The sequence below is a fragment of the Thalassomonas sp. RHCl1 genome (assembly GCF_947387555.1).
GTDB lineage: Bacteria > Pseudomonadota > Gammaproteobacteria > Enterobacterales > Alteromonadaceae > Thalassomonas.
In genome coordinates this window covers 1-57,671 of sequence record NZ_CANDNZ010000021.1, presented here as the reverse complement: position 1 = coordinate 57,671, position 57,671 = coordinate 1, and the positions used below count along the sequence as shown (strand labels likewise).

The following is a 57,671-nucleotide window of genomic DNA, read 5'->3' as shown; positions in this document are numbered from 1 at the left end:
AAACATATTTATACATAGTCAAGTCGTCCTTTTTGACTCAGGTGGGTTAACAGGTGTATGTAATACCTGCGTTATATTTTCGTTAAAGAATTACTTCGATTTAAGCTTGGTCTATAAATCGCTTTTTTATTAGCCAACTAGAAGCAATTTTCAGCCAAGTTATCGATACAAACACCACCATCCATATCGCAATAAAAAATCAACTTACCTGAGACCTTGTTGATTTAAGCAAAAAAGTCCGGCTAAGCCGCGATTACCGCTTTCCCACAAAAGCAGCTAATATTAATTTTCTAAGGTATGTAACATTCAGGAAAAGGGACTATCGTGAATATTAGTATGCTTGCCAGGCAGCCCATCTACAATCATGACAACCAGTTGTTTGCTTTCGAGTTGTTATATCGAAGCGACGATAATCAAAACGCCGGGGTAACCAATGATTTTGAGGCAACATCCAAGCTGCTTGCCAACTTGTGCATGAATTCCCTGGATGAAGAAATATCGGCCAACCGCCCGATATTTATCAACGTAGATTTAGCCTTTCTCACTTCCGAGAGTTTTTTTTCCGCCCCGCCCCCCAACGTGGTATTCGAGATTTTAGAAACAGTGGAAATCAGCGAATTCAGCATCAACTGTATCAGAAAGTTAAAGCAAAGAGGCTTCACCTTTGCCCTGGATGATTTTGAATTAGATGGCCAGCACTCAAAACTTTTTCCCTATATTTCTTACCTGAAAATAGACGTACAGGCAGAGTCCCTCGATGATGTAGAACAATACCTGAATCACCTTAATGGCCATAATTTCACCCTGCTCGCCGAGAAACTCGAAGATGAAGACTGCTTTAACCGCTGCCAGCAAATGGGGTTTGAATTGTTCCAGGGCTATTACCTGGAACGCCCGAAAATAATCACCGGCAACAAGGTAGCCGCCAACAAACAAGTGGCTTTACAATTGATTTCTGAGCTGAGCCGTGAAGACATTGATAACGATAAAATCGCCGAGCTTATTGCTACCGACCCACGGTTAACCTTTAAATTATTAAAAATTGTCAACTGCCCCTTATATCCGTTTAAACGGGAAATCCAGAATATCCATGAAGCCGTGGTAATGCTGGGAGTCGATATCATCAAACAGTGGGCGCAAATCCTCACCCTGGTATCGGAATCAGAGCAGCCCCTTGAGCTGTTCCGCACCTTGCTGGTACGTGCAAAAACCTGCGAGTTATACAGCAAGTCCATTAAACTCACCAATGCTAAAGACGCTTTTACCGTCGGCTTGTTTTCAGGACTTGATGCGGTATTAAACACTAAGCTTGAAACGATTTTACAGGAAATACAACTGGCGCCTCATGTGAAAACGGCTTTACTTGATAACGACAACAGCGAGCACAATGTATTATTGCTCGTAAAAGCATATGAGAAAAATATTGCCCTCAAACCGGCATTATCACAACATCAGCAGGAAGATTTAGTAAAACACTACTGGCAAGCGGTCAAATGGAGCGATACTATCATGACATTAATAACCTGAGCGATAAGCGCTGCTGCTTCAGCTAAAAGGGGCTGACACCGCTATTCATGCCCCTTAAGACAGACTTTAATTTAGGTGTCTTTACTTTAAAACGACAGCAAATTATGTCAATAAACTTAAAATTATGATTCCGTTAGCAAAAATTTCCTGCAGTAGTTAAAGCTATCCAATTAATTCAAGACTTTACTACAAAGCCAATACTGCTACACATCATCTAGCTATTGAAAATAACCATCACTGCTGACCAAGCTATTATTAGGCGCAAAGGCGTAAGCATGCTAGTATGCCAACTCAGGTAGCAACTCAAGTAGCCGTATTTTAGTATGTACAAGCTGTATTATTTACTTGGTTTTTTACTGGTTTTTAATGTATCAGCCCAAACCCCCGTTGGCGCCAACTACGAGTTTGCCTCAATTGAATATCTCTCTGAGCAGGAACTTGGCCGTATCGTGCTTCCTCAAATTTATAAAAACCTGGGCATAGATATCAACATCATCCCCCTCCCCGCCAATCGCGCCCAATATGTTGCATCGTCAGGCAACAAGGATGGCGAAATTATGCGGATATGGACCTACGGGGATGAAAACAGCACCACTATCAGAGTACCCACCCCTTATTATTATCTGGAAACCATGCCGTTTGTATTAAAACAACAGCAGATCACTATCAGGCATATAGAAGACCTGAAACACTATAAACTGGTCAAAGTCAGAGGTGTTAAACATACCAATAATATAACCGCAGGGCTGAGTCAGGTATATGAAGTAAACAGCACGGAAGCCATGTTCAGATTACTAAGAAGCGGCAAGGTCGATGTCGCCTTAACCAACACCCTTGACGGTAACCTGGTACTTAAGAGACTGGGATATCAAAATATTATTGCCATGGAAAAGCCGTTAGCCGTATTACCGCTTTATCACTATATTTATCAAAAGCATCAGGCTTTAGTCCCGGTCATAGATCAAGAAATCAAACGTCTTAAAAATAACGGTGATTTACAACAGCTGATTGAAAAAGCAGAAAAGCAGATAATCCAGAACAAAGGTTTATATGTCACACCTTAATCACACCCGTTCATGCTTCCTGTTCATTCTTCCTGTTCATTCTTCCTAACATCTAACACCTCCTTAAACATTTATCAATAAGCCAGTAATATCTTTAACCCCGCCCAGACGAACAAGAAAATATTAAATCATTATTATTCAATACATTGGCTAATTTATATCCACTTTTATGTTTTATTGATTAAATTTTATTTAAATATATTGTATGCAATATATTATTTTCCTGCTAAATTCTAAAAGCCAGGTTTATCAACTTGCCAGCTTACCCGTATCCATTAGTTGCCAAGCCCCCAATGTTAAACCCGGTTTTAGGACAAAAAAACAATAAAGATAAAAGGAAGATAACATGTCTAACAAAATAATATCCGGACTCTCCCTGAGCCTGCTGTGCTGCAGCGCCTGGGCGGGTGCCTCACTGAAAACCGCATCACTGCCCGCAGATTTAGCCTTTCTAAATCAAGCCGCCAATACCAGTAAAGCGAGTGGGCAAATTTGCGGTACCGACAATAACAACCAAAGCTGGCAGCAAATCCAGCGGGAAAACCGCCGCTTTCTCGCCGACAGCAAAAGCCGCAGTAATGAAATATTAAACCAGCTACAACAAACCCAAGTCGCGGCCACTGAAAACAGCCAGGCCGTTGACGGCCGTTATTACGTCCCGGTTGTGTTTCACATTTATGGCCGGCAATTTAATTGCGATAATGGCGGCGACTGCTTAACGGATGAGAAAATCATTGATGCCCTCAATAAAACCAACGAAGATTTTCTCGGCCTCAATACCCAGGACGGCCCCATAGCCGCAGAATTTCAGGCGATCAGGGAAAACCTCAATATTGAGTTTGTATTGGCGCAAAAAGATCCTTCCGGCCAGGCTTCAACCGGCATTGTCCGCTACAATCGCGAGCAAAAAGGCTATGGTAACGGCTCCAGCCATAACAGCGAAATCGCCGCCGACGCCTGGGATAATTTCAAATATATGAATGTCTATATTATGAATGATCTCTATGACGACGGCAGCACCAATAACTCAGGCGTTGCCTGGTATCCCCAGGTTTCTATGTCTCAAAACAATACTGCGCGGGTGGTATACAACGGTGCTTACCTGGGCACCAATACCAATGAAAACTTCCGCTCGGTATTAACCCATGAGTTCGGTCATTTCCTCAACCTTCCCCACACCTTTGAAGACGGCTGCAGCGTACACCAGGCAGGTTTTTGTGAAGTCACAGGTGATCGCACCTGCGATACCCCGCAAATGGGCAGCTCAGATATGGCAGACAATCATCTGAACTGCATGGGGCAAACCACCAATACCGAAAACTTTATGCATTACACCGACAATTACGCCATGTTTACCGCCGAGCAAGTCAAACGTATGACCGCCGCCTTGCACGGCCCTGCCCGGGCAAGTTTATGGAGCAACAGTAATTTGATCGCCACCGGTTTATCCCAATACACCAGTGATGCAGATCACCCCTGGGATGGCTCGGGTACCGACTTGATCCCCTCAGGCAGCACCATAGTCGATATCAGCGGCATTTCTGCCAACAAGGGAGAAGTAGAGACCTTCGCTGCCGATATTCCAAGCGGCACCCAGGCGGTGGCTTTTTACCTGGACGGCTTTGGCGATAAAGACCCGGATCTGTATGTCTCCAAAGGCAGTGAACCGCAAAAAAATGGTGATAACTGGATAGCAGATCACATCTCGTTTAAAAGCCCGGGAACAGCCGAACTCATCACCCTCTCCAGTCCTTCTGCCAGCGATACCTATTATGCCGCGGTGGATGCCTATTCCGAGTACAGCAATGCCAGGTTAAGGGTATTGGGCACTACAGATCCAAGCCTTTGTGATACTTGTAGCCGTGAGTTCTTACACGACGAACAAAACCTGCAATCCGCCAAAGGGGCAACACCGAAAGAATACCAATTCAATGTGCCAAACAACGCCAGCAAAACCCTGGTGGTGATCCCCGGCGGTTATAGCGGCGATCCCGACATTTACGTGCGTAAGGGGCAAAAACCCACCAATGATAACTACGACTGCCGGCCTTTTAGCGCGCCTAAGATGGCGGAGTACTGTGAAATCAGCGGCGGCGGCACTGTCCATGTCATGATTGACCCTTTCCTCGAATACTCAGATGTTCAGCTGCAGGTTTATTATGAAATCAATGATCAGGCAGGCCAAAGCCCCGTAGCCCGAGCCAACGGCGACTATTCGGGTGTCCAGGGACAGGGCGTCAACTTTAGCAGCGCCGGCAGCAATGATCCCGACGGCAACATTGCCAGCTACCACTGGCAGTTTGGCGACGGCACCAGCAGCAGCGATGCAGATCCCGTACATACTTACACCAGCAGCGGTGAATTTACTGCCACCCTGACCGTGACCGATAATGACGGCCTTGAAGCTACAGATAGCGCCACAGTTACCATCAGCAGCCTGTCTTCACCGCTGGAAAGTGTTTGCGAAACCCAGGCTGCCATCACAGGCGGGCGTTTAACCTCGGGTAAAGCCGAATGTTTGGGGACAAGCCAGAATATTTGGCTGAGCCTGCCGGATATCAGCGGACACCAGAGCCTGGCCGTCACCATCGCCCACGGTCAGGGGAACCTGGATTTATATTACCGCCACGGCGGCTGGCCTTCTGACGGCAGCTATGACGCCTCTTCGGAAAATTCCGGTAACAGTGAATGTATCTATATTGCCGATCTCAGCCAGATCAGCAGCTATTGGGGCTATTTCCGGGTGAAAAACTCCACCGGCGGCGCTACTATGTTAGCGGAATTTGATACCGACGGCTGTCGCCAGTAATAAATTTTTTGAGCAAAACGGTCCGGTAACAGGACCGTTTTACCTGCCATAACCGCCTGACAATACTTTAAAACAAAGCAAGTGTTACAAAATCAAAGTGAAGCGATAACCGGGACTCCCCGATAGCAACTTTGCAGCTCAAATAGAAAAGTCCATTACTGCTTTACTCTGATGCCGCTTGTTCATCGCAAATAACTTGTAATCCATATCCGACTGCAAAATATGCCTGGCGAGCCAATTATACATAAAAACGGCTATTTTATGATGCAATTCAATATCATAGTCATCCAACTTTGCTTTTAACCGGATAAACTTTTTGATCAGTGCCCTATGATGCTTACTATGTTCGACCAGCCTTGGATAACGCATCTCAGCCAGCAACTTTTCTTCTTCGCGAAAATGGTATTGTACGTACAGACCCAGTTGTTCAAATATCCTGACAACATCCTCTTTGTTTTCCGAATGAAAAAACTCGTTAATGAGTAGAAACAGTTTTTTGTGCTGTTCATCCATACTTTTATTGCCAACAGAATATTCAGGACGCCACTCAATTTCCTCTACCGGGGAATTATCCTGTTTCTTCAATGTTTCTTTAATTTTATTCACCTCAGCCCGTACCGTTTTATAAATCACTCCCTGGCTGGACGGTTTGACAATATAAGCATTAATCCCAAGCAACACCCATTTTTTTATCAACACTTTGTCTTTGTTATGGCTAAAGGCAATTATCGGCAGTTTGCTGCCTGAGGCGCGGATACGCTCGGTCACTTCAATGCCGTCCAACTTCGGCAGGCCATAGGCAAGCAATATAATATCCGGGCTAAAAGAAACAAACTGCTGCAAGGCATCAATACCGTTGCTGGCGACAGCAAAATCAAACTCGGTTTTCTCAAAAATATCTTTTAACACTTGCACCATTAAACTCGAATGCTCGGCAATCAGCAGTCTATACCTTTTCCTTTTTTTAGCTTGCTCAGGCTCGGCATTGCGCTCAGGCAACTTGCTTTTGCCGTGCAAATAATTTTCTATCTTTTGTGGGATATCCGCGCCCGAAGGCGTGACTTTAGCAGCTATGCTTTGATTGATTTTTTCAACATCAAGCAGTTGCTCTAAAACATTTTGCATTTGAAAAGAAATGTTTTCATTAAGTTCGCTCATGGCCGTTTCAACAATTTGCTGAAACAACAAGTGAATCTCATCGTTATCCAGCTGCTCTCTGGCTGAAGTAAAAATTTTGGTTTCACAGATATCCAACTGCTGCCGGAAGGACTTTTTCAGGCTTACCCCGTGCTCAATACAAGAAGCAAGCTCTTCCTCCCCTTCGGCGATTAAATCATTGATACTGGTGTTTTGTTTGCTTTCAACAAGCTTTAACGCTTGCTGCAGCACCAGTTTCAGCCTGTAAGGTTCATTCAAAGGATTGATAATGGCATAGTTATCGAACAAGCCGTTCTCACAGGCAATAAATGCCCGTGGCGACTCTTTGTTGCTGATTAACAAAACAGCAATATGCGGGGTGATATCCCTGGCATGGGACTCTAAGAATTCAGCATAAAATTTAATGCTGTTACTGACATTATTGCAGGAGAGTAAAATGACCTTAGGCTCTAAAACAATCAAATCATCAGTGCATGAATCGCTTATTTTCATCGAGTGGATGTTGATATCAAGATCTTGAATACGTTTTATGGCTTCATGTATCACTTCCGATTCTTGATAAAGAATAACAACATCGGGGTTATGACAATGATTTCTCCTGACAGCCATATGCACTTCATCCTTAAATTGATCTTATAGATAGTGTTAATTAATCACGGCGACGATTTTTAGTATAGAACAAATCATAAGAACAGCAGCATGCTCTGCCCTATGCTTCCTCCAAAAAATTCAATAAGTTAGCTCATGACAGCCAAAGCATGAACCAGAAGACAGCTCAGATGAAGATGTCATATCGATAATGACCGTAAACAAAGCCAACCCTGGATACACAGACAACAAGATGAAAAAATTCAACTATAATTTTCCGGTATAACACAGTTCAGGCTGGTATCTGTAAACGTCAACCAGGGACAGAAGTACGTATTGCCGTGCCCGCGCAATCGAGAAAAAATGACTTGCCACAGGTCCCTTATGCCAACACTTTCCAGCAAAGCGCTCAGTTTAGCGTCAGGTATTTATCTTAGCTTTATCGGCGTTGCTTTCGGGGCTGATACAGAAGAAAGTAACCCCTACCTTACCGGTATCTCCCTTGAAAACTTACTCAACATTACCATTACCTCAGCTTCCGGCACCGAAGAGACAGTAGCCAATGCCCCCGCTTCCCTGGTGATCATCACCGCCGAAGATATCTACCAACGGGGTTATAGTAACTTTAATGAAATCTTCGCGGATCTGCCGGGCTTTGATGCCTACGCCGGCAACGGCGATCGCCCCAACAAAGCCTTCCAGCGGGGCTACCGTCAGCCCTATGCCTCCCGCACCCTGATTTTACTTAACGGCCGGGTACAAAACGAAATTTGGGGCCACTACCTGAATATCGAACGGCAAATACCCATGAGTCGTGTCAGCCGCATCGAAGTGTTATACGGCCCGGTGGGGGTTATTTACGGACCCAATGCCTTTCTCGGCGTGGTCAATATCATCACCAAAACCGGCGCGGATCATATGGAAGACGGCATGGAAGGCAGCATACAAACCAGCTATGGCAGCTATAAAACCCGGGATATCGAATGGGGATTCACGGCAAAACAAGGTGACTTTATTTTTGATATTGCCGGGAAACTGTTCGACAGCGACGGCCCGGATCTTGATGACTTTTCCAGTCAATATGAATTTTACAACGCCGCGGACTTAGCCAATGCCAGTATCTGGGGGCCTTTATTGACCGGCAACAACGGCGGCCCTTTTATCTCACGCGGTGCCCCCTATGGCCAATATAACGACCCGGATGATCAAAACGGTTTGTTTGCCAGCCTCAGTTATAAAAGTCTGCGGGTTTTCTACAATGAAACCGAAGTTAATATGAGCTACGGCATGGAATACCTGTCTCGTTATGTCCAACCCCACGGTCCCTGGTATTATCATACCGACCAATGGGGCGTTGAAATCGACCACAGTTTTGATTCCAGCCTGCGCATCAAGGCCCTGTATACCGAAAGGGATTCCACCTCTGCCGGCAATTACAGCGAAGCGGCAGAAAACAGTTATACCTCATTATCCTTATGGCACTCCCTGGCAAGTTCTGAGCTGTTTCAGCTTGATGGCGAATACCGCCTTAACGACACCTGGCTACTCACCGGCGGTATTAAATATGAAAGCAAATCCCTGCCCCGGGGATTTGAAGTTTGCGGTTATTTTAATGCCTTCTCACCCTTTTGCGGCACCCAGGAACAGTTACCGGGGGAGTTGGGGCTAGGCGCCGGTATTTTTTCTCCCACTACAGACAATTTTGTTCTGCCCCCGGCGCTAAGCCGCCGCCATCCCGGCGAACTGCTGGCGGACACCACGGATGAAGGAGTTTATGCCCAGGCCATTTACGACAAAGATAACTGGCGTATCAGCGCCGGGATACGCTATGACAACAATAATATTTATGCCAGCACCACCAACCCCAGAATATCGGCGATCTACCGCTTTGATGAGCATAACACGCTAAAACTCCTCTACGGCGAAGCCTTCCAGGAACCGCAGCCCAACCTGGTCTTTGTCGCCTTTTCCGCCCGGGCAGCCAGCGAAGATGTTGGTCCGGAAACGTTAAAAAATCTTGAAGCCATTTATATCCACCAGGGAGACCACTGGAGCCATGAGTTTTCCGCTTATCTCACCAAGTTTGAAGGCGTGATCCAGGAAGAGCCCATTCCCGAAAACTTAAGCGACAAAAGACAAGTGCTCGCGGCAGAGTACCGCGGTCGCTTTTTCTACGATAATTTTATTAAAGGCGCAGACGAGATCAGTGGATATATCTATTACACCTACACAGACGCGCAAAGCGATATTTTTTATTCTTACGAGCAAGACAGTAACGGCAATGTGCTCGGCTGGCAAAACGGCGAAGCCGATACCGGCGATATCGCTCCCCACAAATTTAAAGCCGGGTTGGATTTGCCTTTAACAGATACTTTGTCGTGGAACCTGCGCCTGCTCTATCATGGCGAAACCAGGCTTTATGGCCGCAATCCTCTGCGAACCCTGGAGCAAAAGCTGGACGCCTATACTCTGGTCAATACCAACCTCAACTGGCGGCTTGACCCTTTCACCTTCACCTTAAAAATCAACAACCTTTTTAACGAAAGCTATTATGCCCCCGGCGATCAGGGCGCCAACGGCGGAAACCTGGAAACCCAGGCCATGGGCATAGCCGTTGGTTTTTACAGCTCGCTTCTGCCGCAATTGGAGCGAAATTATAGCTTGTCGATGAAAATAGCGTTTTGATGTTATTCCGGAAAAAATGACAAGGTCAATAAAGAGAGTAATTCATGACAACTGATTACCAGGCGAGCAAAAAGCTTAAAATCTTGATCATCAATACCGATATGGCTGCGGGTATTAGCTTAAAAAAGATCCTGCTTAGCCTGGGCAGACATGAAGTCGTTATTAAAAGAGATGCCCGTTACCTGGTAGAGAAAAAGCAAACCTTTGCCTATGACTTGATTATTATCCAGGACGAACATGACTTTACTTTTTCGGGCCCGGATCTTATCCGCTATTTTACCCGTAAACACCTGGTACCCATCTGGTGTAAATTTGTCTTACTGACATCCGGTGCCATCGAAGAGAACTCCAGTATTATCTTCCGCCATCTGCGCACCGAAATGTTACCATCTCCGCTTTCGCCAAAAACAGTACAAAAGCTGCTCGCCATTACCCAGGCTTCTTTAAACCTGTTCCAGCCGGTGTTAAAAAATTTACACAGTTTGTCTGCAGCGGTACTGGTAAAACAAGTCAGTACGATTAACAGCAGCAAGCTGTCGAGCCTGCATAAAGATGAACTGCTGTTATTGAAAATTAAACTGTTATTTTTGGGAGCGCACCCGGAACTGGCCTGGCAACTGACAGCAAAAATCGCCCATCCCGGAGATAAATACCGGGAGCAATTATTTATCAGCTTTACCTCAGGTCAGAAAGAGCAGTTCATACAAACCCTGGAGTCTGCCGATATACAAGAATATTACTTTCGCGGTTATGTTTATTATGCCACTTATCTGGCCTTGATGGAGCATAAGCCCGACCAGGCCCTGACCAGCTTTAGCAAACTGGAGGCTTTGGTATTGCGTCCCAACGAAATTGATACCTGTGCCCTGTTAATATTACAGAGCAAAGGCCTGGCAGCCGCGATCGATTTTATCCACCACAAACAAAAAATAAAAACCAGCTTTTATTATGCCAACAGCCTGTCCATCAGCCTGATGAAAGTTTATGTCAGCGCCCTGATTGCCGGTGATACCGGCACCTTAGATAAAGCACAGATATTGGCGGCTTTAGATAATATTCTCACCGATAACACTTTTGATAAAGGCAGTTTCAAATTCGATATTTACGAGCCCTTTATTAAACTGGGCATGGCAATACTGGCGGAAAACGACATCAAAACCGAGTTTGAACAACTCTGCAAAGACAAAGAAGCCTACGATGTCATCCAACTCAACATCCTGCTGTATTTTGCCAATAAGATGGCGTTAGCCGGCATATCATTGGATATTCATAAGCAAATCGAAAAGTGTTACGCCCGGTTAGAAATGTCTCCCGAATTATTGTCTTTTAAAATCACCAACAAGCTGGTGTTGCAAAACACCCTGAGTAAAGACGAATTAATAAAACGCCACCGTGAGTTGGGCAATCATCACTGGCATGAAAACCGCCGCTTTCGCGCCCTCCGTCATTTTCAAAAAGCCGATGCCTTCGCCGGGGATAACAGCCAAATCAAACTCTACCTGCTCACCATCATGTCCGAATTGCGCATAAACCGCTATTGGGGTCTTGAGCCCCCGGCATTAATCGAGGCAATTGACAAAAACTCCCTGACCCAGGCACAACAACAAGAATTCGAGCAGTATCTGAAAACCCAGCAGAGCAAAGTTTAAGCTGAACTTTGGGCTTGCCAGGTAAAGCTCAACTCTTTAGCCGGGCTTGCCTCCTTTTCCAGCTTCATGTTTCAGGGCGATGGCATCTTTTAGGCCGACCACTGACTTTAAGGTATTAAACCAAAAAGGAGCACCGAGACTGATGAGAATGGTACTAAAGAACAGTCCCAACAAGGTTTGCAGCGACAGGTAATAATCAACCGTTTTTTCCGGCAGAACCTGAAAGCCAAATTTACTCAGGCTGCGATACTGCTCCAGGCCAAAGGTCACCGCCTGCTGCTGCGCCTGCTCTATAGCAGCCTCCAACGCAGCCTGGTACTTAACAGCTAACATCTGCATCTGTATATCGGAAAACGCAGGCTGTTGCCGCACTAACTGATTAAAGTCACTTATCGCTTCTTTTGCACTGTCATTTTCCTGCCTGGCCAGCGCCTCAAGTGACGGATATTGATCGACAAATTGCTGATTAATTTTTTGCACAATATCACGCACCGGCGGAGCATTTCTTATCTCAGCTTTTGCCAGAATCCCCTGTCCCTGCAACACCAGCGCCTGCCTGAAATCATTATCGACAGATAAACGGTTCAGTAAGGCAAAAGCATCCAGCTGCATCAGTAACACAATCAGGGCGGCAACACAGATACTGATTTTATCCATCTGGCTTTTAAATAACGCCCTCATTTCATCTTCAGCCTGTTCAAACATCTGCTGCAGGCGAATATCCGTTATCGGCTTGTCGATAGAAAATTGATGGTACACCGCTTTGACTTTATCAAAACCGACATACTGAGCTTTTTTGATCACTATACCCGAAGTCACCTGCTGCAGAAATTTTTTGCTATCAAAACCGGCATCAACCCCGGCAATAGCCTCAGCGAATTGTGACATGCCGCTCACCAGGCCCTGATGTTTTCTGGCAAAGAGCTGCTGAACAAACTGCACTATCGCCGTCACCAAAACGCTAAATAACAGCATGGTGGTGATAAAGGCTATTGCTATCCCTAAAATATCTATCATCTTTTTTCCTTTTTCTTGTACCGGCTAAGTGGCTAAGCGGTGCCACTTTTCTTATTGTCCATCACCGCGCCCCTGCCTTGTTTTTATTTCAAGGCAAAGCAAACATCATGATTTAAAGCTTGTTTTTCTATTAAAACTCACCCGGTGCATGGATATAGATAATAAACTCATCTACAGTCATATCAATAAAAAAAGTTGACTGACTCAGAAGATAAAGGGCCTTGTTATGGCGTTAACTTTCAACCAGTCACCCGAGTGGCAAGCCCTGGTGAATTTATTGCTCCAGGGGATAGAAGACAGCAGCACCCGGCCTATGCTCTGGGTCGGTGCCGGATTATCGGCAGCAGCGGGATATCCACCAACAAACGAGCTGATAAAACAACTCAGCGACAAAAGCCTTAAGCCCTTACAGCCCTTCACACCAGCCGACGAGAATTTTGCACTTAATAGCCCGCAGCGCTCCTTTACTCACTGGATACAGCACTTCATCCGGGAAAATAACTACAACCAGCTGAATAAAGCCTTAAGCAAGATCTTTTTAGAACAGCAAAAAGCCCCCACCACTATGCACCAGCAACTGGTGCAATTGCCCTGGCAGGTAATTATTACCACCAACTACGATGAACTGTTAGAGTCGGCCTTTAAGCAAACCGCCCAGCCCTTCACCCCGATCACCCTGGAGCAGAATTTAGCCTTAGAACACGGCGGGCGCATTTCCCTGTTTAAGATCCACGGCAGCATCTATGATATTGAAAAATGGATTTTTGATGAAAACACTTATCTCGATTATGCGCAAAAATATCCGCTGCTTGACAGTAAACTCAAAACCTTATTGCTCAGTCAGCCAATAGTCTTTATCGGCTGCTCAATGACAGATCCCAGGATCATCGACTGGTACCTGTGGTGCAAAAAACAAAACAAGCTGGCACAGCTGCCCTATGCCATTGCCATCATCAAAAAAGAAAACTGGCAGCAAATACCCAACGACATTGCCAAACTTTACCAGCAAGCGAGCGTCAGGCCCCTGTTCTTTAAAGATTTTGATGAATTGCCGCTCTTAATTGAAACACTTGCCACGGACATACAGACTCCCGAAGCCGCCCCGAAAATACAGCAACAGGACCCCGGGGAACACCAGGCCAGACAGGCACGCATTATTGAAGATATTCTTTATGATGACCTCACCCCGGGTATCATCCAGGCCATTGCCAATGTCTGGCTGCAAGTCCCGGAAGGAGGCAATTATTTAGAGCACCTTAAAAATAACCATGGTGCCCGGGTTAAAAATATCGCCAGTGCTACCTTTGCCACACTGCAAAGTGATTTTGCCGAGTTAAGCCTGAGACTGACCGGCAAGCAGACCCCGTTTGCCAGCCAGAAAATGGTGTTATCGGCTCTGGCCTCCCAGCTGCGCGTCTGCAATCCGACTTTTGATACCCTGAACAAGGTAGATTTTAAACCCCAGCAACTGAACGGCGCGTTAAAATTCCAGCATAGCCCCAACGAACTGGCTCAAGCGGATAAGGAGCAGCAGGGGCTTTTTGACAAACTGTTGCCGTTATTATGTGAGCTGATCGTCGACTGCAGTGAAGCCCTGCCGGCATGGAATAAGGACAATTTGCTGACACAACTGCAAGACCCCCACGAACTATTTGAAAAACTAAGCGAAGAATTAAGGCGCTGGCAGGAGATCAAAGAAGTCAACCGGGATGAAAAAACAGAAATAGAAGAGTTATACCGCCGCGCCGTGGCTCGCCGCTTTGACGAACTAAGAATTTTCGGCATCAACTTCGGCGGTCGCTCGCGCAAATACCAGTTGCGTGTCGCCTATATCTCGTTAAATACAGAAACCGAATATAACGACGACCTAGACAGTGAAGTGCTCTCGACCGAACAGGCGCTGACCGGCTTCGAGCGCCTGGTGATCATCGGCGATGCCGGACAGGGAAAAACCACTTTGCTGCAATGGCTGACGGTACAATGCGGACGCCAGGACTTTAGCGGCGACAAAGCCCCCTGGAATCAAAAGGTACCAGTGTTCATTAAATTACGCGAAGTATTAAAGCGCAAGAAACTGCCAAAAAAATCCGACTTTTATGCCCTGATGGTAGAAGATTGCCAGATTGAGGCCAGCCATCAGACCTGGCTTGATGCAGTGCTTGATGATAAAAGAGCTATTATCATGATCGACGGTTTTGATGAAGTCCCGGAAAACCGCCGCACGGATGTGATGAACTGGATTGAAACCCTGTGCCGGGAACATAGCGGCAATCAGTTTATCCTCACTTCCAGGCCCTCCGCCTACCATGATAATGCCCTCAAAGCCCTCAATTTCCAGGCGGTTAAACTACAAAGCATGGACCAGGGGGCCCAGCAAAGCTTTATCGAACACTGGCATCAGGCGGTGGCGCTGGAATACGATAAAACCAAACCCGATGCCTTTGTGGACGAAGGGGAAAACCTGCTGCAGCAGCTGAAACTGCAACGCCCGCTGCGCACCCTGGCTGAAAACCCGTTATTGTGCGGCGTGCTGTGTATGCTGCATCATGATCGCAGCGGTTACCTGCCGAAAAACCGCACCGATCTCTACCAGGCCACCAGCCGGATGTTTTTAGACAGCCGGGATCGGGAAAAGAAAATCATTGAAGACGAGCGTTTTGTCCTGCTCGATCATCAGGACAAAGTGATTTTACTCGCCTATATCGGCCACTGGATGACGCAAAAAAAACTGATCAGCCTCACCCCGGATGACTTGCTGGCCCGGCTGGGGGAAAAGCTCAACAATTTACCCAAACTCAATAAAGTGCTGAGCGCTGAAGATCTGAAAAGTTTTTTCCTGGAACGCAGCGGCTTATTGCAAACCGTTGGCCCAGGTGAAATCCAGTTTGCCCACAGATCTTTCCAGGAATTTTTTACTGCGGAATATTTAATCATGATACGGGACTGGGCCACCTTAAGAAAAAATGCCAGCAAAGATTATTGGCATGGCACCATACAAATGGCCATCGGCCTGTCCCACTCCAGGGAAGATAATGAAAAATACCTGAGCAAATTACTGGAAAAAGCGGAAAAATTTGATCAGCAGCATAACGAAAATCAAGCCATCAGCCTTTATCTGCTGGTGCTCAGCTGCAAGGAAGGCTTAAGGGAGATTTCACCTGAATTTGCCGATAAACTCAACGGCATTATTCCAAAAATCATTCCGCCGCCTTCAGCCAAGGTACGGGACGCCTTATCCAATGCCGGTGAACTGGCCATCCCCCACCTGAAACGGCCACAACAACGCTCGATACAAAAAGATCATTATTGTGCTTATGCGCTGATGCAAATCGCCACCGCAGAAGCTTACGTGTTATTGCTGGATTATTTCAAAGATAACCGGGAAGGCTACCGGGAAAAGATCATCCGGGATATCGAAAAAATGGACGGAGATATCGCCAGGGAAGCGCAACTGGCCAAGTTAATGATTAAGCAGGGCCTGGACAAGTATTCAGATCTACTGTGCAGAAAAATGGCTTTTCTGTGCCAGTCCCCGCCTTTACTCGCCGCTTATGCCAAGGAAGCAGATCTCAGCTTTAGCGATTGGGAACTCTCCCAGGGCCTGGCCCCCCTGGTGATACTTGAAAACCTGTATTTTTTGGATCTGGGGCAGGCAGATGTCGAAGATTTCTCGCCATTGGCGAAACTGACAGCGCTGGAGGAGCTCAATCTAAGTTACAGCGAAATTGAAGATTTAACGCCCCTTAGCCCCCTGGCTAATTTACATACCCTGGAGCTTGAAGACACCAATATCCAGGATTTAGCCCCTTTGGCAAACCTCACCAAACTGCAAGCCCTCAACCTGCATTATACCGAAGTAGATGACCTAACACCTTTAGCCAAACTCAGCAATTTACGGGAGCTTTATCTGGAAGAAACTTGTATAGATAAGCTGACGGGATTAAAAAAACTCACCGCCTTGCAAGTACTCGAATTAAATTACAACGAAATCGACGACTTAACCCCTTTGGCAAAACTTAGCCAACTGGAGAGGCTGCAATTAGCTGCAACCAATGCCCGCGACTTAACGGCACTGGCAAAACTCAGCCGTTTACGTTTTTTGGATCTTGAAGATACCTTAGTCGAAGACCTGACACCGCTGGCCAAGCTGATCCGGCTGCAGACACTTTATTTAAGCAACACCCCGATAAAAGACCTAACGCCGCTAAAAAGTCTTAAAAACTTAAAAGAACTCTTTGTCCGTGACTGCAATGTCTCAGATATTAACGAGCTCAAAAAAGCCTTGCCCGGCTGCCGCATATACATTTAGCCCACCTTCGCGGGCATTGCCGCCAGCACAGTAATTAACCGGCACTTTCTTCACCAGCAAGCCAGGCTTGCTTGCGTTCAAACAGCTCCACCACAAATTCCCTGAACTTGCGCAAGCGGGTAACTTCCCGCAAATCAGGATGAGATAACAACCAGATTTCATGATTGAGCAGCACCTGAGCGTTTGGCAGCCGGGAAATGCCCTCACAAGCATCGCCAAGAAAACAGGGCAGCATCGCCATACCGATACCGGCCCGTACTGCCGCCACCTGGGTGCCTGCCTGATCCATGCTATATTGCGCGGGTATATCCGGATAAGGAGAAGCTTTCACCCATTGGGGAAAGCGATCTGTCTCGCCCCACCCCAACCAGCGGGCGCCGGAGTCGGGATCAGACAAGTCATATTTTGCCAGATAATCATCACTGGCATAAAAACAGGCGGCAACCGAGGCCACTTTACGCCCGATCAAGGGCTGCGGCGGCGGATTACCAAATCCCATAAAGCGCAGGGCGATATCACTTTCCCGCCGCATCAATTCAAAAACATTACTGGAGACAGAAAACTCAATATCAATATCCGGATACTTGCGGGTAAAATTCACCATTTCCGGGATCAGGATTTGATTGGCAATATTATCAGGCATGGTCAACCGGATAAGGCCGCTAAGTTCAGTGTCCCGGCCGTGCAGATGCAGTTCGGCGCTGACTAAAGCATCTTCGGCCTGCTCTGCATACTCCATCATCGAGCGTCCTTCTGTTGTCAGGATATACCCGCTAACATTACGGTCAAACAACCGGGTACCTAAATCCGATTCCAGGTTATCCATTCGTCTTGAAACCGTGGAATGACTAACCCCTAATAATTGCGCCGTTGCCCGGGCACTGCCGGAACGCGCCACCGAAAGAAAAAACTGGACATCATCCCAGCTCATGGACGATTTATGCACCGCTTTGCCTCATCATCAATATATCGTTGCATAAAGTGTCCGCCGAAGCTCTCCTTCAGTCAAGTGAACATATAAACCTTGTTACAGAAGAAGCTCTTTTACATCCCTCCAAACCAGGCGGAAATGCTTATGACTGTTTCCGCCTGAGACTTGGCCTTTAAGGAGCGGGTTGCTAAGCGGTAAGCGTTTCAGGAATAAGTGCTCCTGCATAGCCCTGGTATGCCGCTTCAAACTGCTTGGACACAGTATCCGGGAATAAATGAAAATCACCTGCGGCCAGCGCATTCACTATGCCCTCGGAAACCGAAGCGGTTGAGTCGGCTTCACCATCGAATCCTGCCTGAACCGCCATATCCGTGTCAATCGGTCCCGGGTGTACACTCAAAACACTAACCCCTTTAGGCGCAAGTTGTTCACGTATGCCCTGGGTAATGGAATATGAAGCCGCTTTAGAGGCAGAATAGGTTGATAAGTCGGCAAAGTTTTTGATCGAGGCCACCGAGTTAAGTTGTACCAGCGCGCCCTGGTTTTGCTCTAAAGTAGCAGCAAAAGCTTTGGCTACCCGGATCAGGCCAAAAACATTGACATCCAGCTCTTTTGATAACACCTCTTCGGCATGCTCACTTAAAGAATTTGCCGGCATCAGTATCCCGGCATTATTGACCAGCACATCAACATCACCGGCCTGAGCGGCTGCCCGTTGAATAGAAGCATTGTCGGAAACATCAAGTTGCAGGCTAACCACCCTGTCACCATACTCCTGCTCAAGCCCTTTGGTCGATTCGGTATTGCGCACCGCCAGATACACTTTTTTCGCCCCGTGTTTAAGGAAAGATTCAACAATGGCTTTACCTATGCCGCGATTTGCGCCTGTAACCAATGCCACTTTATTGCTGATTGAAAAACCCATAACGCTTCTCCAAAACTCTTATTGAAAGGAATAGTTGCATGCACAACTAAATGACTCACTCGAATAAATAACTGCACCACCGATGGTGTTTCTAATATTTTGTACCGATCGGTAAGATTGAAAAGAATTATACCTATCGGTACAATACTGTCAACACGAATTTTTAAGACGATAAAAGGGTAGATATGGCCGGAGGCAGAAAACTTGAATTTGATAAGCAGCAAGCTTTAGAGGCAGCCATGCAAGTGTTTTGGCAAAAAGGCTACCTCGGCGCTTCACTTTCAGACCTCACCTCAAGCATGGGCATCAATAAACCCAGCATGTACAGCACCTTTGGCAACAAGGAAAAGCTGTTCCTGCAAGCGACCGAGCATTACATCGAAAACCACGGCAAAATTCATGTCGCCTGTTTGTCTTTGCCGGATACCCCCTTAAGGGAGCGGTTAAAAAAATTCTTAAGCTCAGTGATCAGCGCCCAGTTTGAAAGCTCAAACCCTAAAGGCTGTTATGTGATGTTATGCATGACAGAAGCCGCCAGCGGAGATATGCCCGAACAAGCCCGGGATCTGATTGCAGAAGCGGCCGGGCTTTTCCCGGCATTATTGGAAGAGTTATTTCAACAAGATCCGGAGGCCATTTCATTAGCACTGGATAAAAACGCCAAAAGCAATGCCCTCACCCTGGCAACCTTACTCAATGGCACAGCGGCTTTAGCCAGGGGCGATTATTGCCAGGCAGATTTACAGCCGGTTATTGATAATACCCTCAATGGTATCGGGCTTTAACAAACAGCATAAAACAAAAGAACAGCGAAACCGCAATAAACAGTTCGCTGTTCTTGTTCCGGCTTTTTCTTAAGTAAAAAGCTCCCCCTTAAAAAGCGGAGTCATTACGGCACAAGCTTAACATTATCCAGCTGATAAACCGCCCCCTGGGCTTTGCCCCATTCGGGGAATATCAGTACCTTATCCATCTCGCTCAAGTCTAAGCCTAGTGCCGCCAGATCGGATAATTTAAAGGTAAAATGTTGCCAGCGGCCTAATTCAGGCGCTTGCCCTTCAACACTTGCCGCCAGTTCAAGCTGAGCTGCTGAGCCATTTTTTCCTTCAACTTTTAGCAGTATCAGTGCGCTGGCATCAAGGGCGGCATTAACCAGCTTAAAGTCAAACTCAAGCGTACCTTGGCTTATTGCGGTTAAGTCATGTTCAACGTCGGCAATTAATCCGGAAACCGTACCCGACGGCCCGAAAAAGTCGACATTGATCACCTTTCCCTGCTCATTATCGACCACCTCGCTGATAGCAGCATTGGCGCAGCAATCCCAAAGTGTCCAATTTTGCTCTACCTGCTCTTGGTACAAGGCCAGCTCGCCGGTGACGACAACAGGTGACGGCGGCACAGGCGGCAATTCGACATCAGCATCTTTATTCAACCGGACATTATCCACTTGCATTACCACCCCTTGCTGGTTGCCCCAGGCAGGAAAGATCACCAGCGGCGTATCCACTTTGGTCACATCAAGGGATGAACCGGTATGATTGACCAGGTCGGCGATGGCGACCTGGTAGGAAGTCCAGACACCGATTTCCGGCGCAGCTATCGGATAATCTCCCGAGCTGCAGGGGTTGCCACAATCCATTTTGATCATAAAGTCACTTGTTTCCCTGGGATCGGCAAGCACTTTCAAATCAAATTCCAGGGTGGAAAATTCACTGACATCAAGCTGCAAAGACGTACCGCTTTTATCTTGCTTGCCCTGGAAAAACACCACTGCTTCATCGGTATTAAAGCTCATCTGGGCAACATCCCCCTGCCCGGCATCACCGCTGTCAAGTAGCTCCATATCTACCGAGCCGCTGCCGACATATTGCAGATAATCAAAAGGCGCATGCAAATTACCATCAAAAATCACCGCACTGTCAACCTGTGCCAGGTTATATTCAAAGCGCACGTTATCCAGCTGCAACTTCATGGCCCCGGTCGGCTCTATAACGAAAGGATTGATGATATCTGTGATATCGGCAAAATTGCCCGGCGAGAAGCGGTTGCCCCCTGCCAGTAATTCGGCAACAGGAATACGCACTTGCTGCCATTCATTTAATGCCCCGACAGCAACCGTATAGTCACTGACCGCAGGCCAGCCGCTGTCCAGCTTCACCAGTAATTCGCTGTTATCCGCTTGGCTGCTCACGTTCAAATCAAAGACCAGCTCGCCGTATTCCTGCCACAGGGCAAGGTTGACCCGGGGGGCATAGGCAAAATAAAGGTTACCGGTTGCGCCGGTTTTATTTATCTCCAGTACCGTTCCCCGATCTTCGACGGCAACCTCCTGGTAACTGATGGCGCCGTCCGGGTTGTAGCTGTTAAAGGCCAGACCTTTGTATAAGTTGTCTATGTACAGGTCGAATACCGCCCCCTGGCCAAAGTTATCAACCGGATCCGGGAGCGCTGGCGGCTGGTGCCCTTCCACCAGCTCGGCATCCTCAGAAACCGTAGCACAACCCGCCCCGGTTTCCGGACTGACAGAGCATTCATACACCCGCACATAATCTATCGCCAGGGTTTGCGGGAACGCAGATTCATCGATACCGGTATCGTTGACATTGCCCGCCCAGGCACCGCCGACAGCAAGGTTTAACAGCATATGAAAGCGCTGATCGTAGGGGGCACTGCCGGGAGCATTAACCAAATCACCGTCGTTATCGACATATTGGCTGTACCAGCCGCTTTCCCTTTGGGTGGCGTAATGCACGTCGTCTACATACCAGCGGATCTCCCCTTCCTGCCATTCAATGGCATAAACATGGTAATCGTCGGCAGGATTTGCGCCGCCGGGCAATTTATATTCGGCTCCCGAATAAACATTTTCCGGCCAGGCTTTACCGTAATGCAAGGTGCCGTGTACCCGCCCTTCCAGCTCTCCTTCAGCGGCGCCGTTTTCATCCGACTGGGTTTTCAGGTTCACCGCTTCGACAATATCGATTTCACCGGAAGCCGCCCAGCCGCCGAAAACCCAGTCGGTAGGCAACATCCAGATCCCGCTCCAGCTGCCCTGGCCGTACGGCAATTTCGCTTTGATTTCAAAACGGCCATATTTCCAGTCCCCCTGATTCATGGTGCGTAATCTGGCGGAGGTATAGGGCAAAGTAGTCACACTACCCAAATTACCGTCGACATTATCCGGGCCGGTAAAATCTTCACGGCGGGCGATGATATTGAGTATGCCGTCACTGACAACTGTGTTCTCCGCCCGGTCGGTATAACATTGCTGCTCATTATTGCCGCCGCCCCAGCAATTAACCTCGTGCTGCCATTTGCTGAGATCTAAACTGTTGCCGTCAAATTCATCACTCCATACCAAAGTCCAGTTACCAGAGGCACTATTATCACTTTGCAGGGAGGCATCAAAACTCAATGCTTTTCTTTCAAGGGCAAAGTTAACCACCAGGGTTGTGGTTTCATTGACGGCCAGTTGGGTATTTTCCAGCTCAACATATGGAATACCCGACTCGGTTTCGCCGCTTTGACTGGTTAGCGCTATGCTGGCATTTTCAATCAGTACCCTCAACGGTCCCTTGATCACGGCTGACGAATGATTGGTGATATCAAGCTGAACTGCGTATCCCCGGTTAATGCGGTCAAAAACCGGTTGGGACTGAACGATAGCAATATCGTTTGAAGAAAAGTCCGCCCAGGCGGCAAAAGTGCTGGTTGTGGTTAATAAGGCGATAGAGCAAGCAATGCCCTGCGCCGTTTTTGAAATTTTCATGATCATCCTTTTATCGTTATTTATTTTTATTGAATGTTTTACGGATTGAGTTTTAGTGTGTCACTCGCCTGAACGTTGATAGTCCGGCCATAGCTAACACAAGCAGTAGCAGCGTCTCTGGCTCGGGCACCTCGGCGGCAATTTCCGTAAGGGATACCCTGTTAATCGCTAAACTCGAACCTGCTAAATCACTGGCGCCACTGTTGTTTGCCCCTATGCCCAGCTGAAAGTCCAAAAACCAGCCGCTTTGGTTGGCAAAATCACTGCTTAGTTCAAAGCTGAGGTTAAAAACCGATAAGCCGTCAATATCTACGGGCGCCAGCAAATAACCGGGAGCGCCGGTTTCATCGGCATAAGCGCCGCTGCCATCGTTTAAACCGACGGCAAAATAATCGGCGATAAAACCTGAATCTGAACTGTTAAGTTCGCTGTCGACGCTAAAGTCCAGGGTTAATAAAAAACGGCTGTTTGCAGCACCGGTTAAATCCAACTCCTGAAACAGGGTATTGGCAAAAAACACATTGGTGTCCTGGTAATCAACATGGATGGATGCCGCACAGCCGGGGTTAACACCGGTAACGGTGAAATCCCCTCCCCCAAGATCACCGACACCATCCGTGTCCTGGTGCCAGCCGTCAAGGCTGCAGGAGTCGGCAAAATTGCCATTGGTTATCATCGCCGCCTGGGCTTGCCCCAACAGCAAAACAGCGCTTAGCGGCACCAGATATTTCATTATTCTTATCATCATTGCTCCAATATCAAAGTCATCATTGTTTTATGTTTTTATTAGGTTATACGCCTGTTTTTATTTAACTTTCATCTTTACTGCGTGATTTTCTGATGTCAGTGCTCGGCAGAAAAACAACAATGAAAGCGCTTACATTTAAGCAAATCGAGATTATATGATGAACATTAAATGATCAACTTTAATCTTAACTTTTCTTACCTTTGCGAGAACTGACAGATGAGCTTATCAATGAAGTCTTGCAGAAGTACTGGGACAAACCAGGGCTATTTGCTTACTCAAAGGAGTCAAGTTTACCCGGCAATGATGGGATAAGAGCACACCAGCATTTTATACCGCACCTTTGTCTAAACAGCGAGTGGGCACCTCCTTACAGTACTAGCTGCTGCAGTACGGCCAGTAAAGAATTTCCGACTATTGAGACTGGCTCAGAAACTTTAATAACTCAGCAATATTTTTCATGATATTTTTTTCCGGTCCAGCGGCTGATTTCAACGCTAAAATTAATTTTTGTTCATCACTGATAAAAGATTGGGCAATACGCTCTTCCAAATAAGCGCCGGCTAATCTCGGCTTCCATCTGGCAGTATTCCCGGCTTCATCAAGCGGTACCAGCACAGGCTTGATCAACGCCTCATAATCGGGTTGGACAAAAAAAGGAATACTGGTACGGGGCGTATGCCGCATGACTTCAACGCGGTGAGGATTAGAAATGTATTTTCCCCCGCTGATGAACTCCATCATGTCGCCGACATTCACGATCAAGTCATCTGCACTGGCGTCAGCCGACAGCCATTCCCCCTGGCGGGTTTTGACCTGCAGCCCGGGATTACCGTCATGCAGCAGTAAAGTGATCAAGCCATAATCTGTGTGCTCGCCACAACCTAGCATTGCCTGCCGGGGTGCATTTTCAAGTACCGGATAATGGGCCAGCACCAAATTGCTCAAGGGCGCCTTGAAATTATTTTTAAAAAAGCCGGCCGCCTGGCCGATGGAGAGCGCAAAACACTCCAGCAGAAATTGCGCCACTTGCATCACACTGTGGTAATAACTGAGCAGCACCTGTTGAAAGTACTTATTACCTGCGGGCCAGTTGTTGGGGCCTAAAAAGGGGATGCGTTGCGGTAGTGGTTCTTTATCCGGGCTTTCCCAGCCCATCAGATAGGTCTCGCGGAAATCTTCAGGGCCGTAAGGATCTATTTTCTCGGCCCCTACCCTGGCATACCCCCGGTGAAACTCTGACAGGGAAACAGCATCTTTCTCTTTTTGTTCGCTGCCAAAAAAGTCACGACTGACAGCAAACAACTCGTTAATAAGGCTTTTCTCTAAACCATGACCTGTTACCACAAAAAAACCAACCTGACGGCAATGCCGGGAGATTTCATCTGCAATCCTGTCCCTTGCCCTGTCTTTGATGTCAATTTTGGGGATCATAATAACCATTCCCTGGTTAAGTTATTTGCAATGCCGATAAAAGATAAAAGCAGAACCTGTATGTCTTACCTGTTCTACGGTGAGCATCACGTTACCCATATATTAGGATAGTCTCATGACTTTACAGTATTTTATTTACTTTTTATCCGGATGATACTGTGGTTAACGGGCTATGTTTGCGTTGACTGTTACTGCCCTGCAACAAGTCATCAATCACTTTTTTATCCATATATTTCATATAGTTGACGTTTTCGTACTGCTAACAATACAGTGCGGGCAATTAGCATAAATATTAAATGCCAACCAAGGGAGATTTTTCCGGTATCTTGTACTATCACTAACAGGTGAATTCCCCGTCAGCGGAGGTGCTTAAAGAAGAGAACCTGCAGATAAACCAAGCGCTGCCCCTAAGTGCCGGTAACACTCAGAGACAGCTAACCACAACAGATAAATAGAGGTATCTATCATGGCTAAATCTAATGATATGCCAGAGTTTCAATCGGTTAAAGCTTACCTAACAGAAAGTTTAACAGAAAATATACCAACCCCCATCACCAGGCAGCCACCATCAGCTTATGCCAGCAACTATACACTGTTAAGTCGCAAGGGAGGAAGCTGCCATGTCTGAATCAAAGTTACCCCTGACAGAGGATGCAGTCAAAAGGGAGCAGCTGTCGGATGATTTTGCCAACCTGCGTGAAGACTTTAGCAAATTCAGTGAAGAATGCGCCTTCCTGTTCGATGCATTCGCAGCGATTACCCGCGAGCCAGAATGCATCACGAAACACACCAGTGAAGGTATCAGGCACCTGTGTTTTTGGCTCAAATATCAGGTTATCGGCTACCGGGAGAAAATAGAAGAAACACAGGAGTGCTGGAGAGTGATTAACCGCAAGAAGTAATATTAACTACGTAAGATTGAGTAAGGCTTAAACGGAGCAAAAGCCGGGCGAGTTAACGGCAATAATAGTTTCAGCTATGTCAGTAACCCGCCCGGTATCAAATACAAACAAAGCCGGTTAATGCCACAACTAACCTATACCAGCATGGCTAAGTCAGCCTAAAGCATTACTCTGTCAGATAGCCTTTTGCTTTCAAACGAGTATTGAATTTATGATTTCGAGGCTGACAAAAGATCCTTACCCGCCACCATAGAAGGCGAATAACCGATAAAAGACTGAAAAGCTGCGGAAAAAGCACTTGGACTTAAATAGCCACACTCGGTGGCAACCCGCTTTATCGATTTTCCTTGTGCCAGGGATTCAATGGCATGGTGAAACCTGATAATTTGCCGCCAGCGCCTGAAACTCATGCCTAATTCTTGCTCAAACAGACGACTTAAGGTCCGGGGCGAAGCTCCGCAAAGCACAGCCCAGTCATCCAGGGTTTTACGCTCCGATGGCTGGGCGAGCAAATAACTGCATAAGGTTTGCAGCCTGGGATCTACAGGTAATGGAATATTGAGTGCCTTATTTTCTGCCAATGCAAGTTCAGATGCTATCAGCTGGGCAATTTTCTCTCCCCTACTGCCGGCCTGGTAATCAATCGCTTCTTGTCCCAGCGCCTTAATGAGTTCACGCATAAGCGCGGTAACCGCTATCACCCGCAAGCTTTTTAGCTCGTTTTCGCTCACTGCGGGATCAATATATACAGTGCGCATCGTGACCTTGCCGTACATTTTGACCGCATGCGGTGTTTCAGCAGGAATAAAGATTGCCCTGTCGTTTGGCACTGTCCAGATCTCGTTTTCCGTATACAGACGCATAATGCCGCAACTTGCATACAGTAGTTGATGGCGCTGATGTTGATGCTCTTCAATATAAAAACCGTCCGGGAACTCTTTCACCATGACCGCGAACGTTTGCGGCAGCTCTTGAAAGTCGAGGTGATTGGTACTGCGGGAAGTTTTTACTGACATCTGGAAATATGAAACTTATTCAATTTGGCGAGATTTCGACGAAGTATGGCATGACATCGAGTTCCGGTCAAAGATACGCTATGACCAAGTTCACAATACAGCAGGGAAGAAAGATGACCCATATTAACAGCAAACTTGTCCACCTCGGGCGCAGCAGCGCCAGACAATCGCTTGCGGTCAACCCGCCTTTGGTGCGCGCCTCAACCACGGTTTTTCCGACACTGGCAGCGTTTAAATCATCTTACCAGGGGGTAAGCTTTGAAACCCCGCGTTATGGACGCTCGGGCACCAGTACGGCATTTGAATTACAAACGGCCATGGCATCAATCTGCAACACCGAAAGCTGTATTGCTACCTCATGTGGCCTGAGCGCATGTGCCGCGGTACTTAGCGCCTACGCAGAACCCGGCAGCCACCTGCTTATTCAAAAAGAGGTCTACGGCCCGACCAGGGCTGTGGCTGAAAATGAATTAAGGCGTATCAAGGCCGAGGTTGAATATTTTGACAGCGCAGATGAATTACCGCATTTAATCAAACCGCAGACCAGCCTGATTTTCCTGGAAGTGCCCACTTCGCTGAGCATGAAAATGCTGGATATCAGGGCGGTGACGACAATCGCGCAAAAGCATAAGATTCCGGTAGCCTGTGATTCAACCTGGGGTACACCATACTTTTTTGACGCTCATGATTTAGGCATCAATATCTCGATTCACGCGGCAACAAAATACATTAACGGCCACTCGGATACCCTGCTGGGTTTGATCACAGGTAGCTATGAAGATCTCGCCAAAACCCGAGACTGGTGCGAGCACTTCGGCTCTCATGCCGCCCCCGATGCCTGCTGGATGACATTAAGGGGGCTGCGTACCTTAAGCGTCAGGATGGAGCGTCATCAGGAAAATGCCCTGCATGTTGCTTTGTATTTACAGGCACAACCGCAAATCAAAAAGGTGCTGTTTCCCGCCTTAGCATCCGATCCCGGACATCACTTGTGGCAACAACAGTTTTCAGGGGCCGCCGGCCCTTTTTCTGTCGAGTTGCAGCCATGCAGTGAAAGCGCTTATGAAAAGTTTTTCGACTCTCTGAGCTTATTCGCCCTGGGCACCAGCTGGGGAGGCTTTGAAAGCTTAGTAATGCCCGCCATTGCCCATCACTTGCGGTCAAAGCAAACCCTTGCCGATGAGGGGCGCATGGTCCGACTACATATTGGCCTGGAAGATAAAGACGAGCTGTGCGCCGATTTACATCAAGCCTTGGCACTACTTGGCTGACAAATAATCAAATAACGCTCTGCGCTGAGAAGATGAAAAAGTATAATAACTGAAGATAATATTTTGCTTGTCAGCGCTTTTTAGCAAGACCATTCTCGGGAACCCATGTTTAATTTCAAAACCGGTAAAATCAGACCAGGCAATTTTCTGTTTTGAGCCATATTTGATATAGCTGATCTCCTGCTCATCAAGCTCTAAACCGTATTCAATAATTTTACTTTCGCCGGAATTGAAAATGATCAGCCAAAGCGTATATAGCGCCAAAATAATAATTGTCGGATATAAAAAATAGCTGATATGGCTCATCGATTCCTGGTTGATTAACGCCACCAGGGCTCCGCCAATAAACATCCAAAAAAATTGCGTAAACAACAGATAAAACCGGTTAAAGATATTCTGGCCCCGGCTTTGAATTAAAAGCATTGATTACCCCCGCACAGCCCTTTGCGCAACTAAATAGTACAAAGGATTATTCCACTTTTGGTACTCACAAAAGCATGTATAAACGAGTTTGATAACATGTGAATCATCAGATACCAATGCACGCTCAATAATTGGTGAGAAGTCGCGACTGCCTGCAGGTATTTCGATTGCCTTATCCTCATAAGAAAGCCCGGTGCTTAAGTAAGCCACTAAAATAGCTTTCCAAAGCTCTCTTAACGCAGCTTCCTTATTCTCAAGATAAGGCATAACAATAGAGAATGCATGACAACCAGTTACAGTATGCAATAAAGTAAAGTCATCACGTAAATAGAATGATTTTAAGGCAAAACTTCGCAGGCTTGATAAATCAATAGACCTTGGCTGAATAGTACATTCATTACGTTTTAACAATATGCCAATTTCAGACATTCTATTGACTATAATTCCCGGTGAAAACTCATAATCCTCTCCCAACGGAGATAGCCTTGTCAGAATACCTTCTAAACTCTCATCCTTAGCTTCGCCACTCAGTTCAAACGATTGATATTCGGCACTCCAATATGCAAGCGCGATAGCAATTTCGCTTTGGTTATTTACTTCAATTGCATATGCCAATCTAATTAAGGCATGAAAAGCTGAAGCTGCAATTCCGGGGATTAATACCGGCAGTGCTTTTTTAAGTACAACTTCAACACCATAAGTTTCTAATTCACTTTTGAAGTATGTTAAGTAACTTTCAAAACTTTTAGTATTGCCTAGTGCTTGTCCGATGCTATCAACCGCAATGACTTTTTCTAAACTGCCCAGACTTTCAAGCCCATTAATACCTTCATCAAATGTACGGATTAATTTGCTGTCAGGTGCATTTAAACGATTTAATGCCACCAATACCATAGGTAAGTGGGTAGCTAAGCCACCTCCATATAACGGATGGTAGTTGCCTGCTTTTTCAAGTAGTGAAGTTAAAATGTTTGATTCCTCCATGAGGCTTCTCCAATATGCAAACCAATGTTTACCACGCGAGAAAACTGGCCGCAAAGCAACTAGCTTTTCTGCATGGTAGCCTACTCGCTTATAGGGTTTTATAACTTGATAACGGCAAGCATATCTTCGTCATCTTCATCCATGCCAACTTCGCAAAAACCAAAACTGAAATAAAAACTTTTAGCTACCGGGTTTTTGGGGTTATAACAAATTTCTATTTCTGTTATGCCGTCAGTGCTTTTTATTTCATTTATTGCCAAGTGAAGCGCCTTACGACCTATACCTTTCTGCTGAAATTTTTGGTCTATCATAAAGCGCCAAATGGACATTTTTTCTGTTGTTTCAAGCACCCACATAAAAAAACCAACAACTTCTTCACCCAGATATATAGCCCGGTTTTCATGTCCTTCATTAAACATTGATTCAACCAATGACCACATATTGCAAGCAACATATTCTTCTTGCTCTTTTAAGACATCAAGTTCACATACTGCTTCGTAATTTTCTTTCGTTACTTGGCGAAGAGATACTTCCATTATTACACCTTAAAATCTCCTGCCCCCGGCAGAAGAATGCTTTAACGTATCCTGCTACCTGGCCTTGATTGGTGGCGACTGCAGGTCTTTATTAATTTACGGACATACCAATAGATTTAACTTCAGAATTAATGGTTTGCAGATTCAACATTGCTAAGAATTCACCTTCTTCTTTTGTACTCCATTGTTTCCACAGGACAAGTACACTATCGCGTCTTCGCAGTATGCCGACGAACTCTCTCTTCGTTGTTAATGACGTTAGCACAGGCACTTGTTGCCACTGCTTTTCTACATCTTTTCTGGCTTCGTCCGTCGCACCTTCTGCGGGCATATATTTAGAAAATAACGCCCAATTTTTTTCATTCGCCCCTTTGACAATATCGTCCCACATTGACTCAGCAATTTGTAATATTTCTGAATCCGATTTAGCTAATATTTCCATTGCAGCTCCTTATTTTTATATGCTGATAGACGTTTAAAGTTATGACAGGGTAACACAGGAGCATAATACTTTTTCTTATTTATTAATTTGTTATATTTATACCTTGGATTTAAGCAGTTAGAAATATGCAACAGCTACACAAACTACAAAATGAAAAGAAATAGATAGAAGCTCTTTAATTCAGACAAGGCACTGATTGACCACTTCAAACAGACATTTAAAAAGCTTTAGTGCTTTATTAGTTAACAGTGAAGGTTGTAAAACATACATGAAAAGTTTAACGGTTAGCACAGGCCGGGAAAGGCAATTTTCCTCTCTCTTTACTGCCCGCTTTTCCTGAAAATTAATGGCTCAGGGGAATAGAAATCCGGGATAAATTTTTAATGTCAAAGGTATAGCTTTTCTGTTCAAACAAAACATCCACTCGGTTATTTTTGTGTATATGGATGACGTCGAATTCATCACCAAAAGCCAGCATTTTATTGCTATTAAATGCCTGGATATTGCCGTTGGCAATGTAATGGCCTTTTTCCATTTTTGCATGTTTCATCTTGATCACCTCCCCTTTAATAATAGACCCTACAGCCACATTTTCGCTGATTAACCATTAAAAAAACATCATTGAACAGCTCTTTTTAGCCCCTGATAAAAAATGCATATCACTTTCATCAACGATTCTCTGCGCACCAGTTTTTGATAAACTCAAGAAAGAGTTTTAACCGGTACGGCAGGTGTTGTCGCGAAGGATAAATTAAATAAAGGCCGATAGCTGGAAAGTCGGTAACACCGGTTAATAAAGTTAACTCACCCGCTTCAACATGCGGCTGTGCAAATAACTCAGGCACCATGCCAATCCCCATGCCTTGGGTAAGGGCAAGCAGTAATCCCGGGCCACTTGAAATACTGAGCTTCCAGGGCTGTTTAAAACGTGTCAATTCACCTTCAAGCAAAATACTCCAATGGCTGCCAAACCGGCTTGCCCCCATATTAAGGCAATCGTGGTTTTCAAGCTCCTTGATGTTTTTGGGTACGCCCCTGGCCGCCAAATAATCGGGCGCAGCATATAGGCCTAATCTGGTGTCAAAAAGTTTACTTGCCACATAAGAAGAATCGATCAAATCAACGGCAAGGCGAAAGGTCAAATCTATGTCTTGCTCAATCAAATCCACATGCTGATTTTCCAGCTGCAGCTCAAAGCGAATATCGGGATAATCAGCCTGAAAATGTTTGATGGCATCAAGCAAAAAAGTATCCGCTAAACTGTCGGGAGCCGACAGCCGGATCAAACCGCCCGGCTGTTCCAGTTGCTGGCTGGTAAGAGAGTCTTCCAGCTCATTTACCTCAGCAAGAATACTTTTACACCCTTGATAATAAGACTGCCCCGCCGGGGTAACGTGCATTTGCCTGGTGGTGCGGTTCAGTAACTTAAAACCCAGGGCATGCTCCAGCGCAGAAATTCTGCGACCAACAATTGCCGGTGTCACTTCTATTGTTTTTGCCGCTTGTGCAAAGCTGCCTTTTTCGACAACAATGCAAAACAGTTTCATATCTGCCAGTTTATTCATTCGATACTTTTTGTACTGAGTCTAAAGACAATTCGCTAAATTTACCGCCCCATAGTATCGAGTGTATCATGCCCGACAAGTAAGCAGTGATAAGTTTAAGGAGTAATTCCATGAGATATAAACACGTCCGTGCAGGCTCGGCTGAGCAATATGGCGTAAATGGCGGAGAAATGACTGCCATCCTGGCCACGGGAAAAGATACCGATAACCGGGTAACCATATTTGACAGCCAATTACCCAAAGGCCATGGCGCTCCCTGGCACTACCATGAACTAGATGATGAAATTTTCTATATCATCTCCGGCGAAGTCGAGTTTGGCGTAGACAAAAAAGAGTTCATTGCCGGTCCGGGAGACTTAGTCATCGCAGGCCCGGATGTTCCGAGAAGGTTTAAAGCCTTATCCGACAGTAAGCTGCTGGTGATCAATACCCCATCCGGCCCCGCCGAAGGTTTTATTCGTGAAATTTCAGAGTTCGGTGACAGCAATCCGCCCTCTCAAGCCGATAAAGCCAGGTTTATTGAACAATATAAAATACATTTGCTCTAGCTCCGGCAATATCTCCCCCGCTTAAGTCCAATGCCCTGGGATCACTGTTCAACCGGCTTATTATTCATCCACCAATCGGTTTTAATGGTCAGCATAGGCTCAGGTGAATCAAGATGAAAAACTCTGCGTTTTTTCACCTGAGCTTTTAGCAACACATCCTCCATGGCCTTTAAAAACAACTGTTTTAATGAGCCATCCGCCAGGGCTTTTGCCATACCGTATTTCAGCTGCTTTGCCAGTTGGCTGTTTGTTTTAGCCGTGGCGATAAAATGATCGGCAGGATAAAAGAACGCAAGCGAGTTCTCCGCCGCCAGCACAGCATTTTGCTCTGCCTTCTGATCCGCTGCTATCTCGGCCCATATTTCATTTATTCCCCGGGAAATATACTCAAAGCGCCCGGCTTTTAGCATCGCAAGCAAGGACCGGTAATTATTGGCGGTCACCGTTTTCACCTTATTGTGCTTTAGCACATGCATATCTGCCCAGGTAGAAACAAAGCCTCCCCTGAGCCCCAGGTTTAAATCTGCCAGTGCTTTCACCTGCGTAAATTTAGGCTGGGTGCCTTCTCTTATCAGCAAAATACGATATCCCAGCAGCCCCATGGTAATACCGGGTTCAACCCAGTTAAATTTCGGCGCCCGCTCCTGGTTATAACCAACACAGTTAACATCTACGGTACCGTCCACCATAAATTGCAGTTTCCTGGGATCGGACGAATTAAGCACTTCGGCATAGGGATGCCTGACCAGCCGGGTAGGACCGAATTTATCTTCGGATTTTTGCAGCAATAACTTAATAACATCGGTGCAATAATGATACCTGACATCGGTAAAACTATAGGTGAGGGTTCTAACCGGCTCTGCCCCTGCCAGCATGGGGCTGACCAAAAGCAAAGCTAAACTCCATATTGCTGCTATTTTCATTTTTTTATTAATACCAGTGAACACTTCATTCACTGCTAAACCACTATTTAATCATGAAAGCCAAAAGTGCACGGACACCTTATAATTATTAGTGGTTGCAATCAACGCCAGAATCACGATTATCAGGATAATCATAAAATTGATAGGAAAATGCCTGGTTATACACTAACGACGCGCTTTATAGCTCAGGATATAAAACGGGCAACTCAATTTTAAAATGACAGCCCTGCTCACATTCCAGGCACTTAATGGTGCCGGCTAATTTACAGCTAACCAAATTAAACACAATATTCATTCCCAACCCTGAACTTCCCTGCCCGCGCTTAGTGGTAACAAAGGGATCGAAAATATGATGTTTTATCTCCTGAGCGACTCCTTTACCGTTATCTTCATAATCTAACGTTAAATAACCATAACTTTCCCTGACAACAATGGAAATATCCCCCTGTTGTCGCTCTTGAAAGCCATGAATATGCGAATTCATTAATAAGTTGGTTAAAATTTGATTCCAGGCACTGGGATAAGTGATCAAATTCAGGCTGTCGTCAATACTCAGATCAATATGGTAATTTTTGCTCTTAAATACCGTTTTCACCACGTTAATCACAGAATGAAGATAAGCTGATAGATTAATTTCTACTTCAGGATCTGTATCTTGCTCAACAGCCAGAGATTTAAAACTTTGGATCAGGTTGCCCGCTTTATTTAAGCTCCGTTCGATAATTTCTTGATATTCAAGCAGTGAAACTAAATTTTTTCTTAATTGCTGCCTGGTTAGTTTTTCCGACTCTATCGCTGTTGACAGCACTAAAATATTGTCTTTTATTGCCGAATTGGAGGTGACACAAACCCCGAGCGGGGTATTGACTTCATGGGCCACCCCGACAACCAGCTGGCCTAAGGACGCCATTTTTTCAGCCTGTACCAGTGAATCTTTTGCCAGCGTTAACTCGTCCAGAGACTTTTGCGTGGTTAACTGGGCCAAGGTCGCCTGCTTTTCTTTTTTCACCAGTTGGTCCCGGGTTTGCGCCATTTGCTCTAGGGTTATCTGCAACCCCTCGTTCGCCTGCTGCAGCTGCTGAGTTCTTTCATTCACTGCCAGCTCTAATGCATGCCTGTGGTTATCCAGCTCATCAAAGGCCCTGAGCTCACTGCGAATAACAAACCAGAGTGCAAAAACGTATGCCATAAAGCGCAGAAAATGCCAGCCCCACCAGGGAGCATCCCACAGGGACGATTGCTGGAACATAATGGCCGCTGCGCCAAATAAAAAGCAATGCAGGCAAAACAACAGATCATCGACATTTTTTGTCGCCAGATAACTCAACACCAGCTTAATGGCACAAATAAACAGCAGGCATCCGCCAAACAGGTTCAGAAATATCGCCCAGCCGGTAAACTTGTCGTCAAGCACCATAGCAGGGATCAGTTCAGGATGAATAACGGAAGTTAACGCAATCAGACAAGCCAGTAAGCTACTTAGCTGCCACCAGGGGTGAGAATTAATAAAATGCCAATGTTTGGGCGCGCATATAAAAACAAAAAGCACTCCGCCGGCAAAAGAGGCCAGACTGTGTAACCAGACAAAAGTATCCCCTACGGCAACAAGGGCATGACAAGTATCAAAAATCCCCATGGCTAACAAGGCGGCGGCAATGGGAATATTGTAATGGCTGCCACGGCCAAAACGTTCGTCACGCAGTAAAAACATGGCAACAAAAAACGCGATAATCGCGCCGCTGATCTCAACGCCGGTATGCGCCATGACCCCGATCCAGCGCCAGTTAATTAGCAGGGTTTGTCCAAGCAGTAACACTAGAATGTGAATAGCCATACTGGTGCCGATAATAAGCCATAAAACCCTTGCTATATCGGGGCGGGAATTCGCCAGTTCTCTATTCATCGGGGATAGGTCACAAATTATTACAGATTAAGTATAAGATAAAATGATCACCCCGCTCCCCGACTTGTTATCCTTAGAAACCACGGCACTTTATACTTTGATGAGCAAACACCTCAGTTAGCTTCGCAGGGTGTGCACACAATATCGCCGGCCCGGCCAGCCATTAAAATCTGGTCACCACGCTAGCGAATTTTATATTAAGGGGGGAATTAAGCTTTTGACTATTGAACCTTTTTTAAATATTAAGCTCTTATTGCAAAGCCAGGAGCATCATATAAAGCCTTAGCCTTACACTGGCCTGTGGCTAAAACCAATAAAAATGAACCAGGATGTAAAATGCAACGATTCACATATTTCACCTTATTAACCCTAATTACATTAAGCAACTTTGCCCGGGCCGATGGCTTAGCCGATTTAAAAAATGCCTTAGCCCGCCTGCAGGGTACCGGTCATTTAAGCGCCGAACTCGAAACCGTTACCGAACGTACCCGGGGTGAAGATGAAGATAAAAAGATAACCAAAGGCCAAGTCAAAGTTTGGCTTGAAGATGATAGCCAGGGCTTGCAGGTACTCTATAGCAAAGAAGTCTTGTCCTTGATGGAAACAGAAGCGAGGTTAAAAGCCGAAGACGAAGACGCGCAAACACAAACCCTCAATGCCATTGACGGCATTAATGCTACCGATCTGCATGCCATGCTTTCGGCCTCTTCGTCATTATTACGTAATATCGACCAGGCCAGTTTTGTTGACGAAACCGCCGTTGAGGAAGACGGTCAGGCATTGCGCTTGCTGCGCTTTAACCTGCCGATGGAGTTTTTTCTCAAGGACAAAGAAATTCGCGGTTACGTGAAAAAATTTGCCGCAACATACAATATCTGGATAGACAGTAAGGGATACCCGACAAAAAGCCGGGTAGAATTTAACGGCAAAGGACGCGCCTATATTTTCTTTAAAATCACCGCCTCGGGCTCACGGCAAACCCAATATCAGGTTATAGATGACCGCCTGGTGATAGTGCGCAGCGAAGAGCAAAATGAAAATACCAGTACCTTTGGTTACTTTTCCCGCTCTGGCGTAAATACCTTAAAAATTCACGCCGGAGAAACCAAGAACACACTGGCCGCTAACTAACCTTAGATAACCAGGGCCAGTCTGATTTTCAACGCAGGCTGGCAATTTTAACTATTCCTGCTCGCCCTGCTCGGGGATTTTTAAGCCCATTTTTTTCACCCTTTTGCGCCACAACTGCCTGGCCAGTTTTTGCATGTCTTCGTCTTTATCCCCTTCATCGACAATTTCTATGCCCAAAATAGTTTCCATCAAATCTTCCAGGGTTAATATGCCTTCGACACTGCCGTATTCATTCACCGCCAGCATAATATGGCTTTTGTGGCGATTAAACTCGTCAAAAGCCTGTGACAGGGTCATAGTACTTAACAAGGTCGGCATATGGCGGCAATAATCTTTAATGGGTTTATCGTCATTGCCCCGCAGCTGGGCCAGCAGAATATCGCTTCTGAGCACATAACCGATCACATTGTCCCGCTCATCCTGATAAATCGGAATACGGGAAAAGCGCTGGTGGCAGCACTTATAATAAAAACCGGCCACATCCAGGCTTTCGGGCAGCGAAAAAAGCACGGTTCTCGGGGTCATGGCATCCTTAACCCGCAATTTTTTCAACAGCAGGATGTTTTGTACAATCAAAGATTCATAAGGAACCAGGTGCCCTTCTTTTTCACTGAGCTCCGCCATCACGGCAAACTCCGAGCGGCTAAACCCGGTTAAGGTCGGCTCAGAAGCCAGGCCGGAAGTGATTTTTTCCGACAGTTTGACAAAAGGATATAACAGGTAAATCAACCAGTGCAGGCTATGGGCGGTGATCGGCGCCAGTTGCTTCCAGTAGTGGGCCCCCAGGGTTTTGGGAATGATCTCTGAAAAAATCAGGATAAGAAAAGTCAGCACCGCAGAAATAATGCCCAGGTAAGCTTCACCAAAAACCTTGGTGGCCTGGGCCCCGGCCCCGGCCGCCCCCACTGTATGGGCTATGGTATTTAAGGTTAAAATAGCCGCCAGCGGCTTATTTATCTCCCCTTTAAGGCGCGCCAGTAGCGGGCCTGAGCTTTTGCCTTCTTGCTCTAAAATAGCAATATGGGCAGAAGTCACGCTCAAAATGACGGCTTCGGCGATGGAACATAAAAATGAAAAAATTAACGCAATAGCAATAAAAGTTATTAAAAGCAGCATTCTTATTAATTATCAGGTGTCATTAATAATTAATTCTATCATAAACTTGCACCCTTAGAAGCCTCTGCGGCATATTCCTGTATTTACGGCATTAACACACGGGCAAACCATTGCCCACCGGGCTCCAAATCTTGCCTGTTGCCATATACCAGGAGCAAGTGTATCTCCACCCGCCCTTGCCCTGGAGGCCATATATCGCTGCGATAACGAGCAACTCCCCTGGAACTGACCCGGCCGGTTATGAGAAAAATTAATCAGGGAAAAAATGTGCTCTTAATTGTCTGTATTCTTTGGTTTTAATAACTTTATTTAAGGCCTGTTGAAATTTAACAATCAAGCCCGGGTCAATGGCCAAACTAAAAGCAAAACAAATCGGCAGGCTTTTTAAAACATAAACAACTTCGTAATCGTTTTTGTCGTACCCCAGTTGCGTGATCATCATGGACGAACTTTGCTCTGCATGAGCAAGGAGCTGAATACGCCCTTTATTAAGTAAGCTCAGGTTGGCAGCTAACGAGACATTCCTGACAACATTGGTTTTTTTTCCCCCCTGGATAGCGATCAAATCTTCTTCCGTTGACCCTTCCCGGATAGTACCGATCACATACTGCTTTAATTCATTGCTGTCTTTGATGGTGATCTTGCTGGACTTTAAGGCAATAAGAGCGCCGCTATGACTGGGGACTATAGGGCATGCCCATTGAAATCTATTAAGCCGGGACTTTTTTTGCGCCATGGCAAACAGCACCCGGTTACCCTGATGTTCAATGTCATGATAAGCACGGGCCCAGGGCAGCACATCAATTTTCTGATGGACAACACCCAGCTCGTCCCAGACCTTACGTAACATTTCCACAGAAAGGCCGGTTAACCTGTCCTGCTCGATATAGTTATAAGGGGGATATACTTCCGTGGTGTAATATAAGCTTTCAAAAGAATCGGCAAAACAAGGCTGGCCAAAGCTACAAAGCATCCCTAAAAAAGCGCACAAACAACGAATAGGTATACCTTTAGATCTTATTAGCAATAAGAAAATTATAGCTAATATCGTCCATTATCCAGAAAGCCGCATTTGCGCTGAAAACCTTAGCGCTATATCTTGGCTGCTCCAGGCTTAGGCTCAGACAAACGCTTGTCGCGCATTAAAGGCCTAGACCTTACGGCTTGCCAGCAACAGGGTATTTTCCAGCTTGGCGTCAAAACAGGCAAAAATCACTTTTTTAATGCTGCTCTGTGATTGCAGAAATTTTTGAACTTCACCATAGGCTATTTCACACGCCCTTGGGATAGGAAAGCGATAAGCGCCGCAGCTAATCGCAGGAAAAGCGATACTGGTAAGTTGGTGTTCGGCGGCAATCCGCAGGGATTCACGGTAACAGGAAGCCAGTAACTGCTCCTCGTTTTTATCACCGCCATACCACACGGGTCCTACGGCATGAATAATAAACTTTGCCGGTAAATTATACCCTGGGGTGATTTTCGCAAAACCGGTATCACAACCACCCAAAGTGCGGCACTGTGCCAGCAAGTCTTTGCCGGCAGCCCGATGAATAGCACCGTCAACACCACCGCCGCCACACAGGGAGCCATTGGCGGCATTAACAATGGCATCAACCTCAAGGGTGGTGATATCTGCCTGCAGGATTTCTATTTCATTCATGATTTTATCCGGCTATACCCGCAACTTTGCTTTCATTATAAACATAGAAACCTGAGTCAGGAGATTATTGCCCTTGCTTTAATTTTTCTTTTGCCTGCTCAACTTTGCTAAAGTCCAGCCCTAACTCTTCAACCGCTTCCTTGATCACATCGGGATTGGTCATGACCAGGCCCATGATCGCCTGTAATTTTTCCGGCGGGATGCCCAGCTGCTGGACCACGCCCATGGCCATCATAGGGTTTTCCGTTAAGGTTTGAAAAAGCTCGCTGATTTTTTCATCGCTGATATTGTGTTCTTTTAAAATCTCAATGATTGGATTCATATTATTTTCCGTTTAATGCTAGTGTTCTATCTTAACAGGGAATATTAAATAACGCGGTGATAAAGCACAATTCTTTCCGGGTAAATAGCAACATTTAGCTGCATTTTCTATCGTATTTGACACTAAGCAGGCTTAAGCTCCCAAAAAGCAACTTAGCCTTATTTCAGTTTGAACGATATTATTCGACCTTTTCTTCATCCCGAAGCGTAAGTACTTCACATCCCGTCTCTGTCACTAAAATGGTATGCTCCCATTGCGCTGAGAGCTTTTTGTCTTTGGTGACCACGGTCCAACCATCTTTTTTAGTTTTCACCTTGGCTTTGCCCTGGTTTATCATCGGCTCTATGGTAAAAGTCATGCCTGCCTGCAAAGTCATTCCGGTATTTTTCAGACCATAATGCAAGACTTGCGGCGCTTCATGCATTTCCCGGCCGATACCATGGCCGCAATATTCCCGCACCACGGAATAACCGGCCGCTTCTGCATGTTTTTGTATGGCATAACCGATATCGCCGAGCCGGGCACCGGCCCTGACTTGCTTAATCCCCTGCCACATCGCCTGGTAAGTAGTATTACTGAGTTTTCTTGCCTCGACACTGGCATCGGCTAACAGGTACATTTTGCTGGAATCGGCGATAAAGCCATTTTTTTCCAGAGTGATATCAACATTAACGATATCCGTACTTTTCAAAATCCTGCTTTCACTGGGAACGCCGTGACAAACGACTTCATTGACCGAAGTATTGAGGCTGTACTGGTAGCCATACTGGCCTTTGCTGGCGGGTCTGGCATTTAAGGTATTGACGATAAAGTCTTCCACCCGGCTGTCGATCGCCATGGTGGTGATCCCCGGGGTAATAAAATCATCGAGCATGGCAAAGACCTGTGCCAGCAAACGCCCGGACTGCCTCATCAGTTCAATTTCTGACGGGGATTTTACTTTTACCTGCGGCCTATTCATTGACCAGGCCTGCTAAGGACACATTTTCTTTTAACAATTGCTGGCGGATAAGCTCATTAAAGCTCAGGGTCGGATTGAGCTCTGCCAGCATACCCATTTTGATCCAAAACTCCGCCTGGGCATTAATCGATCTCGACATAACCTGGCTGGATTTTCTGATCTCTTCATGCAAGTCATCAGAAATTTTCACTATACCCAAGTGATATACTCCATTATTTAATTATCATGATTTATATATAAAACGCATATAAAGTATATGCAGCTAATATCACAATAACAAGCAGCGATAAAAATGCCCCAACTCACAGGACATTTTTACCGCTTAAATTATCCCTTTAAATATCGGTTTATAGTGAATAACCGGAATAGTTGATCCCCGACAAATGCGCCATTTCACGGTGCCAGGTGGCCAAGTCGTCCTGATTAAAGTCGCTTAAACTATGATGGCCGCAGGCACGGGCCATCACCTGCATCAACTCGGTTGAGGCGCTAAAGAAATTATTTAATTTCTTCGCCGCTTCATCGGTATTCAAGCGTTTACGCAACTCTTCTTTCTGGGTGGCAATACCCGAAGGACAGTTATTGGTATTACACATACGCGCAGCAACACAACCTATCGCCTGCATCGCGCTGTTGGAAACCGCAACACCGTCGGCGCCTAACGCCAGCGCTTTGACAAAATCCATCGGAGTGCGCAAACCGCCGGTGATGATCAGGGTGACCTTTGATCCCTGCTGATCCAGGTAGCGGCGCGCCCGCGCTAGTGCCGGTATCGTGGGTACACTGATATTATCCCTGAAGATTTCCGGCGCAGCCCCGGTACCGCCGCCGCGACCATCGAGAATGATATAATCGGCGCCAACGTCGAGGGCGAACTGGATATCCTGCTCGATATGGTTGGCGCTTAATTTAAAGCCGACAGGAATACCGCCGGTCACCTCCCGTACCCGCTCGGCAAAAGCTTTAAAGTCTTCAACGGATTTCAGATCGGCGAACGTCGGTGGTGAAATCGCCTCGGTTCCGGCTTCTATGCCCCTTACCTTAGCAATTTTTCCGATATTTTTCTTGCCCGGTAAATGTCCACCGGTGCCGGTTTTAGCCCCCTGGCCCCCCTTAAAGTGAAAAGCCTGTACCCCTTTTAACAATTCTTCCTTAAAACCGAATTTGGCACTGGCCAGTTCATAAAAATAACGGGAATTGGCTTGCTGCTCTTCCGGTAACATGCCTCCTTCTCCGGAGCAAATACCGGTACCGGCAAGCTCGGCGCCTTTTGCCAGGGAAACCTTGGCTTCTTCGGATAAAGCGCCGAAACTCATATCGGAAACAAATAGCGGAATATCCAAAGTCAGCGGCTTTTTGGCATTGGGGCCTATCACCAGCTTAGTATCAACGGCCTGATCTTCCATCAGCGGTTTTGTTGCCATCTGGGCCACCATGATCTGGATATCGTCCCAATGGGGTAAGAGATGGCGCGGTACCCCCATAGAGGTCATAGGTCCGTGATGGCCCACTTTGCTCAGGCCGTGTTTAGCCAGCTCATGAATATAGGCCACCGTCGGCTCTTCCGGGGTCGGCTCGCCCACGGGCATTTGGCTTCCCTCGGCAGGCTGAATTTGCACACCCGGGCCTTCTTTACCCACCTGCTCCGAGGTGAACTTTTTATGGGTGCCGTCACAAAAAGGAGCATTTTGGGTGTGCTTGCAGGCGCATAAATACGCCATGCCATCATCGTCAGCCTGGAAGGCTTTAGGTTTAAAACTGCTGCCTTTATGGGAGCCGTCGCAAAACGGCTGGTTGGCAGATTTGCCGCAGGTGCAAAAATAGTAGTCTTCGCCTTTTTTTAACTCCACCCCTTTGGGTTTGTTATCGGCGATCACGGGATTAATCATAATATTTTCCTGTTTATAATAGTTATTAATGCTTGGTTTTTAGTCTAGTTCAACTCGCCCATTCCATTGTAAAAGCAGGACCAGCCCCTATCCCTGCGGCAAAGCTTTTATCGCGGCCAACTGAAAAGCCGACTCCTGGCCGATATGCCGGTATAGCCAGTCACAGCTGTAGATCATTTTCATCACATGCACTTCTTGCGAACGCAAGGCTAACCGCTTTAGCTTGGACCAACTGACCAGATCAAGCTGCTGTTCTTTATTGCTGTTTAAATCAGGGTGATGCACCTCCTTAGTTTTTTTATGCTTGCTGTTGCTTGGATATGTTTCAGGGGATTGCGCTAAGGCAGACTCAGGGAACAAGCCAGACAACCAGGGACAGCCTTTTTCGATATACAAAGCCGTCAGCCATACCCAGAAGTAACGCCAAAGCCGGGCATAAACCGCCTGGTTTTCACGGTTGAGATAACGTAGCGTCAGCTCTGCCAGCGCCTGGCAACTGGTCACCCCATGGAGTGTGGTTAATGCCGGTTCGAACAAATACAAACGGGCGGCCGCTTGGCAAATACTCGCCAACGCCGGGGTAAGTTCATCTTCATTAACGGTAAAACCTGTGCCCAGGGCCAGTTGATGGATCACCTGCTCACGGCATAACTGCTCGCAGATACTGATGCTGCCGCCGTAAATCTTGCGGCTTAACCTGCCGGGCAAATGCCCTTTTTCCAGCCACTGACGTATGCTTAGCCAGCTCTGTCCGGCCTGATGACTTGCCGCCGAAAATGATACGTCTGTCTCCAGCAGGTCAAGCGGCTCGGGATTTATTGTCGGCTCCTCAAGGTAGAGATCCTGATAACGTATCGCCATGTAAGCCAGGGCATCGGCAATTAAACCTAAATCACCGTGGCCAGTGGCAAAACTTAGACGGATCAATGGATGGAACAGCCCCATAGGTAAACCGGGCTTCATCGTATCCAGCAACTCGGTGATCACCTCTGCGCTTTCCCCCTGGCCGAGCAGCTGTAAAAACACCCGGCGAAACTCGCGCAACTTATCGCTTTGTCCCAGATATTGACGCCAATTTTGCGTCGTGACTTCATTTAAATCTTTCAAGCCCAGCTCCCCGGCGATAGCTGCCCTGTGCCTGGGCCAGCTGTCCCTGAAATTGACAATATCCTGATCGCTTGCCCCCAGGCCCTGCATCGCCATAATGGTCATGGGGTAATGGTTTGCCATGCCTCCCTGGGTGATGCCTGCCAGGTTGGGGTGATAAAAACTGTCTTGGCGCAATTCTTCATTAACAAGCGCCGACATTACCGCCGAAGGGGTAAAATCCGGCGCTTTTTCGATATTTTTCATACAGCACAACTCCTTCTCTGATAAACAGTGAATGATTCAATTGATAACTAGATGTGTGGTAAAGCAGGTCCTGTGCTACTGCTCTGTGGCCAAAGAGCAATAGCTGTCAGGGGGTATCAGGTAAAATCCGCAAGCGGACCTATCGGCACTATGCCATGAGGGTTTCTCAGCGGACTTTTCGAATGATAACCACTACGGTAAATATCCAAATCTACGGTTTGGGCAACGCCCGGAAGCCGGTATAAAGCTTTCAGGTAACGGGACAGGTTGGGATAATCCCGCAGCATCTTCAAATTACATTTAAAGGCGCTAAAGTAGCCGACATCAAAACGCACTAAGGTGGGCAACAAGCGCCAGTCGGCTTCGGTGATATTATCTCCAAGCAGATAGTCTTGCTGCGCCAGACGTAACTCAAGTTTGTCCAGCGCGGCAAATAAAGCCGTTACCGCTTCATCATAGGCGGACTGAGTGCGGGCAAAGCCAGCCTTGTAAACGCCGTTATTGATGTGATTAAAAATATAATCATTTAATTCATCAATATCGTTTGCCTGCGCCTCGGGATAAAAGTCCTGTTCATCGTCGGTAATATGGTTAAACGCCCCGTTAAACATACGGATAATTTCCGACGACTCATTGCTGACAATGGTTTGCTTTTGCTTGTCCCATAACACAGGCACGGTCACCCTGCCGCTGTGTTTGGGGTTTGCCTTAAGGTATAACTCGTACATGGCATTTAACTGGTAAAGGTCATCGCGAAAACGCGCTTCATGGTTATCAAACACCCAGCCATGTTCGGTGCGCAGTGGCGCCACCAGCGACAGGGAAACAACGCCAGCAAGCTTTTTCACCTGACGGTAAATCAAAGTACGGTGCGCCCAGGGGCAATTTAACGCGGCAAACAAATGATAACGCCCTGCTTCTGCCTTAAAGCCCCCGCTGCCGCTGGGACCAGCCGAACCATCGGCGGTAACCCAGTTGCGAAACCCCGCAGTACCACGCTCAAACTTGCCTCCTGATGCTTGGTAAGCTTTGGCCTCAAGTTCGGCTAATTTATCGTCGGTCAGCCACTGCCCGTCAATTAACTTGCCCATTAGCTGGCAGCTCCTGAAACTGTTTGAGCACTGTTAAGCTGCTCCCGGTTATGGGGAGCATCAAAATTCAGCTCAGGCCCGGCTGGAATAATCCGGGTAGGATTAATGGTTTCATGGGAGGCGTAATAATGCGCCTTGATATAGTCGATATCCACCGTTTGTGCGACACCCAGATACTGGTATAGCTCCCGCAGATAGTTCGACAACACGGGATAATCGGCAATACGTTTTAAATTACATTTAAAATGCCCGACATAGACGGCATCGAAACGCACTAAAGTGGTAAACAAACGCCAATCGGCTTCGGTCAGGTGCTTGCCCGCTAAATAGCGCTGCGTGCTTAACTTGTGTTCCAATTCATCCAGAACATTAAACACATCCACCACAGCTTCATCATAAGCTTCCTGGGTCGTGGCAAATCCGGCCCGGTAAACACCGTTGTTAAAACCGTGATATACCCGCTCGTTAATGGCATCGATTTCCTCGCGTTTCCCCTCGGGATAATAATCCCCGGATTTGGCGCCAAGGTGATCAAAAGCGCTATTCAGCATACGGATAATATCCGCCGATTCGTTACTGACGATGGTTTGCTGGTGTTTATCCCAAAGCACAGGCACAGTCACCCGTCCGGTATAATCACTTTTGGCCAGGGTATAAATTTCATGCATGCGGGTTTTACCGTTTACGCTGTCGGGCACCACACCCGGCCCCGGCTCGAAAGTCCAGCCTTCATCCGCCATATAGGAATTAACGACAGAGACGGAAATCATCTCTTCAAGCCCTTTAAGCGCCCGGAAAATCAGGGTACGGTGGGCCCAGGGACAAGCCAGGGAAACATAAAGGTGATAGCGTCCTGCTTCGGCTTTAAACCCTCCCTGCCCCGTCGGTCCCGGCTGGCCGTCGGCGGTAATCCAGTGGTTAAACTGAGCCGCTTTACGGACAAAACGCCCGTTGCTCGATGCAGTATCATACCAGTCGGTATGCCATTTACCTTCAACTAATAATCCCATGGTTATCCCCTTAATTGATATCGTAAAAATGTTTGTTCACTAAAATTGCGGTTAAAACAGGCCGCGGCGAAAATCATCAAATGCCTGGTTAATTTCTTCCCGGGTATTCATCACAAAAGGACCGCTTTGCACTACAGGTTCGTTAAGCGGTTTACCCGCCACCAGTAACACCCGGCTTGAAGAAGACTGGCCCGTTAGCTTCACTTGTTCGCCAGCCCCCAGGATACCCAAAGTCTTGGCACCGACTTTCTGCCCCTTCTCTCCGACCGTCAGCTCTCCTTCAACCACATAGATAAAGGCATTGTGGCCTTCGGGAAGTTGCTGGTTAAAGACAACGCCTGCCGGCAGGATCACATCCATATAGGTCGGCGAGGTATAGTGATTAATGACCGGCCCTTGAGTGCCCAGATCGGTTTTACCGGCGATCACCCGAACTTCGGTGCCATCCTTACGGTTTTCAACGGCTACCTTATCCGGCGCAAATTCCTGATAGGCCGGCTCTGTCATTTTGTCGGTCTTAGGCAGATTCACCCAAAGCTGAAAGCCCTTGAGCAAACCGTTTTCCTGCTCCGGCATTTCCGAATGTAAAATGCCTTTGCCCGCCGTCATCCATTGCACGCCGCCCGGCTCTATCACCCCTTCGTTACCTTTGCTATCTTTGTGACGCATGCGCCCGTCGAGCAGGTAGGTGACAGTTTCAAAACCCCGGTGCGGGTGGGTAGGAAAGCCGCCGATATAATCGTCCGGGTTATCACTTTCAAAACAGTCGAGCATTAAAAAAGGATCTATCATTCGCAACTGCGGCGTACCGATAATCCGGGTTAACCTGACGCCGTCGCCATCACTGGCCCGCATGCCTGCCGTTGCCGTTATCAGCTCTTTAGTTTGATTTGCTTGCATAGTGTGTTCACTGCTCTGTGTCTGGGTTAAATTGCTCATCATAAATCTCCTTTAAATTAAGCCGGGGAAAGCCCTGACGACTTCACCCGTTTATCCTTTTAATTAGTTACTCTTTGCCTCGATTACTCTTTACCTCTGTTATTCTTTGCCTCGATTATCAAGGGCATAACTACCTGGTCCCGTAGCAATCAGGATGAGGAAGCCACCGGCAATCGCGACATTTTTCATAAACATGATCATTTGCATCTGGTCGCTGAAATCAGCGTGGAATAAAGCCGCCGATACCAAACTAAAGCCAGCTAACGCCAGGGCGGCAATCCGTGTTTGCCAGCCGAGGATGATGGCCAGAGCGCCAAAGACTTCGGTGATAATCACCAGCGGTAATAAGAATCCTGGAACTCCCATGGCTTCCATATAGCCTTGGGTACCGGCATAAGAAAAAACCTTGTTTACGCCTGACATCAAAAAGATCAAGGCGATTAAAAAACGTCCGGCCGGGGCACTGAAATCAATAAGTTTGTTCATAATATTTTCTCCACATTTAATCGGGTATTTACTGTTGTTTAGATGACTTGTTTAAGCCGATGATAAAAGTTTAGTTGTTGATGATATGAGAATAAACAGCAATAATGAGAAATGATAATTGCCAATATAAGAACAATATAATTCGAACAACAGGAGACTCTATGGGCCAGTTAGAACAGATGGCGATTTTTGTACGTATCGTAGAAGCCGGTGGTATCGGCAAGGCCGCAGAGCAGCTTAACCTGGCAAAGTCAGCCGTCAGCCGCCGCCTGGTAGAGCTGGAAACCCGGCTAGATACCCGCCTGCTTATCCGCACCACGCGCAAATCAAAACTCACCGACGCCGGTCAGGTGTTTTACCAGCGAGCGGTGAAAATTCTCGATGACGTCGCCCAGATGAATAATGAAACCAGTTGTATCGATGCTACCCTAAACGGCACTCTGCGCATGGCGGTGCCGCTCTCGTTTGGCCTGATGCATTTAACCTCCGCCATAGATGAATTCTGCGAACGCCATCCGGATCTGACCATAGAAATTGATTTTGCCGACCGGCAAATCGACCTGGTAGAAGAAGGTTATGAGCTGGCAATCCGCATCGCCGATCTCAAAGACTCCAGCCTGCAGGCAAAACGTATTACCCCGGTGCGCCACGTACTGTGCGCCAGCCCCGGTTATCTTGATGCCAGAGGCACGCCAGAAACCATAACGGACTTAAAACAACACCAGTTCCTGCAATACGGCAAGGCCAGCCATGCCAAACTTCACATTACCGATCCCAAAGGAAAAACCGTCCATTTTCCGCTAACGGCAAAAATGAAGGCCAATAACGGCGATTTTTTACGGGATATGGCCATTGCCGGGCATGGCATTACCTATCTGCCGACCTTTATTGCCTGGCAGGCGGTATTAACCGGGGAGTTGGTGCCCTTGCTGTGCGATCATAAGTTCCCCGTAGCCAATGTTTATGCCGTCTATCCGCAAACCCGCTTTTTATCGCAACGGGCCCGGGTGCTGATTGACTTTATGGCAGAGCGCTTTGGCGACAATCCCTACTGGGACCAAAAATAAAAGGGGGATCAAAAATAGCTAAACTACAGGCCGCTGCAACTCCCTGGCATCTTGTTATTTTTCAGGGTATATTGCTTTTTTCCTAAAATATTAATACCTTGGGATCCCCGACACATGAAACACACACTCGCCGCCTTAGTCCTCTTTAGCGCTTTTTCCTTTACAGCCCAGGCGAAAAAGGTGGTGACGGATGCGATAGCAGATACCGACTACCGGCATGAGTTTTCAGCTTTAAAACAGCAGCATCAAACCCGGGTGTTGATTGACCGCTACCACCAGACCATATACAACACACAAGATGACTCCCACGGTGCCCATGCCATGCTCGATATTATGAGCCGGGACGGTTTTAAGATCAGCTATACAGATAAAACCCTGGATTTAGCCAAGGTCGATACCGATATTTTGATCATTCACGGCCTGCCCAACGACAAAATCACTTTAGACAGCGGTGCTGTTTTCTGGAAATCCCCTGTTAGCGATAAAGAGCTGGATTCCATTGTCCGCTGGGTAGCCGAAGGCGGCAGCTTATTTCTCACCCTAAGCCATTTCCCCGGCGGCAGTGGCGCGCGCCCTTTACTGGAGGCCTTTGAGGTCAAATTCCGCGACGGTTACGCCTATTCCCCCAAATACCCGAGCTTTACCTCAAAAGACGGCCGCTGCTCAAACTTTTTTGGTATGACAGAGCAGGCTGGCCTGCTGAAAAAATCCCATCCGCTTTATAACTTGGGACCTAAGGTAGAGAAGATTGACTTTCATTGCGGCTCGGCCGTTTTTCGACAGCCACAAGACGTAGTGATCGCTTACCCCAAGGCCACAGGCAATTACAATAAAGACGACAGTTTTCACGAAATATCAGACTATTATGCTGCCATGATTGCCTTTGAGTACGGTAAAGGTAAAGTGGTAGTAACCACAGATCAGGGCATGTTCAGAAACTTTATTTTCACTTTTGACGAAAAAGAAAAAGTCTATGTCACCATCACCAGCCCGGACAACGATAACGGCAATCTTTTTGTCAATATGATGCGCTGGTTATCCCCGCATATTGACCCGGCCAAAACACAAAACAACAAGAACTGAAAAAGGAACTCTAGTGGAATTATCAAGTGACAGAATAAAGCTGACAGCGTTTGACCAGTCAGACTTTGACTTATTTGTCGAACTTTCTATGTGCCCGAAAGTAATGGAGCATGTGTATAACCCTTTAACGCTTGAACAGGCTACGGCGGCATTTGAAGCAAAATCCCGTCCCTGGACACCCGATTGCGATACCTGGCTGTGTTATGCATCAACGAACTGGCCAGCGGCGAAAAGCTTGGCAATATCGGCATAAAAATTACCGACCATGAAGCAAAAATTGCCGAAACCGGTTTTATGATCAAACCCACCGCCCAGGGTAAAGGTTTTGCAGGTGAAGCCTTAGGCCTGGTTAAAGCTTATGTGTTTAACCAATTGAAATTAAACAAACTCACCGCCACTTGTGCCGCCGCCAATACCGGCTCGTATAAGCTACTGGAAAAATCCGGCTTTTTACGCGAAGGTTGCTTAAGGCAAAATACACTGATCAATAACCGCCACGTGGACGATTATCTCTACGGCCTGTGCCGCTCAGATCTTTAACAGATAAAGGCTGCTTGCCCCCCTATTTACTAGACAAGACAAACAGCCTGTTTAATCCCCTACCCCTCTTTATTCGTATTGCAACGCATCTACCGGCGTGGCATTGGCCGCCCGGTAGGCAATCACCATCACAGTGACATAAGCCACCAATAAGCTGAACAGGGTTGACAGCACAAAGGCGCTGTAAGGCATATCGATACGATAAATAAACCCGTTAAGCCAGTCCCTAAGCAGCCAGTAAGCCAGCGGCAACACCAGCACATTGGCCAGCACCACCAGCACCGAGAACTGATTCACCAGCATAAAACACAGCTGTGCCGTACCCGCCCCTAAAATCTTGCGGATGGCAATTTCTTTGACCCTGCGCCGGGTATTAAACGCCGCCAGGCCGAATAATCCTATCGCCGTGACCACAACCGCAATCAGGGTAAAGACATTAAGCAACTGGCTCTGCCTGGACTCGTTGCGGTACAGGGAAGAAAATTCTGCCGTAATCCAGTCGTAGGTGAACGCCTGATCCGGCGACAGCGACAGCCAGGTTTGCTCCAGCTCGCCAAGCAGAGAGGCATCCGCCGCCCCTTTAAAGCGCACTGACAACCAGCGTAAGGACAGCTCCTGTGGCTCTCCCGAGAGCACATAAATCATTGCCGGAACCGCCGTTTTAACACTGATATAATGACTGTCTTCAACCACGGCTATCACCTGGTGATTATGCAGGCCGTCATCGCCGCCCCCTAAGGTGAGCATTTTTCCTACCGCCTGCTCTGCTCCCCAGCCAAGCGCCGTAGCCAGGGTCTCATTAATGATGATACTGCCGGTAGAGCTTTTCCAGTCCCGCTCGTTTTCCCGGTAGGCATCGTTACTGAAATCCCGGGAAAAATCCCGCCCGGCCAGTATTTGAATGCCGTAGGTGGTAAAAAAATCATAGCTTACCGGGTTTGACCCCACCTGAATTTCATCATTGACATTATCCGCCCTGCGCACCACATTCGAGGTTCGGGTGGCTTTAGTCGGCACGGTATGAGACATAGTCACCGCCGCCACATCCGGGTTGCGCAATAACTGGTTTTTAAAGGTATTATAAATATCTGCGCCGCCGTTGATAACGATCACCCCTTCCCTGTCATAGCCCTGCGGCATGTTCTGGATGTAAGACATCTGCCAGTTCACCCCCAAACTTGCCACCAGCAATAAAGCGGCAATGGCAAACTGGAACACGATCAAACCCTGGCGCAACATCACGCCCACAGGGGAAGAATTTACCACGCCTTTTAATACCAAAGCCGGTGACAAACTGCTGAGATAAAAAGCCGGATATAAACCGGCAACCACGCCGACGATTGAGGTTAACAACAGCAACTCGACAAGCAGCACGGCGCTGAATTCAAAGCTGAGGTTAACGTCCATCAGCTGATTAAAATAAGGCAATGCCCCCCACACCAAAACTAAAGCCAGCAAGCCCGCCAAAGTGGTTTGCAGCACCGCTTCGCTCAAATATTGCACCACCAGCTGCAACTTACTCGCCCCCAGGGACTTTCTCACGCCGACATCTTTGCCCCGGCGCATGGCAGCAGCAGTCGCCAAATTGGTAAAGTTGACACAGGCCAGCAGCAGTATCATTACCGCAATAATGCTAAAGGCGGTCACCATCACCCCGCTGCCCTGGGGGATCAGGGTACGGCTGGTATCGGTATAAAGGTGCAGCTTGGTTAAGCCTTCCAGGTTCAGCCAGTAAGACTTATAGGAAGACAGCCCCGCCGCCCTTTGCTGATAATAATCACTGATATTGGCCTGCAGGCTTGCTGCCTGCGCCCCCCGGGCCAGTTTGACAAAAGTAACCGTGGCATTAAAAGTCCAGGAATCGGCCCAGTCGGGGTTGGCCAGTGCAAACTCATTAAAACGCTCGCCGGGAAGTAACATGGTCTCGGCCATGGTATGGGCAAATGCCGGCTTTTTCACCACCCCGGTCACCTGAAATTCCACCCCGTTAACGGTTAAGGTTTTACCGATAATGCCGGTATCGCTAGCAAAATATTTAATCGCCGCCTCCTCAGGCAAGACCAGGCTGGACGGCCCGCTCATGGCCGTCAGGGGATCCCCTTCGATAAAGTCAAAGTCGAAAAACTCGAAATAGTTGCTATCAACAAACTGCACCCGCTGTGAATAGACCCCTTGCTGATGTTTAACGGTGACACGCGAGCGTGATATCCGGGTACTAGCCAAAATATCATCGAAGTTTTGCGTCAATTCATCTCCCAAACGCAGCGGCGTTAACGCCTGGGGACGGTTTTGATCGCGAATTAAATCCAGGCGGTAAATATTCTCAGCCTGGCTGAAACTCAGGTTATAACTTTGCTCATGCGCCACGTATTGGCGGATCAAGATAAAACAGGCAATGCCTATCGCCAGCCCCGCCAGCTGGATGGCGGTGATCAGCTTTTCACGGCACAGGTTGCGCCAGGCAACAATAAAAAATAACTTAACCACAAGACACCTCCTGCAACTCGGCTGTGATGCGCTGATCCGAGATACTTTGGTCCGAGATAATCTTGCCGTCGAGCAATTCAATCGCCCGGGTGCCGTAACTGACATGCTCAGGTGCATGGGTTACCATCACAATAGTCGCCCCCTCGCGGTTAAGCTGCTGCAATAACGCCATCACCTGGGCGGAATTGTTCGAGTCCAGGTTACCCGTAGGCTCATCCGCCAAAATCAAATCCGGCTCGGTAATGATCGCCCGGGCAATGGCCACCCTTTGCTGCTGCCCGCCGGAAAGTTTGGCCGGCAGGTGGTGACGCCTGTGGCTGATATCCACGCGTTTTAGTACCGCCTCAACCCGTGCTTTGCGCTCGCTTTTCGCCACCTTCTGGTAATAAAGCGGCAGCTCGATATTTTGCTCAACGGTAAGTTCGTCTATCAGGTTAAAGTTCTGGAAAATAAAGCCCAGGTGCTGTTTGCGCAGTTTCGCCCGCTGCGCCTCGCCAAGCGTTGCCACCTGATGTTCAAGAAAATGAAATTCGCCGCTGTTAACCGTATCCAGCATGCCCAGCACATTAAGCAAGGTTGATTTGCCGCAACCGGACGGCCCGAGAATAGAGAGAAACTCCCCCTTGTCGATAGTTAAATCCATGCCGTCGATAGCAACCGTTTCTATTTCGTCGCCGATAAACGACTTGGCGATCTTTTGTAATTTGATCATGAGAATTCCTTATTTTTTATGGTGTTTTTAATAAATGTTCAATTAGCTTGTAATTAATTAGTGAGTTGCACCTGTTCGGCATCGGCAAAGCTGGCATAGGAGGAAGTGATCACTGACTCCCCAGGGGCCAACCCTTCGAGCACTTCGACACTTTGCGGATTGCGGCGGCCAAGACGTACCTGGCGTTTTTCCGCCCGGCTGCCGTCGGCAGAGACCACAAATACCCAGTTGCCGCCTGTGGTTTGCATAAAGGCGCCGTTGCTGATTTGCAGCTTGTTTTCACTGGCAGAGAGGTTTAATTTCGCCTGCAGGCTTTGTCCCAGGCGCAGTTGTTCACGGCTGTTGGCGTTGGCAAGGGTAAAGTCCACCTTGAAGGTGCCGTTATCTATGCCCGGGTAGACCTTGGCCACGGTCAGCTGATGGCGCTGGCCGTTCAGGCTGAACTCTGCCTCTTGCCCGGCGGCAATACGGCTGACATAAAATTCATCGATACGGGCGCTGACCTTAAAGGTAGAGAGCAAATCTACCTGGCCCAGGCGCTGGCCGTCGCGCTTTGACTCCCCTACCTGGGCATCTAAAAAGGTCAGCTGGCCCGATACCGGCGCGCGGATAATCAGCTTGTCCAGGCTCATCTGGGAAATCGCCAGGTTATTTTCCAGGGTTTTAATGCTCTGGCTTAGCTGGGCCAGCTGCTGCTCTTGCAATAACGCCTCTTTTTCCTGGCTCTGGCGCACCGTTTCCCGGTAACGTTTTTGATAGGCCAGCTCGTCTTTGATTTCTTCAAACTCCTGCTCAGAAATCAGCTTTTGCTTCACCAGGCGCTTGCTGCGGGCAAAACGCTTTTCCAGCTTTTGCACTTCAAAGTCGAGCTCGATCACATCCCGTTTCAAACTCAGCTGGTTTTGCTCCAGCGCCAGCCGGGTATTGCGCATATTGTTGATTTGCTCGGAAACCTCGGCTTCCCGCGCCAGCACGGTTAATTGCAAGCCGGTATTGCTGAGCTTTAATATCGGCTGGTCTTTTTCAACCAACGCGCCTTCTTGCAGATACACCTGCTCAACCCGGCCGCCGTCTATGGCATCGATAAAAATGGTTTTTTCCGGTTCCACCACCGCCCTTACCGGCAAATACTCGGCAAAGGCTTGCTGCTTTACCTGGCTCAGCATCAGGTTGTTTTTTGCCAGGTTATAGGTTTTCCCGCCGGCACTGGTTAATTTCGACCAGGTAAAAACCAGGACAAAAACCCCGATGGCGCAACCGGCCAATCCGGCTTTGATATAGCGTTTTCTGTTATGACTTTTCTGCTTGTTATTGTTAATGGCTCTGTCCATAACCTTCTCTCGTTTTTGGATTTGTTGCAGTTGTAGATAAAACCGAGATGAAAGGCAGGAACAAAGCCTGAAAAAGTTGGGATTTATGATGACCAAACTGTGACTAAAGCTTCAGTCACTTTTTAAAACCCTTATTTTTCAGCAAATTAAACAAAAACAAAGAAAATAGCGGTTTCAGGCAATTTTCAGCCAAAAGCTGTTAACTTAGCGCTAAATCCCTTACTATAAGCAGCGGTTTTCATCACAGAGACGGTTACTTTTTGCGTTATTTTCATTTTCAGGATCACAGTTTAGATACTCAGGCCATGGTGATTTACCGTCATCAGCAAAAGATAGAATTAGAGCCGAAAGTTTTTGAGCTGTTAGCTTTTTTCTGCCGGCACCCCGACCGGGTGATCAGCAAAGATGAACTGATGGACAATGTATGGTCCGGCACCCTGGTTACCGATAACGCCATCAGCCGCACCATAGCCAAAGTACGCAAAGCGCTAAATGACGACTCTAAAAACCCCCTGTACATTATTACCGTAGCCAGAAAAGGTTACCGTTTTGCCGCCAGCGTGACCCCAAGCGACACCTTATTTGAAACGGCTGAGCAGCCGGAAGATACACAAGTAACCGCAAAAGAAGCGCAGACAGAAAAATCGCCAAACCAAGAACCCCAGATTTCCACCCCGGCAGCTACAAATTCGGCAGCGGCTAAAGGAAAAAACAAAAAAACAATCACCTTAGCTTTTGCCCTGCTGGCTTTACTTGCCGCAATAATTGCCTTAACCGCGATGAAGTTCTGGCCGGGCAATGAAGAAGACATCAAGCCCACCCGCTTAAAAAGCATGGTCGCCATCACCCGGGATAAAGGCACCGAATGGCACCCGAACATTTCCCAGGACCAAACCCGGCTGGCCCATACCGAGCGCTCCGCCGACGGCCAAAGAAACCAGGTGGTATTAACCGACCTTAACAGCCAAAAGCGCCGTTATATCAAACATGCCAGAGGCAACATCAGCCGCCCGGTATGGTCGCCGGACGGCAAGTCTTTAGCGGTATTATGGAAACATAACCATGTCTGCCAAATTCTGCTGGTTCAGCAAGATGAAACAGACGACTTGAAAAAATCCCGTACCTTAAGGGAGTGCTTTGCCAGCGCCTGGCCCGTTTTTCAATTTTCCCCCGACGGCCAGTTTTTATATTTCAACGACAAACCCCAGGAACTACAGGGCTACCAGATTTTCCGCCTAGACCTGACCACGGGCGAGCAAATCACCTTGAACCAGCCAATCACCGGCGGCGAAGGCAATTACCATTTCGACCTTTCTGCTGACGGAAACAAGCTAGTAATGCTCAACCTTGAGTACACCCCGCAAAGCAGAATTTACACCCTAGACTTAACCAGCCAGCAGCTAAAACGCACCGCCGAACTAGATCACCGCCTGCGCTCTGCCGTATGGCACCACGACGGCCAGTCTCTGGTACATCCTTCCCCCCACCCTGCCACCGCCCTGTGGCACAGTCTCCTGGACGGGGAATTTCTCGGAGTTATTGCCAGCGGCAGCCAAAGGCTAAAGAACTTAAGACGCCACCCCAACCAAAGCGACTACCTGTTCAGCGCCTATATGACAGACTATGATTTAACCCTGAGCAGCATTAAGCAGGCAGACAGCCTTGAGCAAAAAAACAGCCTTGAGCAAATAAACAGCAGCGAAACAGCCTCCGGCACATGGCAGCCGGATAACTCCAGTGTTAGAGACTATTTACCGGCGCTCTCCCATAACGGCCAACAACTTGCCTTTGTTTCCAAACGCTCCGGCAGCGCCGAAGTATGGCTGCAAAACAAAAAAGCACAAACCGCCGCCCAGCTAAGCCACTTTAACAATGCCACCCGGATTTTTGACTTACTCTGGTCACCCGACGACAAGAAGCTGCTGGTACTGGCCGACAACCTGTTATACCTGATCGATACCAACAGCCGGGAGATTAAAGAGCTAACCTCAAGCCAAACCTTTAATAGCCGCGCCATTGCCGCCCTTTCCTGGCAAGACAACAACCACCTGCTGTTTTCATCCCAGCGCAACAATAGTTGGCAGCTGATGTCTTACGATATTGGCCAGGACAAGGTCGAGGTATTGAATTACCGCTGGCAGGCGGGACGTTACTCCCCAGGCAGCAACAGCTATTATTTATTCGATAAAACCAATAAGCGCTGGTATCAGGCACAAACTCCAGATAGCGAAGAAATTACTTTAATTCCCGCGGCATGCAACGCCCCTATTTTGGGCCGGTCTCTGAACTTAAAAGAGCAAAGTGACGCCCTGTATTGCCTGAGTGATGCGACAGACAAGCAAAAGACTCAAACCGGCATTTACAGGTATCACAAAGCAAGTAAAGTCTTCGAACTGCAGCAGGCAACAGATAAAAATATTTCTTATGATATTCAAGGTGATAATCTGATTTCGGCCTACCTTGTCAAGCAAGGGGCGGATATCATGCAAACCCACTCACCGGGCAGTTAAGCAAAGAGCTATAGAATCTCAAATTTATAACCTATTGATGATGCAGTACTAAAAAGGTAAAGTTTAATCTAGCTGTTATATTCTACATAACTCTAAAAGGGATTCTTTATGAATATTGAACAGATATTTGAATGGATATCTAAATTTATTGAGTTGGTTTTGATTGGTTTTGGGCTTTTCTTTGCTTGGAGGATATTTCATTTTTCTAAAAAGTCTGGTTCAGGTTTCTCACTTAAGTTTAGTGAATTTGTTGAAGTGACTGTCGAACCGGCGCAAACAGACATAGGAAGTAAAACTGAGTTAGAAGATACTTCACCTGCATCAGATAAATTACCCGCCGATTACTATTACTTAAACCATGTAGCCTTTCTTAGGCAAGAAAAGCAAGAGGAATTTCAACAAAGGACTGGTCTAGTTGACTTCCCACACTACGATATAAGAGTGATATTAGATTCGTACTATAAGGGAGCAATGGAGAAAGTAAAGTACGTAGAGTATTTCTTACACAAAAGTTATCCCGAACCTATTCAAACAAGATCAAATTTAAAAAATAAGTTTTTGTTAAAAGAACTCGCAAATGGTGAGTATGTACTTCAAGCAAAAGTACACATCACAGGTCGAAGAGAGCCTTTGATACTGCAAAGATACATCACCTTAGAACAAAATGAATCATTTGCGCAAATATAATAAGTCACTACAAACAGAAATTTTACTGGTCAAGGATGGACATCCATCAATTAACGATCGTAAAAAATTACCACGTTATTTAGAAAAAGTTTTTGGATGCTTGAGATGGTCACTCCGCAAAGGCATCGTAATGTGCCATGATTGAAAAAGTTATCAAGCAAGATCAATCAAAT

At 47.1% G+C, this 57,671-nt stretch carries 50 protein-coding genes (1 of these 50 running past the window's edge); 18 read left to right on the top strand and 32 right to left on the bottom strand.

Features of this window, described 5'->3' with window-relative positions:
- Positions 1-16: the start of a pre-peptidase C-terminal domain-containing protein gene (locus QL234_RS29885; protein WP_281561382.1), read on the bottom strand. It extends 2,090 nt beyond the left edge of the window; the window shows 16 of its 2,106 coding nt (coding positions 1-16); its start codon is at positions 14-16; the stop codon falls past the left edge of the window.
- Positions 17-324: 308 nt separating this feature from the next.
- On the opposite strand from QL234_RS29885, the gene QL234_RS29880 reads away from it, so the two are divergent.
- The 3 genes from QL234_RS29880 to QL234_RS29870 all read left to right on the top strand — a co-directional run bounded on the left by QL234_RS29880 (position 325) and on the right by QL234_RS29870 (position 5,400).
- Positions 325-1,527 carry an HDOD domain-containing protein gene (locus QL234_RS29880; protein ID WP_281561381.1) on the top strand — a complete coding sequence of 401 codons (1,203 nt, stop codon included), beginning with the start codon at positions 325-327 and terminating at the stop codon, positions 1,525-1,527.
- A 323-nt stretch (positions 1,528-1,850) separates the two neighbouring features.
- On the top strand, positions 1,851-2,591 hold the full coding sequence (locus QL234_RS29875) for a transporter substrate-binding domain-containing protein (protein ID WP_281561380.1): 741 nt from the start codon (positions 1,851-1,853) through the stop codon (positions 2,589-2,591).
- 346 nt (positions 2,592-2,937) lie between these two features.
- Complete coding sequence (locus QL234_RS29870; RefSeq protein ID WP_281561379.1) at positions 2,938-5,400, top strand: M43 family zinc metalloprotease; 2,463 nt, start codon at positions 2,938-2,940, stop codon at positions 5,398-5,400.
- Positions 5,401-5,538: 138 nt separating this feature from the next.
- On the opposite strand, the gene QL234_RS29865 is transcribed toward QL234_RS29870, so the two are convergent.
- Positions 5,539-7,167, bottom strand: a complete 1,629-nt coding sequence (locus QL234_RS29865) for a bacteriohemerythrin (protein WP_281561378.1) — start codon at positions 7,165-7,167, stop codon at positions 5,539-5,541.
- A 363-nt stretch (positions 7,168-7,530) separates the two neighbouring features.
- On the opposite strand from QL234_RS29865, the gene QL234_RS29860 reads away from it, so the two are divergent.
- Positions 7,531-9,831, top strand: coding sequence for a TonB-dependent receptor (locus QL234_RS29860; protein WP_281561377.1), 2,301 nt, complete (start codon positions 7,531-7,533; stop codon positions 9,829-9,831).
- 44 nt (positions 9,832-9,875) lie between these two features.
- A complete protein-coding gene (locus tag QL234_RS29855) occupies positions 9,876-11,480 on the top strand; it encodes a hypothetical protein (RefSeq protein WP_281561376.1) in 1,605 nt (534 codons plus the stop codon).
- Between the two features lie 36 nt (positions 11,481-11,516).
- On the opposite strand, the gene QL234_RS29850 is transcribed toward QL234_RS29855, so the two are convergent.
- Entirely contained in the window at positions 11,517-12,497 is a 981-nt protein-coding gene (locus tag QL234_RS29850) for a hypothetical protein (protein ID WP_281561375.1), read from the bottom strand.
- Between the two features lie 226 nt (positions 12,498-12,723).
- Between QL234_RS29850 and QL234_RS29845 the strand changes: the two genes are divergently transcribed.
- Positions 12,724-16,806: a leucine-rich repeat domain-containing protein gene (locus QL234_RS29845; protein ID WP_281561374.1), complete on the top strand. Its 4,083-nt coding sequence runs from the start codon at positions 12,724-12,726 to the stop codon at positions 16,804-16,806.
- A gap of 34 nt (positions 16,807-16,840) precedes the next feature.
- On the opposite strand, the gene QL234_RS29840 is transcribed toward QL234_RS29845, so the two are convergent.
- On the bottom strand, positions 16,841-17,752 hold the full coding sequence (locus tag QL234_RS29840; RefSeq protein ID WP_281561373.1) for a LysR family transcriptional regulator: 912 nt from the start codon (positions 17,750-17,752) through the stop codon (positions 16,841-16,843).
- A 172-nt stretch (positions 17,753-17,924) separates the two neighbouring features.
- Positions 17,925-18,662: an SDR family oxidoreductase gene (locus QL234_RS29835; protein WP_281561372.1), complete on the bottom strand. Its 738-nt coding sequence runs from the start codon at positions 18,660-18,662 to the stop codon at positions 17,925-17,927.
- 185 nt (positions 18,663-18,847) lie between these two features.
- On the opposite strand from QL234_RS29835, the gene QL234_RS29830 reads away from it, so the two are divergent.
- Positions 18,848-19,447 (top strand): TetR/AcrR family transcriptional regulator, encoded by a 600-nt coding sequence (locus QL234_RS29830; protein ID WP_281561371.1) that lies wholly within the window; start codon positions 18,848-18,850, stop codon positions 19,445-19,447.
- A gap of 104 nt (positions 19,448-19,551) precedes the next feature.
- Here the strand turns inward: QL234_RS29830 and QL234_RS29825 are convergent, their stop codons facing one another.
- The 3 genes from QL234_RS29825 to QL234_RS29815 form a co-directional block, all read right to left on the bottom strand.
- Complete coding sequence (locus tag QL234_RS29825) at positions 19,552-22,431, bottom strand: glycoside hydrolase family 16 protein (RefSeq protein ID WP_281561370.1); 2,880 nt, start codon at positions 22,429-22,431, stop codon at positions 19,552-19,554.
- A 52-nt stretch (positions 22,432-22,483) separates the two neighbouring features.
- Positions 22,484-23,179: a PEP-CTERM sorting domain-containing protein gene (locus tag QL234_RS29820; protein WP_281561369.1), complete on the bottom strand. Its 696-nt coding sequence runs from the start codon at positions 23,177-23,179 to the stop codon at positions 22,484-22,486.
- Positions 23,180-23,590: 411 nt separating this feature from the next.
- Positions 23,591-24,610 (bottom strand): 2-oxoglutarate and iron-dependent oxygenase domain-containing protein, encoded by a 1,020-nt coding sequence (locus QL234_RS29815; RefSeq protein ID WP_281561368.1) that lies wholly within the window; start codon positions 24,608-24,610, stop codon positions 23,591-23,593.
- A 466-nt stretch (positions 24,611-25,076) separates the two neighbouring features.
- Between QL234_RS29815 and QL234_RS29810 the strand changes: the two genes are divergently transcribed.
- Positions 25,077-25,238, top strand: a complete 162-nt coding sequence (locus QL234_RS29810) for a hypothetical protein (RefSeq protein WP_281561367.1) — start codon at positions 25,077-25,079, stop codon at positions 25,236-25,238.
- Complete coding sequence (locus tag QL234_RS29805) at positions 25,231-25,512, top strand: hypothetical protein (protein ID WP_281561366.1); 282 nt, start codon at positions 25,231-25,233, stop codon at positions 25,510-25,512. Before QL234_RS29810 ends, QL234_RS29805 begins: the two co-directional genes overlap by 8 nt.
- A gap of 209 nt (positions 25,513-25,721) precedes the next feature.
- On the opposite strand, the gene QL234_RS29800 is transcribed toward QL234_RS29805, so the two are convergent.
- Positions 25,722-26,528, bottom strand: a complete 807-nt coding sequence (locus QL234_RS29800; protein ID WP_281561365.1) for a helix-turn-helix transcriptional regulator — start codon at positions 26,526-26,528, stop codon at positions 25,722-25,724.
- Positions 26,529-26,608: 80 nt separating this feature from the next.
- On the opposite strand from QL234_RS29800, the gene QL234_RS29795 reads away from it, so the two are divergent.
- Positions 26,609-27,799, top strand: a complete 1,191-nt coding sequence (locus tag QL234_RS29795; RefSeq protein WP_281561364.1) for a PLP-dependent aspartate aminotransferase family protein — start codon at positions 26,609-26,611, stop codon at positions 27,797-27,799.
- Here QL234_RS29795 and QL234_RS29790 read toward each other — a convergent pair.
- The 6 genes from QL234_RS29790 to QL234_RS29765 form a co-directional block, all read right to left on the bottom strand.
- Complete coding sequence (locus QL234_RS29790) at positions 27,788-28,222, bottom strand: hypothetical protein (protein WP_281561363.1); 435 nt, start codon at positions 28,220-28,222, stop codon at positions 27,788-27,790. The genes QL234_RS29795 and QL234_RS29790 overlap by 12 nt on opposite strands.
- Positions 28,223-28,225: 3 nt before the next feature.
- A complete protein-coding gene (locus QL234_RS29785) occupies positions 28,226-29,206 on the bottom strand; it encodes a questin oxidase family protein (protein ID WP_281561362.1) in 981 nt (326 codons plus the stop codon).
- 98 nt (positions 29,207-29,304) lie between these two features.
- Complete coding sequence (locus QL234_RS29780; RefSeq protein WP_281561361.1) at positions 29,305-29,742, bottom strand: GNAT family N-acetyltransferase; 438 nt, start codon at positions 29,740-29,742, stop codon at positions 29,305-29,307.
- A gap of 91 nt (positions 29,743-29,833) precedes the next feature.
- Positions 29,834-30,184: a hypothetical protein gene (locus QL234_RS29775; RefSeq protein ID WP_281561360.1), complete on the bottom strand. Its 351-nt coding sequence runs from the start codon at positions 30,182-30,184 to the stop codon at positions 29,834-29,836.
- A 343-nt stretch (positions 30,185-30,527) separates the two neighbouring features.
- The gene (locus QL234_RS29770) at positions 30,528-30,734 is read right to left on the bottom strand and encodes a hypothetical protein (RefSeq protein WP_044833943.1); all 207 of its coding nucleotides are present in this window, start codon (positions 30,732-30,734) and stop codon (positions 30,528-30,530) included.
- A gap of 118 nt (positions 30,735-30,852) precedes the next feature.
- Complete coding sequence (locus QL234_RS29765) at positions 30,853-31,749, bottom strand: LysR family transcriptional regulator (RefSeq protein ID WP_281561359.1); 897 nt, start codon at positions 31,747-31,749, stop codon at positions 30,853-30,855.
- A gap of 110 nt (positions 31,750-31,859) precedes the next feature.
- On the opposite strand from QL234_RS29765, the gene QL234_RS29760 reads away from it, so the two are divergent.
- A complete protein-coding gene (locus QL234_RS29760; RefSeq protein WP_281561358.1) occupies positions 31,860-32,297 on the top strand; it encodes a cupin domain-containing protein in 438 nt (145 codons plus the stop codon).
- Positions 32,298-32,338: 41 nt separating this feature from the next.
- On the opposite strand, the gene QL234_RS29755 is transcribed toward QL234_RS29760, so the two are convergent.
- Positions 32,339-33,220, bottom strand: coding sequence for a transporter substrate-binding domain-containing protein (locus QL234_RS29755; protein WP_281561357.1), 882 nt, complete (start codon positions 33,218-33,220; stop codon positions 32,339-32,341).
- A 178-nt stretch (positions 33,221-33,398) separates the two neighbouring features.
- On the bottom strand, positions 33,399-35,054 hold the full coding sequence (locus QL234_RS29750) for an ATP-binding protein (RefSeq protein WP_281561356.1): 1,656 nt from the start codon (positions 35,052-35,054) through the stop codon (positions 33,399-33,401).
- A gap of 405 nt (positions 35,055-35,459) precedes the next feature.
- On the opposite strand from QL234_RS29750, the gene QL234_RS29745 reads away from it, so the two are divergent.
- Positions 35,460-36,254 carry a hypothetical protein gene (locus QL234_RS29745; protein ID WP_281561355.1) on the top strand — a complete coding sequence of 265 codons (795 nt, stop codon included), beginning with the start codon at positions 35,460-35,462 and terminating at the stop codon, positions 36,252-36,254.
- A gap of 51 nt (positions 36,255-36,305) precedes the next feature.
- Here QL234_RS29745 and QL234_RS29740 read toward each other — a convergent pair whose 3' ends face one another.
- From QL234_RS29740 to QL234_RS29685, 12 genes are all read right to left on the bottom strand, one after another.
- On the bottom strand, positions 36,306-37,370 hold the full coding sequence (locus QL234_RS29740; protein ID WP_281561354.1) for a hemolysin family protein: 1,065 nt from the start codon (positions 37,368-37,370) through the stop codon (positions 36,306-36,308).
- 250 nt (positions 37,371-37,620) lie between these two features.
- The gene (locus QL234_RS29735) at positions 37,621-38,361 is read right to left on the bottom strand and encodes a transporter substrate-binding domain-containing protein (RefSeq protein ID WP_281561353.1); all 741 of its coding nucleotides are present in this window, start codon (positions 38,359-38,361) and stop codon (positions 37,621-37,623) included.
- Positions 38,362-38,520: 159 nt separating this feature from the next.
- Positions 38,521-39,030, bottom strand: a complete 510-nt coding sequence (locus QL234_RS29730; protein WP_281561352.1) for an O-acetyl-ADP-ribose deacetylase — start codon at positions 39,028-39,030, stop codon at positions 38,521-38,523.
- Between the two features lie 64 nt (positions 39,031-39,094).
- Positions 39,095-39,352, bottom strand: a complete 258-nt coding sequence (locus QL234_RS29725; protein ID WP_281561351.1) for a DUF2999 family protein — start codon at positions 39,350-39,352, stop codon at positions 39,095-39,097.
- A 178-nt stretch (positions 39,353-39,530) separates the two neighbouring features.
- Positions 39,531-40,313, bottom strand: a complete 783-nt coding sequence (gene map / locus QL234_RS29720; RefSeq protein WP_281561350.1) for a type I methionyl aminopeptidase — start codon at positions 40,311-40,313, stop codon at positions 39,531-39,533.
- Positions 40,306-40,512 carry a ParD-like family protein gene (locus tag QL234_RS29715; RefSeq protein WP_044833954.1) on the bottom strand — a complete coding sequence of 69 codons (207 nt, stop codon included), beginning with the start codon at positions 40,510-40,512 and terminating at the stop codon, positions 40,306-40,308. Before QL234_RS29715 ends, map begins: the two co-directional genes overlap by 8 nt.
- 148 nt (positions 40,513-40,660) lie before the next feature.
- Positions 40,661-42,202, bottom strand: a complete 1,542-nt coding sequence (locus tag QL234_RS29710) for a glutamate synthase-related protein (protein WP_281561349.1) — start codon at positions 42,200-42,202, stop codon at positions 40,661-40,663.
- 87 nt (positions 42,203-42,289) lie between these two features.
- On the bottom strand, positions 42,290-43,555 hold the full coding sequence (locus QL234_RS29705) for a questin oxidase family protein (protein ID WP_281561348.1): 1,266 nt from the start codon (positions 43,553-43,555) through the stop codon (positions 42,290-42,292).
- 116 nt (positions 43,556-43,671) lie between these two features.
- On the bottom strand, positions 43,672-44,646 hold the full coding sequence (locus QL234_RS29700) for a glutathione S-transferase C-terminal domain-containing protein (protein ID WP_281561347.1): 975 nt from the start codon (positions 44,644-44,646) through the stop codon (positions 43,672-43,674).
- The gene (locus QL234_RS29695; protein WP_281561346.1) at positions 44,646-45,656 is read right to left on the bottom strand and encodes a glutathione S-transferase family protein; all 1,011 of its coding nucleotides are present in this window, start codon (positions 45,654-45,656) and stop codon (positions 44,646-44,648) included. Before QL234_RS29695 ends, QL234_RS29700 begins: the two co-directional genes overlap by 1 nt.
- 51 nt (positions 45,657-45,707) lie before the next feature.
- Positions 45,708-46,598 carry a pirin family protein gene (locus QL234_RS29690; RefSeq protein WP_348650746.1) on the bottom strand — a complete coding sequence of 297 codons (891 nt, stop codon included), beginning with the start codon at positions 46,596-46,598 and terminating at the stop codon, positions 45,708-45,710.
- 96 nt (positions 46,599-46,694) lie between these two features.
- The gene (locus QL234_RS29685; RefSeq protein WP_281561345.1) at positions 46,695-47,081 is read right to left on the bottom strand and encodes a DoxX family protein; all 387 of its coding nucleotides are present in this window, start codon (positions 47,079-47,081) and stop codon (positions 46,695-46,697) included.
- A gap of 161 nt (positions 47,082-47,242) precedes the next feature.
- Between QL234_RS29685 and QL234_RS29680 the strand changes: the two genes are divergently transcribed.
- The 4 genes from QL234_RS29680 (at position 47,243) to QL234_RS29665 (ending at position 49,771) form a co-directional block, all read left to right on the top strand.
- The gene (locus tag QL234_RS29680) at positions 47,243-48,148 is read left to right on the top strand and encodes a LysR family transcriptional regulator (RefSeq protein ID WP_281561344.1); all 906 of its coding nucleotides are present in this window, start codon (positions 47,243-47,245) and stop codon (positions 48,146-48,148) included.
- A 114-nt stretch (positions 48,149-48,262) separates the two neighbouring features.
- Positions 48,263-49,231, top strand: a complete 969-nt coding sequence (locus QL234_RS29675) for a DUF4350 domain-containing protein (RefSeq protein WP_281561343.1) — start codon at positions 48,263-48,265, stop codon at positions 49,229-49,231.
- A gap of 13 nt (positions 49,232-49,244) precedes the next feature.
- A complete protein-coding gene (locus tag QL234_RS29670) occupies positions 49,245-49,484 on the top strand; it encodes a hypothetical protein (RefSeq protein WP_281561342.1) in 240 nt (79 codons plus the stop codon).
- Positions 49,415-49,771 (top strand): GNAT family protein, encoded by a 357-nt coding sequence (locus tag QL234_RS29665; protein ID WP_281561341.1) that lies wholly within the window; start codon positions 49,415-49,417, stop codon positions 49,769-49,771. The genes QL234_RS29670 and QL234_RS29665 overlap by 70 nt, the downstream gene beginning before the upstream one ends.
- 69 nt (positions 49,772-49,840) lie before the next feature.
- On the opposite strand, the gene QL234_RS29660 is transcribed toward QL234_RS29665, so the two are convergent.
- From QL234_RS29660 to QL234_RS29650, 3 genes are read right to left on the bottom strand one after another with little or no spacing between them, the layout of a single operon-like run.
- Positions 49,841-52,258: an ABC transporter permease gene (locus tag QL234_RS29660; protein WP_281561340.1), complete on the bottom strand. Its 2,418-nt coding sequence runs from the start codon at positions 52,256-52,258 to the stop codon at positions 49,841-49,843.
- Positions 52,251-52,970 (bottom strand): ABC transporter ATP-binding protein, encoded by a 720-nt coding sequence (locus QL234_RS29655; RefSeq protein WP_281561339.1) that lies wholly within the window; start codon positions 52,968-52,970, stop codon positions 52,251-52,253. The genes QL234_RS29660 and QL234_RS29655 overlap by 8 nt, the downstream gene beginning before the upstream one ends.
- 53 nt (positions 52,971-53,023) lie before the next feature.
- On the bottom strand, positions 53,024-54,301 hold the full coding sequence (locus QL234_RS29650; protein ID WP_281561338.1) for an efflux RND transporter periplasmic adaptor subunit: 1,278 nt from the start codon (positions 54,299-54,301) through the stop codon (positions 53,024-53,026).
- A 260-nt stretch (positions 54,302-54,561) separates the two neighbouring features.
- Here QL234_RS29650 and QL234_RS29645 point away from each other — a divergent pair, with 260 nt between their 5' ends.
- Positions 54,562-56,811 carry a winged helix-turn-helix domain-containing protein gene (locus QL234_RS29645; RefSeq protein ID WP_281561337.1) on the top strand — a complete coding sequence of 750 codons (2,250 nt, stop codon included), beginning with the start codon at positions 54,562-54,564 and terminating at the stop codon, positions 56,809-56,811.
- A 108-nt stretch (positions 56,812-56,919) separates the two neighbouring features.
- Complete coding sequence (locus QL234_RS29640; RefSeq protein WP_281561336.1) at positions 56,920-57,498, top strand: pYEATS domain-containing protein; 579 nt, start codon at positions 56,920-56,922, stop codon at positions 57,496-57,498.
- Positions 57,499-57,671 lie beyond the last annotated feature (173 nt).

Excerpts from the sequence above, each read along its gene's own strand:
- map (WP_281561350.1), bottom strand. The coding sequence starts at position 40,313 with ATGAATAGGCCGCAGGTAAAAGTAAAATCCCCGTCAGAAATTGAACTG.
- QL234_RS29800 (WP_281561365.1), bottom strand. The coding sequence starts at position 26,528 with ATGTCAGTAAAAACTTCCCGCAGTACCAATCACCTCGACTTTCAAGAG.
- QL234_RS29640 (WP_281561336.1), top strand. The coding sequence starts at position 56,920 with ATGAATATTGAACAGATATTTGAATGGATATCTAAATTTATTGAGTTG.
- QL234_RS29765 (WP_281561359.1), bottom strand. The coding sequence starts at position 31,749 with ATGAATAAACTGGCAGATATGAAACTGTTTTGCATTGTTGTCGAAAAA.
- QL234_RS29705 (WP_281561348.1), bottom strand. The coding sequence starts at position 43,555 with ATGAAAAATATCGAAAAAGCGCCGGATTTTACCCCTTCGGCGGTAATG.
- QL234_RS29855 (WP_281561376.1), top strand. The coding sequence starts at position 9,876 with ATGACAACTGATTACCAGGCGAGCAAAAAGCTTAAAATCTTGATCATC.
- QL234_RS29730 (WP_281561352.1), bottom strand. The coding sequence starts at position 39,030 with ATGAATGAAATAGAAATCCTGCAGGCAGATATCACCACCCTTGAGGTT.
- QL234_RS29655 (WP_281561339.1), bottom strand. The coding sequence starts at position 52,970 with ATGATCAAATTACAAAAGATCGCCAAGTCGTTTATCGGCGACGAAATA.
- QL234_RS29770 (WP_044833943.1), bottom strand. The coding sequence starts at position 30,734 with ATGAAACATGCAAAAATGGAAAAAGGCCATTACATTGCCAACGGCAAT.
- QL234_RS29865 (WP_281561378.1), bottom strand. The coding sequence starts at position 7,167 with ATGGCTGTCAGGAGAAATCATTGTCATAACCCCGATGTTGTTATTCTT.
- QL234_RS29695 (WP_281561346.1), bottom strand. The coding sequence starts at position 45,656 with ATGGGATTATTAGTTGAAGGTAAATGGCATACCGACTGGTATGATACT.
- QL234_RS29805 (WP_281561366.1), top strand. The coding sequence starts at position 25,231 with ATGTCTGAATCAAAGTTACCCCTGACAGAGGATGCAGTCAAAAGGGAG.
- QL234_RS29815 (WP_281561368.1), bottom strand. The coding sequence starts at position 24,610 with ATGATCCCCAAAATTGACATCAAAGACAGGGCAAGGGACAGGATTGCA.
- QL234_RS29760 (WP_281561358.1), top strand. The coding sequence starts at position 31,860 with ATGAGATATAAACACGTCCGTGCAGGCTCGGCTGAGCAATATGGCGTA.
- QL234_RS29830 (WP_281561371.1), top strand. The coding sequence starts at position 18,848 with ATGGCCGGAGGCAGAAAACTTGAATTTGATAAGCAGCAAGCTTTAGAG.
- QL234_RS29745 (WP_281561355.1), top strand. The coding sequence starts at position 35,460 with ATGCAACGATTCACATATTTCACCTTATTAACCCTAATTACATTAAGC.
- QL234_RS29685 (WP_281561345.1), bottom strand. The coding sequence starts at position 47,081 with ATGAACAAACTTATTGATTTCAGTGCCCCGGCCGGACGTTTTTTAATC.
- QL234_RS29850 (WP_281561375.1), bottom strand. The coding sequence starts at position 12,497 with ATGATAGATATTTTAGGGATAGCAATAGCCTTTATCACCACCATGCTG.
- QL234_RS29690 (WP_348650746.1), bottom strand. The coding sequence starts at position 46,598 with ATGATGAGCAATTTAACCCAGACACAGAGCAGTGAACACACTATGCAA.
- QL234_RS29860 (WP_281561377.1), top strand. The coding sequence starts at position 7,531 with ATGCCAACACTTTCCAGCAAAGCGCTCAGTTTAGCGTCAGGTATTTAT.
- QL234_RS29675 (WP_281561343.1), top strand. The coding sequence starts at position 48,263 with ATGAAACACACACTCGCCGCCTTAGTCCTCTTTAGCGCTTTTTCCTTT.
- QL234_RS29870 (WP_281561379.1), top strand. The coding sequence starts at position 2,938 with ATGTCTAACAAAATAATATCCGGACTCTCCCTGAGCCTGCTGTGCTGC.
- QL234_RS29775 (WP_281561360.1), bottom strand. The coding sequence starts at position 30,184 with ATGGAAATATTAGCTAAATCGGATTCAGAAATATTACAAATTGCTGAG.
- QL234_RS29710 (WP_281561349.1), bottom strand. The coding sequence starts at position 42,202 with ATGATTAATCCCGTGATCGCCGATAACAAACCCAAAGGGGTGGAGTTA.
- QL234_RS29835 (WP_281561372.1), bottom strand. The coding sequence starts at position 18,662 with ATGGGTTTTTCAATCAGCAATAAAGTGGCATTGGTTACAGGCGCAAAT.
- QL234_RS29755 (WP_281561357.1), bottom strand. The coding sequence starts at position 33,220 with ATGAAAATAGCAGCAATATGGAGTTTAGCTTTGCTTTTGGTCAGCCCC.
- QL234_RS29725 (WP_281561351.1), bottom strand. The coding sequence starts at position 39,352 with ATGAATCCAATCATTGAGATTTTAAAAGAACACAATATCAGCGATGAA.
- QL234_RS29845 (WP_281561374.1), top strand. The coding sequence starts at position 12,724 with ATGGCGTTAACTTTCAACCAGTCACCCGAGTGGCAAGCCCTGGTGAAT.
- QL234_RS29875 (WP_281561380.1), top strand. The coding sequence starts at position 1,851 with ATGTACAAGCTGTATTATTTACTTGGTTTTTTACTGGTTTTTAATGTA.
- QL234_RS29810 (WP_281561367.1), top strand. The coding sequence starts at position 25,077 with ATGGCTAAATCTAATGATATGCCAGAGTTTCAATCGGTTAAAGCTTAC.
- QL234_RS29750 (WP_281561356.1), bottom strand. The coding sequence starts at position 35,054 with ATGGCTATTCACATTCTAGTGTTACTGCTTGGACAAACCCTGCTAATT.
- QL234_RS29820 (WP_281561369.1), bottom strand. The coding sequence starts at position 23,179 with ATGATGATAAGAATAATGAAATATCTGGTGCCGCTAAGCGCTGTTTTG.
- QL234_RS29795 (WP_281561364.1), top strand. The coding sequence starts at position 26,609 with ATGACCAAGTTCACAATACAGCAGGGAAGAAAGATGACCCATATTAAC.
- QL234_RS29785 (WP_281561362.1), bottom strand. The coding sequence starts at position 29,206 with ATGGAGGAATCAAACATTTTAACTTCACTACTTGAAAAAGCAGGCAAC.
- QL234_RS29790 (WP_281561363.1), bottom strand. The coding sequence starts at position 28,222 with ATGCTTTTAATTCAAAGCCGGGGCCAGAATATCTTTAACCGGTTTTAT.
- QL234_RS29780 (WP_281561361.1), bottom strand. The coding sequence starts at position 29,742 with ATGGAAGTATCTCTTCGCCAAGTAACGAAAGAAAATTACGAAGCAGTA.
- QL234_RS29740 (WP_281561354.1), bottom strand. The coding sequence starts at position 37,370 with ATGCTGCTTTTAATAACTTTTATTGCTATTGCGTTAATTTTTTCATTT.
- QL234_RS29700 (WP_281561347.1), bottom strand. The coding sequence starts at position 44,646 with ATGGGCAAGTTAATTGACGGGCAGTGGCTGACCGACGATAAATTAGCC.
- QL234_RS29825 (WP_281561370.1), bottom strand. The coding sequence starts at position 22,431 with ATGAAAATTTCAAAAACGGCGCAGGGCATTGCTTGCTCTATCGCCTTA.
- QL234_RS29680 (WP_281561344.1), top strand. The coding sequence starts at position 47,243 with ATGGGCCAGTTAGAACAGATGGCGATTTTTGTACGTATCGTAGAAGCC.
- QL234_RS29650 (WP_281561338.1), bottom strand. The coding sequence starts at position 54,301 with ATGGACAGAGCCATTAACAATAACAAGCAGAAAAGTCATAACAGAAAA.